We start from the raw sequence: 49,797 nt of genomic DNA, 5'->3' as shown, positions 1-49,797 counted from the left end.
ACGACGGCGCAGTCCCGGACCGCGGGATGGCTCATCAACGCCTGTTCGACCTCGGCGGAATAGACGTTGAACCCGCCACTGATGATCATGTCCTTCTCCTGAAACCGGGCCAATCGGGCCAATCGGGCAGCTCGGAGGGACCAAAGACCTTCGTGGCGCCGACGTCCGGCCGCAGCCCGCGCGGGTGTCCGCTTCGTACCGTCGAAGCATGGCGGACAGGAAGAAGTCGCGGATCCCGCGCGCGGTCTACGAGCGGGAGCTGCTGCGGCTGCAGGCCGAGCTGGTCAAGCTCCAGGAGTGGGTGCGCCACGAAGGCATCCGCCTGGTCGTGGTGTTCGAGGGCCGCGACGCCGCCGGCAAGGGCAGCACCATCAAGCGCGTCACCGAGCACCTGAACCCGCGCGTGGTGCGGATCGCGGCGCTGCCGAGCCCGACCGAGCGCGAGCGCACGCAGTGGTACTTCCAGCGCTACATCGAGCACCTGCCCGCGGCGGGCGAGATCGTGCTGTTCGATCGCAGCTGGTACAACCGCGCCGGCGTCGAGCGCGTGATGGGGTTCTGCACCCCCGAGGAGCACCGCCGCTTCCTGCAGCAAACCCCGATCTTCGAGCGCCTGCTCGTCGACGACGGCATCCTGCTGCGCAAGTACTGGTTCTCCGTCAGCCTCGACGAGCAGGAACGGCGGTTCCGGGCCCGGATCGACGATCCGATGCGCCGCTGGAAGCTCTCGCCCGTCGACCTGCGGTCCGTGACCCATTGGGAGGACTACTCGCGGGCGAAGGACGACATGTTCGTGCACACCGACACCGCGGAATCTCCCTGGCATGTGGTGGAAAGCGAGGAGAAGCGGCGCGGGCGGCTGAACATGATCGCGCACCTGCTCTCCAGCGTGCCCTACCACGAGGTGTCCCGCCCAGCGGTTTCGCTGCCGCCGCGCCCCGAGCCGACCGGCTACTTCCGGCCCGACCGGCGGCTGCAGACCTACGTTCCCGATCACGCGGCGACCCTGTTGCCGCGCTGAACCGACCGAAGGAAGTCATGGACGACAAGGAAAAGGCCGCCATCGAAGCCGAGGCGCGTCGTGACGTCGCCGAGCGCGGACGTCGTGGGCCGAAGCTGGGCCGCTATCTGTACGCGGCCGAGCACCACGCGATCAAGGAGAACGAAGAGGACGTCGTCCCGGACGACGAGCCGCAGCGGCCGGTGGGCGGGCGTCAGTCCTGATCGGTCCGTGCGTAGGCCGCGAGCGCCCGCTTCCGGGCGTTCGCGGCGATGGTTCGCACGAGGGCGGTGTGCACGGAACCGATGGCCGGCCGCGAGAGCCGCCAGTACCGGCGGAACTTCAGCCGGCTCTCCGGATCGGTCATCGCGACCCGCGTGTGCACCGTCAGCAGTGTGCGGTGCGGGCCGTACGGGAGGGTCAATACGGCCATGACGATCTTCCCGTAGCCGGGCTCTTCGAAGCCCGCGAAGTCGTCGGTCTCGACGCGGCGCCACGGGATCACCGGCTTCCAGAACTTGCCCGCGACACCCAGCGCGAACTCGCTGCCCGGCCGGTCGCCGAGCAGGGTCCATTCCGACCCGGTGTCGAGGTCGTCGGCGGTGAGCCGGGTCGGTTTCCGCGGTGGGCCGTGCCGCCGGTCGCGCCACCGTTCGGGCAGCGTGCGCACCCAGCCGGCGGCGGACACGATCCCGCCGCGGATGTCGGTGAAGTCGAGTTCGCGCGCCGCGGCGTAGGTCTCCTTCACCGGCGCGTCCACGACGGCGGTGCGCACCAGCTCGAAGTGCGGGTGCGGCAGGAAGTGGTCGATGAGCAGATCGGTGTCGGTCATGGAAACCAGGGTCCGCGTCCCGCGGTCGCGGAACAGGCGGATTTGGTCCCCGGCGAAAGGGACTTCGTGCTCTGACCCGTGAGTACGTCCCCCCGCGATGCTGGCCACGAGACCCCGCAGGAGGAGGCACCGATGACCGGAACCACGACCCGCCCGGTGGTCGCCGGGGTGGACGCCTCGCCGACCGCGCTCGCAGCGATGCGCTGGGCGGCCGCGGAATCGGTGCGCCGGGACACGACGCTGCGGCTGCTGCACGCCTGCGTCTTCGAAGACGGACGACCCCGCGCCCACGACGACTCCGAGCTGCTGCTGGAGCACGTCCACCGCTTCCTTCACCGCGCCGCGGAGGTCGCTCGTGAGCAGGCGCCCGGGGTGCGGGTCGAGACCCAGGTCCGGCTCGGGCTCGCGGTCGACCTGCTGCTCGCGGAGTCCGCCGACGCGGCGCTGGTCGTCCTCGGCTCGCACGGCCTCGGTGGCTTGCGCGGCGCACTGATCGGCTCGGTCGCCCTGCGGGTCGCGGCCGGGGCCTCCTGCCCCGTCGTCGTCGTGCCCGAGCACCGGCCCACCCGGACGGGGCCGATCGTCGTCGGCCTCGACCCGTCGAGCTCGAGCGAACAGGGCCTGCGGTTCGCCCTCGAGGAAGCCACCGCGATGCGGGCCCGGGTGCTGGTCGTGCACGCCTGGCACACCGGTGACGGCCTCGCCGAGCAGCGGGAGCTGGAAGCGCACCTCGCGGACTGGGCCCGCAAGTACCCGGCGCTGGAGATCACGGCCCAGGCGCTGCGGGCCCGTAGCCCGGCCCGCGCCCTGCTGGCCGCCGCTCCCGAAGCCCGGCTGATCGTCGTGGGCACCCGCGGCCGCGGCCCGGTCGCCGGCGGGGTCCTGGGCTCGACCGGAAATACCTTGCTCGCGCACGCGCCCTGTCCGGTCGCGGTCGTGCACTGAACGGAAACGAGGGAACCGCCATGAAGGCACGCGACATCATGACCAGGCCGGTCGTGCGGGTCGGCCCGGGAACGCCGGTCCGCGAAGCCATCGTGCTGCTCACCGAGCACCGCGTCGCGGCCCTGCCGGTGGTGGGGGCCGAAGATGCCTTGCTCGGCATGTTCACCGAGGCCGACGCGCTCCGCAGCGGCGTCGCCGGAGAGGGCCCGGCGCCACACGTCCTGGTGGGCTCCGTGATGACCACACCGGCCGAGACGGTGGCTCTCGACACCGACGTCACCGAGATCGCCCGGCGGATGCTGGGCGACCGGCTGCGCAGCATCCCGGTGGTCGACGACGGTGTGCTCGTCGGCATCGTCAGCCGCCGCGACATGCTCAGCCCGCTGGTGCGCCAGGACGATTCGATCGCCTCGCACCTCAACGCGCTGCTGTCCGACTACTCCGGTCACCGCGACCGCTGGACGATCTCCGTCACGGGCGGCGTGGTGACGATCCGCGGCGCCTTCACCGACGAGGCCGAACGCCGGGTCGTGACGGCGCTGGCGAAGACCGTCCACGGCATCGTCGGCGTCGAACTCTGGGAAGAAGCGACGGTGACGACATGAAGATCCTCGTCGCGGTGGCCACCCGGCATGGCGCCACCAGGGAGATCGCCGAGAACGTTGCCACCGCGGTCGGCTCCGCGCTGACCGACGCCGGGGCGTGGGCACAGGTCGAGGTCCGCGACGCGGGCCTGGTGCACTCGGTCGAGGGCTTCGACGCCGTGATCCTCGGTAGCGCCGTCTACATGGGACACTGGCTGGAGCCGGCCAGGAAGCTCGCCGAGTCCTTTTCGGACGAACTCCGCCGCGTGCCGGTCTGGCTCTTCTCCAGCGGCCCGATCGGTGAGCAGGACAAGCCGGCCGAAGAGCCGGTCGCGGTCGAGGACCTGGTCCAGCGACTCGGAGCCCGCGGGCACCGGCTGTTCGGCGGGAAGCTCGACCGCCACGCGCTGCACTTCCCGGAACGCGCCGTCGTGGCGGCCCTGCGGGTCGCGGACGGCGACAACCGGGACTGGCCGTCGATCCGGGCCTGGGGCCGGGAGATCGGTTCCAGCCTGGCCCCAGGCGTGAGGAGCACGTCATGACCACTCCGAAGGAGCAGGCCGCCGAAGAACGGGCCCGGACCCGTTTCGCCCGGGTCCACCGTCTCATCCACAAGGAGGACGGTCATGTCCGGCTTTCCTGAAGGCGCGGTGGTCGCCGGGATCGACGGCTCGAGCTCGGCGGTGCGCGCCGCGGTGTGGGCCGGGTCCGAAGCCCTTCGCCGCGGGCGTCCGCTGCGGCTGGTGCAGATCTACGCCCTGCCGCCGGTGAACGCGCCGATGGCTTTCGGCACCCACGACCAGGTGCGGGCCGGTTTGGCCGAACGAGCCGAAGGGTGGCTCACCGACGCCCGGACCGCGGTGCTCGCCGAACACCCCGGCCTGGAGGTCACCACGGCGGCCCGGGAATGGAGCCCGGTCACCGCCCTGGTCCAGGAGTCGCAGCACGCGGAGCTGGTGGTGCTGGGTTCGCGCGGGCTGGGCGGGTTCACCGGCCTGCTCGTCGGCTCGACCGCCGTCGCGGTGGTCGCGCACGCACTCTGCCCGATCGTGGTCGTCCGCGGCCGGAAGCCGCACGACCCGCCGCCGGACACCGGACCGGTGCTCGTCGGCGCCGACGGCTCGCCCGACAGCGACGCCGCGATCGCGTTCGCCTGCGAGGAAGCGCGGCTGCGCGGCACCCGGCTCGTCGCGGTGCACACCTGGAGCGACGTGCTCGCCGACGGCATGCTGCGGCCGCACCCGCTGGAGGAGGATCCGGCCGCGATCGAGCGCGTCGAACGGGACAAGCTCGCCCACCAGTTCGCCGGCTGGCAGACGAAGTACCCCGACCTGCCGATCGAGCTCGACGTCGCGCGCGGGCGGCCGGTGCGGACGCTGCTGGAGCGCGGCGAGCACGCGCAGCTGATCGTGGTGGGCTGCCGCGGCCGTGGTGGGTTCACCGGCATGTTGCTCGGCTCGACGAGCCAGGCACTGATCGCGCACTCGCCGTGCCCGGTGGCGGTCGTCCGGCCTGGCAGGAGTGACCACCCGGCGGAGCGGGGACCGGCTGACGCCACGGCCACGAACGTTCGTCCTTTGTGGACGTAGCCGGCCGAAGGGACGTAAGTCCTCGCGACCGGTGACCGACGCCAGCGGTGCCCCGGGCCTGGCCTTCCTAGGTTGGAAGGTGACACGAAAGGAGCCTCCGATGCGCGCACGCGACCTGATGACCGCGCCGGTGATCACTGTGCAGCCGTGGACGTCCGCCAAGGAGGCGGCCGAGCTGCTGTCCAGGCACGGCTTCACCGCGCTTCCCGTGGTCGACGACGACGAGCGCCTGATCGGCATCGTCACCGAAGCCGACCTGATCCGCGGCCGGATCCCCGCCGACCCCCGGCACGCCCACGAACACCGCGAAGCCGCCGTCGCGGGCAAGACGGTCGGGGATCTGATGACCAGTCCGGCTACCGCCATGAGCGCCGGCACCGACGTCGCCGACCTGTGTCAGGCCCTGGTGGACGCCCGGATCCGGGCGATGCCGATCGTCGACGGTTCGGCCGTCGTCGGCATCGTCACCCGCGGCGACGTCGTGCGCATGCTCGCGCGGGAGGACACCGACATCGCCCGGGACGTCAAGCACCGGCTGGAGATCTACGGCGGCAGCGGCCGCTGGCAGATCGACGTCCACGACGGCTATGTCCACATCGCCGACCAGTTCGACGACGACACCGACCGGCACGTCGCCAAGCTGCTGGCACTGGCCGTGCCCGGCGTCGTCGCCGCCGACACCGCCTACGCGGGCGAGGAGCAGAACCGATGAGCGCCATCGACCCGAGGATCACCGTCGGCGTGGACGGCTCGGCGGGTTCGACCGCCGCCGTCGCGTGGGCGGCGGAGATCGCCTCTCTGCGCCACCTCGAACTCCGGATCGTGCACGGCCTGCAGGTCACCGGCCTCTACTACGGCGGGGGCATGACCGGGATGGGCGCGGCCGCGCTGTTCGAGGCGGTCCAGGCCGACGGCGAACGCGCCATCGCCGACGCCCGCACCCTGGCCGCGTCGATCGACAAGGATCTGGTCGTCACGACGGAACTGCCGAACGAGCCGCCGGTGCCGATGCTGATCGACGAGTCCCGGCACGCGCGGCTGCTCGTCGTGGGCCGGAGCGGCACCGGCGGGTTCGCCGACATGCTGCTCGGGGGTACCGCGGCTTCGGTCGCGAGCCACGCGCACGGCCCGGTGGCGGTCGTCCGTGGCCGCTCCGACGGTACCGTCCCCGAAGCCGGGCCGGTCGTGGCCGGTGTCGACGGCAGCCCGAACAGCGAGCAGGCGATCGCCGTCGCGTTCGAGGAAGCGTCGCTGCGCGGTGTGCCACTGGTCGCGGTGCACGCCTGGAACGACGTCACCTACGAGGACACTCGCGGGACCGTCCGCATCCTCACCCAGCCCGAAGCGCTGGAAGAGGGCGAGGAGCGGCTGCTGACCGAGCGGCTGGCCGGCTGGTCGGAGAAGTACCCCGACGTCGAGGTCCGCCGTCTCCTGGTCCACGACCGGCCACGGCACGCTCTGCTCGAAGAGAGCAAGATGGCCCAGCTGGTCGTCGTCGGCAGCCGCGGCCGCGGCGGCTTCACCGGGATGCTGCTGGGCTCGACCAGCCAGGCGCTGGTCCAGCACGCCCAGTGCCCGGTGCTCGTCGTCCGCCCGGACCGGAAGAAGTGACCGCCCTCGACGATCGTGTCGCGCAGCCCCAAGGGCTGGAGCGGTCCGTCCGTTGTGGACGGCTGCCAGGTGCCCGCTCCGGGAGCGACTCGACGCCGACCGCGGAAGCATCGGGCCCGGGGCATCTTCGGCGTGAGGGTCCTTGGTCACTTCCCGGACGGTCTCGGGACCCTGCCGATCGGGGCCCCGTGGTCGTACTCTGAGCTCCGTCGTACTTTCCGCTGCGCAGGAGGTCGGAGATGCTCCGGGTCTTTCTCGTCGACGACCACGAGGTCGTCCGCCGTGGCGTCGCCGACCTGCTGGACGAGGACGAGGAGCTGACCGTGGTCGGCCAGGCCGGCAGTGTGTCGCAGGCCTTGGCCCGGATCCCGGCGCTCAACCCCGACGTGGCGGTGCTGGACGTCCGGCTGCCCGACGGCAACGGCATCGAACTGGCCCGTGAGCTGCGCTCGAAGCTGCCCGAACTCAAGTGCCTGATGTTGACGTCCTACACCGACGAGCAGGCGATGCTGGATGCGGTGATGGCCGGGGCGAGCGGGTTCGTGATCAAGGACATCAAGGGCATGGACCTGGTTTCGGCGGTGCGTGAGGTCGGGGCGGGCAAGTCGCTGCTCGACGCGCACGCGGCCGCGGCGCTGATGGCCAAGCTGCGGGACAGCCAGACCAAAAAGGGCCCGCTGGCCGACCTCTCGGACCAGGAGAAGAAGCTGCTTGAGCTGATCGGTGAGGGACTGACCAACCGGCAGATCTCGGAGCGGATGTTCCTGGCCGAGAAGACGGTCAAGAACTACGTCTCGCGGTTGCTCACCAAGCTGGGGATGGAGCGGCGGACTCAGGCCGCCGTGCTCGCCACCGAGCTGCGCAACCAAGGGAACTAGGCGCTCGTCCGCTCCGGCTCCAACAGGACGTCGTCCAGGGACCGGCGTGGGGTCCACGGCACCGGTGCGCCGTGGCCGAGGCGCAGCACGATCTGTGGCCACAGCCCGCCGCCCAGCAGGGCCCGCAGCTCGCTGCGGACCGCGGGGACCTCGACCGGCTGGGAGATGAACGACGCGTCGAGCCCGGCGGCCGTGGCCGTCAGCAGGACGCGCTGCATCGCCTGGCCGGCTCGGATCCGGTCGGTCTTCGTGTCGTCGAAGGAACCGATGACCACGACCAGCGGCTCGGAAGAGCCGGTTCGGCCGCGCCGCCGGGCACCGAAGTCCCGCAGCACCCAGCCGCCGTCGTCCGAGGGCATCGCGCCCGCCGCGTACTCGGGAACGCCGTCCCGGCTGCCTGGGCCGCGGGCGGTCCAATACCGCCACTCGGCGACGAACGCCGGGTCGGAAATCTGCACCTGGTGGCTCTTGCGCACCAGCTCTCGCAGGCCTTCCAGCTGGTGTGCGTCCAGCCGCGGCAGCCACGCCTGCTCGACTTCGGCGGCGTGCCGCAGTTCGGCGACCAGCGGTGCGGGGACGACGTCCGTGCCGAACGGTGTCCGGTTCGTGTGACGGCGAGGGATCGCGTCGGCCAGGTGAACCAACCGGGGGTCGGGACGCCGGGCCGCGAACGGCCGGACGAGGGCCAGCAGCGTGGGGTCGTCGCGGCGCGGCAGCAGTGTGGTGGCCGGGTGCGCGCCCAAGGCGTTGATGGCGGTGCGCAGGTTGAACAGCGCGGCCCCGCAGGAGAGCAGCAGTTCCCGCCGGTCGGCGTCGGCCACGGGCAGGGCGCGGTCCGGGTCGGCGTGCAGTTCGATCCCCGCGGGGGTGCAGCGGAACCGCCACGGCTGCGTATTGTGCGTTGACGGCGCGAGCACCGCGGCGCCGATCACGGACTTCACCTGATCGACGTCCAGCAGGCCGATCGAGGTGATCGATAGTGTCATGGTTTCCCCTCTGGCACCGTTGGGCGGCACACTGTGGTTCCGAACGCTTCCTCCGACGGTCCCTCGCGTGGCGAGGCCGCCGAAAGGGGAGAAAGTCACCAGGGCGAGGTCGGAACGGACGGTGCGGAGGTCGTGGACACGGTGTCGGAGGACGGACCCGGGCAGCACTCGGAGGACAGGCCGAGGCGGATGGCGGGGACGCTCTCCGGGCTGCGGTTGCGCGAGGTGCTGCGTGACCTGCAGGACCGGATCGAGGTGCTGATCGGGACCCGGGACAAGATGGACGGCCTGCTCGACGCGGTGCTGGCCGTCGCGTCCGGGCTGGAGCTGGACACCACGCTGCGGCGCATCGTGCAGGCGGCGATCGAGCTCGGTGAGGCGAAGTACGGCGCCCTCGGGGTGCTCGCCGAGGACGGCTCCCTGTCCGAGTTCATCTACTTCGGGATCGACGACGAGACCCGCAGGCTGATCGGCGACCTGCCCGAAGGGCACGGCGTGCTGGGTGTGGTCATCGAGGAGGCGAAGCCGCTGCGGCTGGAGGAGATTTCCGCCCATCCGGCGTCGGTGGGCTTCCCGGCCCACCACCCGCCGATGCACTCCTTCCTCGGGGTCCCGGTGCGGGTGCGCGACGAGGTCTTCGGCCGGCTGTACCTGACCGAAAAGAAGAACGGCGAGCAGTTCACCGACGACGACGAGGTCGTCGTGCAGGCCCTGGCGGCCGCGGCCGGGATCGCGATCGAGAACGCGCACCTCTACGAGCAGGCGCGGGTGCGGCAGCAGTGGCTGGCCGCGACCAGTGAGGTGACGACCGAGCTGCTTGGCGGCACCGACCCGGCGGAGGCGCTCGACGTCATCGCCAGCCGGGCGCTGGAGCTGACCGGGTCGGACGTGACGATGCTCGCCCTGCCGAACTCCGGGCGGCTCGACGTCGACGAGGACTGGGGTGACGACGTCGACGACCTGACGGTGACCGTCTGCGCGGGGGTCCGGGCCGCCGAGCTGTCGGGTCTGCGCATCGACGTCGAAGGCAGTCTGCCCGGCGCGGTGTACCGGGACCGGACGCCGCGGAGCGTCCCGGAGCTGGAACTGGGGGACTACGCCTTCGGGCCGGCTCTGGTGGTGCCGCTGCGCGCGGGTGACCGCACGACCGGCGTGCTCGTCGCCGTCCGGGAGCCGGGAGCGGCGTCGTTCGAGTCGGCGCAGCTGTCGGTGGTGGCCTCTTTCGCCGATCAGGCGGCGCTGGCGCTGCAGCTGGCGGCGCAGCAGCGGGCGGCGCGGGAGCTGGACGTGCTCGGTGACCGCGACCGGATCGCCCGTGACCTGCACGACCACGTCATCCAGCGGCTGTTCGCGGTGGGCCTGTCGATGCAGAGCACCCAGCGACGGACCAAGTCACCCGAACTGCAGAAGCGGCTCGGGGACAGCATCGAGCAGATGCACGAGATCGTCCAGGAGATCCGCACGGCGATCTTCGACCTGCACGGCGGTGCGGCGGGGGAGACGGGATTGCGGTTGCGGCATCGGTTGCACGACGCGATCGCCGAGCTGACCGACGACGCGCCGTTGCACCCGACGATCAGCATGTCGGGCGCGATCGACACCCTGCCAACCCAGCTGGCTGAGCACGTCGAGGCGGTCGTGCGCGAAGGGGTCAGCAACGCGGTCCGGCACGCCGAAGCCTCGACGTTGTCCGTATCGATCGCGATGAAGGACGACATGATCCGCGTCGTGGTGGCCGACGACGGCAAGGGGTTGCCCGCCGACGTCTCGCCGAGCGGCCTCGGCAACCTCCGCGAGCGCGCCGAAGCCGTCGGCGGCTCGTTCTCGCTCACCGACGGGCCCGAGGGCGGCGTGCGGCTGGAATGGACCGCGCGCGTGGGATGACCGCGCCGTAGGTCAACCGGCCGGCGCGGCCGCGCTCGTTGGTCCACTGTGGACGTGCGAGCGCGCGTGGGTCACCGCGTCGTCGAGGGTGGTGAAGACGTGGCTCTCGTGGCGGAGCATGCCGAGGGCGCCGGTGGCGGCCAGCAGGTGCCGGTGGTGGTGCTGGACTCCTTTGACCAGGACGGTGACGCCGCGTGCCTCGAGTTCCTCGATGGCTTCACCCAGCGCTTTCGCGCCGGTCGCGTCGAGGATGTGCAGGCGGGACAGGCGCAGGATGACGACGAGGACGTCCTGGGTGGTGTCGGCGATTTCGGTGAGGAGGCGTTCGGAGGCGCCCCAGAACATGGCGCCTTCGAACCGGAACACCGCGATGTGCTCGTCTCCGGAGGTGGTGGGGCCGGGAAGCGGGTCGCGCCGGGCGTTGGCGGCGCCGGCGAGGTGGCGCAGGGCGAAGAACGCGGCGACGAGCAGGCCGATCTCCACGGCGAGGATGAGGTCCGCCACGACGGTCACGAGCGCGGTCACGGCGAAGGTGGCGGCGCTGGACCGGCTCGCGTGGAGGACTTCGCGGATCGCGGGCAGCGGCACCATCCGCAGGCTGGTGACCATGAGGACCCCGGCCAGCGCGGCGAGCGGGATCCGGGACACGAGCCCGGTGGCGGCGTAGATGACCGCGAGGATCACCAGGGCGTGCGTGATGGCGGCCAGCCGGGTCCGGGCGCCGGAGCGGACGTTGACCGCGGTGCGGGCGATCGCGCCGGTGGCGGGCATGCCGCCGAAGAGGCCGCTGGCGATCGAGGCGAGTCCCTGGCCGACGAGTTCGCGGTCGGGGCGGGTGGGGCCGACCGGTGGCCCGCCGCGGGTCATCGTCACGGCCACGCGGGCGGAGAGCAGGGATTCGATCGCCGCCAGCGCGGCGACCGCGACGACGGCTCCGGTGAGATCGCGGACGGCGCCGAGGGTGAACGACGGCAGGGCGGGGTCCAGAGTGCTCGGCAGGCCGCCGATCCGGGGGAGGGGCGCGTGGACGATCTCGGCGGCGACGGTCGCCGCGGCGACCGCGAGCAGGGATGCCGGTATCCCGCGGTGCAGCTTGGGCAGCGTCAGCATGATCGCCGCGACCAGTGTCACGGTCGCGACGGTCCAGACGGCCGTGCTCCCGCCGGTCACGGCCTGGATGACGGCGTTGGCCGCGGCCAGGAGCGGGTTCTTCCCCGGTGGCGCGGTCGTGCCGACGGCCGCGGGGACCTGTTGCAGGAAGATGATGCAGGCGATCCCGAAGGTGAAGCCCTCGACGACCGGCCAGGGAAGATAGCCGACCAGCCGGCCCAGCCGCGCGGCTCCCGCGACGAGCACGACCAGCCCGCCGAGGATCGCGACGAGCGCGACTGAGGACGGGCCGTGCGCCGCCACGATCGGGGCCAGGACGACGGCCATCGCTCCGGTCGGCCCGGACACCTGCACCGGTGAGCCGCCGAAGACCGCCGCCACGATCCCCGCCACGACGGCTGTGACGAGGCCTGCCGCGGGGCCGGCGCCCGAGCTGACGCCGAAGGCCAAGGCCAGCGGGAGGGCCACGACTCCGACGGTGATCCCGGCGAGCAGGTCGGCGCGCAGCACCGGCCCGCGCAGGTCGTAGTCGTCCCGGCCGGGGAGCAGCTCCCGGGCCGTGGCGAGGACGCTCACACTCGTGCCGTGACCGCGTCGAGCACGGCCTGGGGGCTGGCGCCGGGAAGCGGGGGGAGCTCGCGCGCGGCGCGCAGCTGGTCCGAGCCGGGACGCAGGCCGGCCAGCAGGAACGCGCGCGCCACGACGAGGAGTTCGGCGACGAGCGGCTGGGCGAGCCAGTACTCGACGGCGTTGCCGGTCCGCGACGACGTGACGACCCCGGTGCGGCGCAGTACCCCGAGGTGCTGGGACAGCTGCGAGGCTTCGCACCCGGTCACCTCGAGCAGCCGGGTGACCGGCGCACCCTCGTCACCGGCGGCGGCCAGCACCTCCAGGACCTGGATCCGGGTCGGGTGCGCGAGGCACTTGAACAGGTCGGCCTTGATCCGGTACAGCGGTTCGGTCGTGCGGGACCTCGCGGGCATGGCACCTCCTGGATTGATGAGTATATCAATCCATCAAGTCCCTACGTCGGGGGAGTCAAGTCCGGACTGGAGCTGCGGCTTCGGACGACGCACGGTGACAACGCCAGTGGCCCGGCTGACCGCTCACCGGGCGGGGAACGATCCATCGCCGGCCGCCACCACCGGGTCTGCGCGCCGTTTCCCGGGCCGGCCAGGATCGGATCCGGTGGTGACGAAGGTCCTCGCGGTTCGGGTAGTCCGGCCGCGTCGCGGAACCCCCCCCCGCCCGAGGTCTCATTGTCTTGCGACGCCCGTCGTCGCGAGTAAGGCGAAACTTTGCCCTCATGCGGTAGAGGAGAAGCGATGAGCGTGGAGGCGGGCTCCCGGGCCCTGCTCGCGGACGGCGACGTGGTGCTCGTGCGCCCGTTGCGCCCGGCCGACACCGCCGAGGTGCTCGGCCTGCACACCCGGCTGACCCAGCGGGACACCTACTTCCGGTTCTTCGGTGCGCGACCGTCCGGATTGGACAGGCTGGCGGCGGAGATGGCCGCCGACGCAGGCCCCGGCCACTACGCCGTGGGCTGCTACCGCCGCGGCGAGCTGGTCGGCGTCGCGAACTACGAAGTCCTGAAGGACGCCCGCGACGCCGAAGTCGCCTTGGTCGTGGACGCGACCGTGCGCACGCAGGGCGTCGCGACCCTCCTGATGGAACACCTCGTCTCGCACGCCAGGAAGTCCGGTCTGAAACGGTTCGTCGCCGAGGTGCTCGCCGAGAACGCCAAGGTGCTCCACGTCTTCGCCGATCTCGGCCTGCGGTTCGAGGCCGGCAGCGGAGGCCCCGAACGCGAAGTCGTGATGAACCTCGACGAAGACGCCGCCTACCTCGACGCCGTGCTGAAGCGCGATTCGGTGGCTGACGCGGCCAGCCTCACCCATTTGTTCAAGCCGTCGTCGATCGCCGTCATCGGCGCGGGACGGCGCCCGGGCTCGGTGGGGCACGCGATCCTCGCCAACCTCGTCGCCTCCGGCTTCCCGGGGCAGGTCGAGGTGGTGAACCCGCACGCCGCCGAGATCCTCGGTGTGCCGAGTGTTCCCTCCGTGGCCGCGCTGAGCCGTACCCCTGAACTCGCCGTGGTCTGCCTGCCCGCGCCGGCCGCCGCCGAAGCGGTCGAAGAATGCGGGAAGCGCGGCGTTCGCGCGGTCGTCGTCATCTCCTCCGGGTTGACCGGCACCGAGGCGGGAGAGCGAGTCCACGCCGCGGTGCGCGAGTACGGCATGCGGCTGGTGGGCCCGAACTGCCTCGGCGTCCTGTCCACCGATCCGGACTGCCCCTACGACCTGACTTTCCTGGGCAGCGGCGTGAAGCCTGGCAACATCGGCGTCGTCACCCAGTCCGGCGGTGTGGGCATCGCCCTCGCCGAATCCCTCGGCGATCTCGGTCTCGGCATGTCGACGCTGGTCTCGACCGGCGACAAGTACGACGTCAGCGGCAACGACCTGCTGATGTGGTGGACCGCCGACCGCCGCACCGAGCTCGCGGTGCTCTATCTCGAATCGTTCGGCAACCCCCGCAAGTTCAGCCGGCTGGCGCGGCAACTGGCCCGGACGCGTCCGGTGCTCGCCGTCCGGTCGGGCAGCGGCGGCACCGCGCAGCGCGCCGCCGCTTCGCACACCGCCGCCGCCGCGACCCCGGCCGTCACCCGCGACGCGTTGTTCGAGCAGGCCGGGGTCATCGCCGTCGACACCGTCGCCGAGCTGGTCGACGTCATCGCCGGGCTGTCGTGGCAGCTGCTGCCGGGCGGCCCGCGTGTGGCCGTCGTCAGCAACGCCGGTGGGGCCGGGGTGCTGGCCGCCGACGCCTGCGAGCGCGAAGGCCTGGTCATGGCCGAGCTCTCCGACGACACCCGCGACCGGCTCGCGAAGCTGCTCCCGGCCGAAGCGGCGGTGCGGAACCCGGTCGACACGACCGCGGCCGTCCCACCGGAGGTCTTCGCCGACGCGCTGCGTGCGGTGCTGGCCGACGAGGGTGTCGACGCGGTGATCGCCGCGACCGTGCCCACCGCCGTCGGCGACCCCGGCACCGCGATCGGCGCGGTGTTGCCACCCCAGTGCAAGACCGTCTTCGCGGTCCGCCCCGGGCAGCGCGCCCGCGTAGCTCCGCTGGTGCCCGGCCGCGGGGTGACCGCCTGCTATGACGACCCCGCCGCGGCCGCCGCGGTGCTGGCCCGGCTCGTCCGCTACGAGCGGTGGCTGAACCGCCCCGAGACCGAGGAAGCCCTTGCCCCGCTGGCGGATCTTGACGCGCTGAGGGCGTTCGCCACGGGACGCGAAGGCTGGCTCCCACCCACCGACGCCGTCCAACTGTTGCGCCTGGCCGAGCTCCCGATGGTGGAGACGCGCTACGTCGAAGCCGACGACTCGATGGCCGCCGCGGCCGCCGACCTGGACTCGCCGGTCGTGCTCAAGGCCGACGCCGAAGGCCTGCTGCACAAGACGGCCGGTGGCGGCGTGCTGCTCGATGTGCGCGGAGCCGACCGCGTCATGGAGGCGTTCCGCACCCTGCGGTCGCGCTTCGGCTCGGCCCTGCGCGGGGTCACTGTGCAGCGGATGGCCGAGCCGGGCCGGGAGGTGCTCATCGGGGTGCGCTCGGACCCGGTGTTCGGGCCGCTGGTCGTGTTCGGCCTCGGCGGCGTCGACACCGACCTGATCGCCGACCGCGCCGCCCGCCTCGCCCCGCTCACCGGCGCCGACGCCGACCTGCTCCTGGACGGGTTGCGCGCGTCGAAGGCGCTGTGGGCGTCCGGGCAGCTCGACCGGGGCGCGGTGCGGGAGCTGCTGCTGAAGGTCAGCCGGCTGGCCGAGCTCGTCCCCGAGCTGGCCGAGCTGGACCTCAACCCGGTGCGAGTCCGCTCCGACGGCTGCGTGGCGCTCGACGTCCGCGCCCGGTTCGAACGGCCCGCCGCCACCGACCCGTTCCTGCGCCACCTACGGGACTGAAGGAGCGATCGTGCGTGTGCTGACCCTGAACCCGGTCTCAGTGACGGGGCGCGGGGTCTTTGGTCCCTCCGGGTCGTGACGCGTGACCGTCGCCGCCGGGCGGGGCCACCGGTGAAGCTGGGGGTGTTCGTTACCCCAGCGACCCGGAGCCCGTGATGAGCCGACCACTGCCCACCGTGTTCGATCAAGCCCTCGCCTCGGCCGTGCGCGCGCCCTCGCCACACAACACCCAGCCCTGGCGGTTCGTCGTCGAGCACGAGGTGATCGAGGTGTGGCTGGACCGCGACCGCGTCCTGGGCATCGCCGACCCGCACGGGCGCGAAGCCCGGCTCGCCTGCGGTGCGGCCGCGTTCAACCTGGTCCTCTGCCTGCGCGCCAACGGGCTCGCCGTGGTTGTGCGCATGCTGCCGGACCCGGCCGAGCCGGACCTCGTCGCGGTGATCCGGCTCGACGGCAACCAGAAGGCCACCGCGGCCGAGCGCAAGCTCGCCGAGGCCGTGTTTCGCCGGCACACCAACCGCCGTCCGCTCCTGGACAAGGAGGTGCCGTCCACGGCGCGGGCCGCGTTGAAGTCCGCGGCGCTGCAGGAGGGCGGGCAGATCGAGTACCTCAACGTGTCCGGCCGGTACACACCGGTGGCGTCGCTGGTCCGGCAGGCCGAGGCCCTGCAGGCGGACGACCCGGACTTCCGGGCGGAGGCGGCGTTCTGGACCCACCGGGAGCCCGGCAGCCTCGACGGCGTGCCACGGACCGCGTCCGGCCCGCCCCCGTACCGGCCGGGAGTCGTGACGCTGCGCGCGTCGCACGAGAACGAGAACCTGCCGCCGCGCCAATACGAGCAGGAGCCCCTGCTCGGGGTGCTGCTGACCCGGGACCGGGGACCGCACGCCGAGGTCCGGGCCGGGATGGCGATGCAGCGGGTCCTGCTGACCGCGACCGCCGAGGGCCTGGCGACCTCTTTCCTGTCCCAGCCGTTCGAAACCCCGCGGACGCGGGAGTCGCTCGACCACATCTTCGCCGGGCTCGGTCAGCCGCACACCTTGCTGCGCATCGGCTACGGCTCCCCGACCCGGCTCACGGCCCGCCGCCCGGTCGAGGACATCCTGACCCATCGCACCGGCCCGGACGTGCCGGCGAGCTGACGCTCAGGTGCACCCGGCCGTAGCTCGCAGCACGTCGCGGCAGGTCACCATGCCGCCGTCGACGACCGGCGCCGAGCGCACGTCGGCGTCGGTCATCAGCCGCGCCAGTTCGCGAACTTCGATGTCGGCCGCCGCGGCGGGCCCCTGTTCGCACATTACCGAGCCCGCCGTGCGCGGCTCGCCGTCGAGTCCCGCCACGGCACAGGGTCCTAAGTCCCCGGTGCACCGTCGGAGGGCCTCTCGAGGAGGGTGGGCCGGTCCCGCACTCCGGGGTCCAAGGCCTCTTCGGGCGGCGCCGGAAATCGATGATCCTGTTCGTACCAGGGACTTCCGACCGGACAGGGCAGGAGCCATGAGCACGTCGTCGAACCCGATCGCGCGGATGTGGCACACCCTTTTGCCCCGCCGCGGTTCGGTGGCGCGGACCTCGGACCGGGTCCAGGGTGGCTTGCTGGTCTTCGTGGTGCTGCTCGCGCTCGCCGCGCTGCCGGTCGCCGCCTCCATCGGCTCGGAAACCTACGCGCGGCAGCAAGGAGAGTCGGCCCAGCAGCTCAGCGAGCGCACGCGGGTGACCGCCACCCTGCTCGCCGACGGGCCGGGCATCACGGTGAACTCGCGCGCCGGGGTCGTCGGCAACGGCCGGCCCACCGACGCGACCTGGCTGCTTCCGGACGGAACCCGCCGCGTCGGCCATGTGACTGCCGACCAGGGGACGCTCAAAGGCCATCCCCTCGACATCTGGGTGGATCGCGCCGGCAGCCCGGTGGATCCCCCGCTCAGCGGCGCGGGTGTCGTCATCGACGCCGTAGTCCTCGGGCTTGGCCTCTGGCTGGGCGCACTGGCACTGCTCGCCCTCTGCTACCGGCTGGCCGTGTTTTCCCTCGACCGCTTCCGGTTCGCCCAGTGGCAGCAGGAGTGGTTCCACGAGCAGGACCGGAAAACCCATTCTTGAGAACAGGAGAAGGTGATTTCCCATGACAACGGCAAATCAGGGCGACATCGTCGTCGGCGTGGACCATTCGGCGGTCAGCGTCGCGGCGCTGCGCTGGGCGGTGTCCGAAGCCGCGGAGAGCGGTCGTCAGGTCGTCGCGCTGCGGGCGTGGGCGTTCGAGCCGGTCGCCGACCTCGGTGCGGCGGTCGCCGGATCGCCGGAGACGGTCGCGGACCGGGAGCGGCGCCGGCTCGACGAGGTCGTCGGCGAAGTGCGGGCCGAACACCCGGGCGTGGCCGTGCGGGCCGAGCTGGTCGAGCACTCGGCCGCGGTGGCGCTGGAGGAGGCGTCGAAGACCGCGGCGATGCTGGTGCTGGGCAGCCACGGCCGTGGCCGGCTGCTGAAGCTGCTCGTCGGTTCGGTCGCCGAGCACTGCCTGCGCGAGGCGAGCTGCCCCGTGGTGGTGATCCCGGCGCGGACCGTCTCGGAGCCGGAGAAGGAAGCGACACCGGAACCGGTGGGCAGCTACTACCCGGGCCCGCTGCTGTGAAGGAGGTCAAGATGTCCAGTCGCCGCAAAGTGGGTTCGGTCATGACGACCGACGTCACCACCGTGGGCCCGGACACCCCGTTCAAGGCCGTCGCTGTACTGCTGGCCACCTGGAACATCAGCGGCGCCCCCGTGGTCGACGACGACGGGCTCGTCCTCGGCGTCGTCTCCCAAGGCGATCTGCTCGAGCGCGAGGCCCCGCACGGCTTGCTCAAGCCCGGCTCCCGGCAAGCGAAGCGGAAAGCGGGAGCGGCGTTCGTCGCCGACCTGATGACGGCCCCCGCGGTCGTCGTCCGGGCGGACGACGACGTCACCGTGGCCGCGAAACTGCTGGAGGAGCACCACTTCCACCGCCTGCCGGTGGTGGACGGCGAGGGCAAGCTCGTCGGCGTGGTCTCCCGCTCGGACCTGCTCCGGGTCTTCCTGCGGACCGACCGCGAGATCCGGGACGAGGTCCGCGACGAGGTGCTGCTGCGGGAGATGACCATGGACCCGGCGTCTCTGTACGTTTCCGTGCACGACGGCATCGTGACGCTCAACGGCACGGTCGAGCGGGAGAGCATGGTCCCGGTGATCGTGGCGTTGGTCCGCCGGGTCGACGGTGTCGTCGAGGTGCGGCACACCCTGAAAGGCCGCTTCGACGACCGGGGCGTGTCCCCGGTGCCGCCGGGCGAGGTCGGGATCCTGAGCTCGCACAAACCGCACAACTGAGGCACAGCGAAGCGGCCACCGTCCGGAATGGACGGTGGCCGCTTCGCTGCGTGATCAGCTGCGGAACAGGGCGACCTTCAGGGCGTTGCTGTCCTGCGGGTGGGCGAAGACGTCGTAGGCTTCGTCCATCTCGTCGAGCCCGAACCGGTGGGTGATGAACCGGCTCGTGTCCAGCCGGCCCGCCGTGAGCATCCGGAGCAGCATCGGTGTGCTGGAGGTGTCGACCAGTCCGGTGGTGATGGTGATGTTCTTGATCCACAGCTGTTCGAGGTGCAACGTCGCCGGGGCGCCGTGCACGCCGACGTTCGCGACGTGTCCGCCCGGGCGGACCAGCTTCGTGCACAGCTCGAACGTCTCCGGAATGCCGACCGCCTCGATCGCGACGTTCGCGCCGAGCCCGCCACTGGCTTCGGCCACCGCGGCGGCCGCTTCGCCGGGCTGCACCATCAGGTCGGCGCCGAAGGACTTCGCCGCGTCGAGCCGGGCCGGTTCCTTGTCCACCACGATGATCGTGCTGGGCGAGAAGAGCTGGGCGTTGGTGATGGCGGCCAGCCCGATCGGTCCGGCGCCGACGATCACCACGGTGTCGCCCGGTTTGACGCCGCCATTGCGGACGCCGACTTCGTAGGATGTCGGGACGATGTCGGCCAACATCAGCGCGGACTCGTCGCTCACCCCGGACGGCAACACATAGGTCGAGGTGTCGGCGAACGGGACGCGCGCGTATTCGGCCTGGACGCCGTCGGTCGTGTGGCCGAGGATCCAGCCTCCGCCACCGAGGCACTGGCCGTAGGCCGCGGACCGGCAGTATCCGCACCGTCCGCAGGCGGAGATGCAGGACACCAGGACCTTGTCGCCGGGCTTGACGGTGGTGACGGCGGAGCCGATCTCGGTGATGGTGCCGACCGCTTCGTGGCCGAGGATCCGGCCGCGTTCGACCTCGGGGACGTCGCCCTTGAGGATGTGCAGGTCGGTGCCGCAGATGGTGACCGCGTCGACGCGGACGATCGCGTCGGTCGGCGCGGTGAGCTGGGGTTCGGCGTGGTCGGTCCAGCTGCGCCGGCCGGGGCCGTCGTACACGAGCGCCTTCATTTCATCTCCTTGTCCGGACAGCGGGAATGGGCGCCCGCCGGTCGGCAGGCGCCCGTGGAGCGGATCGCGTCAGCGCAGCCACGCGCGGTCGCCGACGGCGTCGGCCCAGCGGCGGCCGAGTCCCCAGGTGTGCCCGGCCGAAGCGGCGGCGAGCGCGATGAGGACGAGCGCGTAGATGATGTGGTAGTCGATGATCGGGTTGGTGGAGTGCGTCGCCTCACCGGTGCTCATGCTCTGCGCGAACGGCCATTCGGCGGCCCACATCATGAGCATCATCAGCGAGCCGGCGATCGCGCTCAGCCGCAGGCCGATCCCGGCGATGACGGCGATGCCGATGGCGCCCAGGCCGAGCATGAACAGCGTGTTGGCCCACCAGGTGCCGGCCCAGGCGTGGAACATCGACTCGAACGGGCCGACGTGGACGCTGCTGAGGAAGCCCTTCGTCGGCGAACCGCCGCTGATCCAGGCGCCTTTCGACGGGGTCGCGTAGCCCAGGCCGAACAGCTTGTCCAAGAACGCCCACAGGAACACGAACCCGGTGGTGATCCGCAGGACGGCCAGGGCCTTCCCGACGGTCGTGGGCCCGGCGACCGGCGCCGGCTCGGTGGCCCGCTGAACCGGGACTCGGCCCGAGGTGGTCTTCTTCTCTTCCGGTCGGATGGACATGGGGAAACCTCCGTTCTTTTCGGTGCTGCGGTCAGCTTCTTCCGGTGGCGCGGGAGTTTCTGGGGCCGAAGGTCACCAGCCGGGAGGCCCTTGGGTGCCGGTTCACGGGGACCGCCCGGTCGGCGTCGTCGGCGAGGCGGACCTGCTGGTCCGGGCTCCGGCGGCCCGGGGCCGCTACCGGAGTGCGACGGTGAGGAGAACGACGGCGTCGCCGAGCGCGGTGAGTCCGTGGCGTTCCGGCGGTATGGTCGCCAGCTGCCCGCGCTCGAGGATCCATTCCGCGCTGTGGCTGTGCAGCCGCACCGTGCCCGAGACGACGTAGAGTGTCGCGGCCGGCGGTGAGTCGTGCTCGGCCAGCTCTGCCCCGTCGGCCAGGGCGATCAGGGTGGCCCGTTGGGAGTTCCCGGACACCAGCGTCCGCGCTGCCCGCCTGGAGCCGTGGTCGCGGGCTTCGGCGAGCAGGTCCGGCGCGAGTGCGTCGATCGAGGTGACAACGGGGTGTCCGGTCATCGCATGATCCCATCCTCGGGCGGAACGGCGTTCAGGTCGACCGTGCGGGTCGCGTAGGGGTTTCGCCGTCGTTCACCGTGACGGCGCCGAACGGGCATCCTCCGCCCGCGCAAGGTCACTTCGATCGCGTCAGCGCGTCACGGCGGCGTTCGTACTCTTCCTGGTCGATCTCGCCGCGGGCGAACCGCTCGTCGAGGATCCGCCGGGCGGTGTCGCCCGGTCCCGGCGGCTGCGGCCCCCGGCGCACGAGGACGACGGCGATGGCGACCAGCGCGGCCAGCACGAGCGCCATCAGCACGAGCATGCCGATGCCGCCGGCCCAGCCCATGGTTCCGGGGTGATGCCAGTACGGCATGACCGGCTCCTTTCCTAGTGGGCCTGGTAGCGGAAGGGGTTCTTCGGCGGCGCTTCGAGCGGCTGCAGCACGTCGGCGAGGTCGCGGCGAGGGGTCGCGGGCAGCGGGTCGGCGTTGGCGGGCGCCCAGCCGACGCGCAGCACCATCTGGGGGTACGAGCCGCCGGTCACCCGTTCGGTGACGGTGTCGCGGACGTCGGGCAGCTCCAGCGGCTCGGTCAGCGGGCACGACGACAGGCCGAAGGCGTTTGCCGTGAGCAGTACGGCGCTCGTCGCTTCGCCGGCACGCAGCTGCGACATCCGGTCGTCGGAGGCGGTGCTCAGCACCAGCAGGACGGTTTCGTCGTCTTCGGCCTTGGCGTCGGGTGACTGGGCGAGGAGCGGGTCGGCGAACGGGCGGACCCGCAGTGCGCCCGGGGTGTCGTCCGGTGCCGGGGTGTTGCGGGCCGGGACGCCGTCGGAGGAGAAGTGGCGGCCGCTCCAAGCGGCGAGTTCGGTGCGGTAGGCCGGGTCGGCGGCGTGCCGCCGCGACGCTTCCTCGAAGGCGGTGGCCAGGTGGTAGCGCGCGGAGTCCTCGGCGACCTGCAGCACGGTGCTTTCCAGCGCCGCGGCTTTGGCCATGGCTTCGACGTGTCCGCGGGGCACGGTCCAGGAGCTGTGCCTGCGCCGGTCGGTGCGGCGCCGGGGGATCGCCGCGGCCATCGCGACCTCGTCCTGCGTCGGCTCGTGCTGACGCAGCGTGATCGCGGCGAGGTGGTCCGGCTCGTCGGGATTGGGCAGCCGGTGCACCTCGGCGGTCCAGCCGAGGGCGGCGAAGCCGATCCGGAGGTGGTGCAGGGCCGCGCCGCAGCTGAGGATCAGATCGCGGCCGTCCGGGTCGGTTTCGCGCAGCAGCCGGTCGGGGTCGGCGTACAGGTGCAGTGAGCTATGGCCGATGCGCCAGTACCACGGCTGGGAGTTGTGCACCGATGGCGCGCGGACGGCCATGGCCACCGCGGTCTTGACGGTGTAGTCGTCCGGGAATGCTCGCTCCATCATCGGCCTTCCTCGTGGTCGGGTTGTGCTGCCGGGTTGACCCTCGCACCGCGCGCTCCGCCGGCGGGAGGGCCGGAATACCTCTCGGTGGAGGACTTTCGGTGCTCGGGAACCAGGGACGCCACCGCCCGCGCGATCGACTCCCGCGGCGTCCCGGTGGTGGCGAGCGGGTGCGCCTCGGCCACCCTGCGCCGCCGCACCCCGTGAGACCGGCGCGCAGGTGACGAAAGTCCTTCGCATGGGTGCCGAACGACGCCATCCCGCCACGGCGGGAAATCGTAGGGTCGGGGTGTGGGGGAGGCCGGGTCCGACCGGGGCCGGTGCAGGTTCCGCTTGCTGCGCTGTCGCCGCGAGTAGTGGGCCACGTCTTCTCTGTGCCGGACGGGGTGATCCGAGATGTCCACTGTGGAGAGAAAGCCGTGGGCGGCGGCCGAGACCGAGGTGCTGGTCCGGTCGATGATGCGCGCGCCGTCGGTGCACAACATCCAGCCGTGGCTGCTGGAGATCGAGCCGGACGAGCTGCGGGTGCTTGAACGTGCGGAACCGGCTCTTCCGCACCACGACCCGGACGGGCGTGACCGCGCCGCGTCGTGCGGTGCCGCGGTGGCCAACCTCGAGCTCGCCGTCCGCATCCTCGGCCGGGCCGTGGAGATCGAGTTCCTGCCCGACGCACGCGAGCCGGAGCTGGTGGCCCGGATCGCTGTCGGCGCCGAGTCCCCGTCCGCGACCGAGGAACTCCGCCGCTACGGGGCGATCGACCGCCGGGCGAGTCACCGGGCGCCGTTCGAGGGGGTGGCCGTGCCGGCGCCGGTGGTGCACAAGCTCGTCGACGCGGGCGGGGCGCCGGGCGTCGAAGCGCGTCTCGTCCGGCCCGGCCGGGAGGTCGCGGTGGTCGCCCGGCTGTTGCACTTCGCAGCTGAGCACTTCCGCACCGACAGCGGCTACCAGCGTGAGCTTTCCCTCTGGACGATCCGGGACGAAGGCTCCCACCGGCACGGCGTCGGCCTCCCCGCCAGCCGGGTCCCGGCCGGCTCGGTGCCGTGGGCGGGCCTGGTCCACCGCGCCACGGAGGTCCCGGAAACGGCGGAACTCGAGCGTCGTCTGGCCGGCGAGACCCTGCTGGTCTTCGTCACCGCGGACGACGCCCGGGCCGACCACGTCCGCGCGGGGTACGCGTTGGAGCGGGCCTGGCTCGCCGCGGTCGACCTCGGGCTGGCGGCCGCGGTGCTGACGCAGCCGCTGCACCTGGAGCCGGTGCGGTCCGCGCTGTGCGAGGACCTCGGTCTGACCGGCTTCCCGCAGGCCCTCCTGCGCATCGGGTACGCCGCGGAAGCCGACCCGCTTTCGCCGCGCCGGGCGGAACGAGAGGTGCTGCACGGCGGCCCGGACCCCGCTGGTCACCCATCGGGACGATGACCCGCGCGCCGCGGCCGGTCGTCGAACGCGCCAGCCCCGCCGAGGTGGTGTGGAATTCGAGGCCGCGGCCGAACGGCAAGAGCCCCGAACACCGGCAGGGCGATCCCTTCGCCAGGTCTCATCGCAGAAGAGACGTCAACGCCAGCGAGACAGCCACCACAAGCACACATCGAACCGCGTACGCCACTTCTTCACCTTCACGTCCAGCCTCACGCCGTGATGCCACATGAACAGCAGGACGGTGCCGCCCGCGCCGAGCAGAGTCAGCAGGCTGCCGGCCACGATGACCGGGGTGTGTTTGTCACCGAGGTCCAATTCCGCGCGCCGTTCGTCCGGCCACACCCGGATCTGCACCCGGCGCCCCGGGACGTTCACCCGCCCCTGGTGGTGCTCGAAGGTCTCCGTCCTCGTCACCCCGTCGGGTCCGGTGTACCGGACGTCCGCGGTCAGGCGCTCCCGGACGTCGGTCGCGACGACCCGTCCCGGGAAGAGCCCCGCCGACCGGTTCACATCCACGGCCATGGAAACGCCGGTCCACACCACCGCGAGCCCGCCGACCAGCACCACCAGAGGAAGCCACAACAAGGCCGCCTCGGGCAGCCAGGACCTCGACGACGTCATGCCACCAGTACGCCAGGAAGGCCGCCGCGGTTGCCCGGCGGCCCGGAAACGCTGCTGCACTCGCGGTGGCCGCCCTGGTTCTGGAGCTCTCGGGTTTCGGTAACGTCGACCGTGTCCATCTTGGACGTCTCGGTACAGCGCAACCCCCGGCAACGGCGGAAGCAATCAGCAGTGGAGCCAGCGCTAGCCGGTCTCCCGCACGTGCTGGCCACGGCATCACGGGCGCCGGCCGATGGGCCATCCGCCACGGCCGCTCACGGGTGCTCCGTTCCCGGCGGCAAAGTGCTCGACGTCAACGCAGGCGGCGGGGCACCCAGTCGCGGCCTGAAAGTTTCACGGGATCGCGCTTTTCTTTCGTCGCAAGCCATAGACATGTTTGACACCACGAGTCGACCCCGCTTATCGTTCTGTTCGAACCGGTTCGAGCACGATTGCTTACCGACCGATGACCTGCTCCGCTGGCATGGAGCCGGTAGACGAGTCCATAGTGGACCTCTCCATTCCGGCGGCCCCGGCGAGTAGTGGCGATGGGTCCGATGATCGGTGTATCCCCGTAGACGCGACCCGTGAAAGGGATTTCTTGATGCGTCAGAACCGTCCTCGCACGCTATCTCAGCGTTTCGCCCGCGCAGCGCTGGCCGGCGCCACACTCCTCGCGATCATCGACACGGTACAACCCGCCGCCGCAGCACAGCCGGCCGTCGCACCACAGCCGGCACCCGCGGCCGCGGCTGCCGGCGCCGCCGCGATCGCCTCGGTCGACCTGGCCGGGACGTGGAGTTTCACGCCGACGGGTCGGGGGACGACCTCGATCACCGTGCCCGGCGGTGGCTGGTACAAGCAGGGCTTCACCGACGTGAACGAGGCGGTGTACTCGCGCAACATCACCGTGCCCGACTCGGGTCAGCCGCAGTCGACGTGGATCGAGCTCGGCGCGGTCAACCACCAGGCGACGCTGTCGGTCGACGGCCGGGTGGTGGCGACGCAGACCACGGCGTTCACGCCGTCGAATTTCGACATCACCGCCTACGCGGCCCCCGGCAGCACCCACACGATCAGCGTCGACGTGAAGGGCCGCGGCGCGTTGAAGGCGTCGAACGGCCGGTACCTGGTGCCCGACGCCGCCGAGTGGTCCGAGGCGGTCCCCCAGGGGATCTACCGCTCGGCGTTCCTGCGGACGTACCCGGCGGTGTCCGTCAGCGACACATTCGTGCGGACGTCAGTGGCGAACAAGACGTTGAGCTACGACGTGTCGGTGCGCAACACGTCGGGCAGCTCCCGGTCGGTGACGTTGACCGGGTCGCTGTCGTCCGACAACGGAACGGCTTTCAGCTACCCGGAACTGCCCAGCCGCACGGTCACCGTGGCGGCCCACTCGACCGCGACCGTGACCGTCGGGCCGGTCGCGTGGAACCCCGACAGCACCTCGTACTGGTGGCCCAACGTGCCGTACCGGCCGGGGTACCGGGCGCAGCTGCACCGGCTTGCGGTGCGTGCCGTCACCGATGACGGGCACACCAGCGACGCCACGTACCGGTTCGGGTTCCGGGAGGCCACCCAGAACGGTGACTACTACTACCTCAACGGCGTGCGCGTGAACTTCCGCGGCGACAACCTCCAGGGTGCCGACTACGACCGGATCAACAACGGCGGCAAGGGCGACGCCTACGACACCCTGCCCGGCTTCCTGCCCCCTTCGTCGAACAACGGCGGCTGGCCGCAGACGGTGGACAACTACCAGCGCCTCAACTACAACGTGATACGCGTCCACCAGGAGCCCGCAAGCCCGTACATGTTGGATGTCGCCGACGAGATGGGCCTGATGGTCATCGACGAGGTCGCGATTCGCGGCTCCCAGTCCGGGCAGGATTGGATCGCCGGGCACGACAACATGGTCAACCACGCCCGTGCGCTGGTCCTGCGCGACCGCAACCACCCCGCGGTCATCCGCTGGAGTCAGAACAACGAGCCGAACCAGAGCGGCCAGGATTCCGAACAGTTCGAGAAGGACCTGTACGCGGCGATGAACGGCGCCGACGGCACCCGGCCGGTCATTGCCGAGCTGGGCGTCGGCGCGAATGTCAACAGTTACCCCGGGATGACGTACCCCAACTTCGCGGTGATCTCGCACTACATCGACGGCTTCGGCAGGTACGGGGAGGGCGTGGTCACCGCGAATGGTCGGCCCGACGGCGAGGGCGAGTTCATCTGGCCGGCGTGCAACAACAAGCAGGGTTTCGAGTGGTTCGCCACGGCGACCCTGGCCAAGCGCGGCAAGAACGCCACCGACCTGCGTCCGTATACCCTGCTGTCCGCCTGGGCCAGCGTCGTGCCCGGAGTGCGGACCACCGACTTCACCCCGGAGGAGGGCGGCCACCCCATCTACGGCGCGGACAACCTCCCGGCCCCCTGGAGCAACCCGCAGATCCAGCGCGTACAGGCGGCGTACAACCCGGTGGCGGCGGTCGACCTGCCGTTCTGGTCGGCCTCCGGCGCCTCGGACTCCAACGGCACTTTCCCGCTGCCGCAGGCCGTGCCCAACTACGCCCGGAACGCCACGGTCACCCGCAACATCACCGTCTTCAACGACGACTTCGCCGACACCTCGGTGGGCTTCACCTGGACGGCGCGGCTCGACGCGCCGGACGGCGCGGTCGTCGCGTCCGGAAGCACGACCCTGGCCGTCCCGCTCGGCTCGCGGGTCACCCAGCCGGTGTCCTTCACCACCCCGGCCACCGGCAACCGCGTGTACCTGCAGCTGTCGACCACGAAGTCCGGTAACCCCGTCTTCACCGACGCGGTGGAGTACTTCAACCTCGCCGGAGGCGGCGGAGACAGTCCCGCACCGGGCACCTACCGCATCGTCAACCGCAACAGCGGCAAGCCGCTCGCTGTCGCGGGCAACTCCACCGCGGACGGCGCCAAGGTGGTCCAGCAGAGCGGCACCGCCTCCTGGACCATCGCCACGACCTCCGACGGCTCCTACACCCTCCAGTACGTCCCGAGCGGAAAGGCGCTCGACGTCAACGCCAACAGCAGCACGGCCGGGCTGCAACTGCAGCAGTGGACGGCCAACGGCGGCACCAACCAGATGTGGTATCTGCGGTCCACCGGCAACGGCTACTACACCATCGTCAGCCACGACAGCGGACTGGTGGCGGACGTCTCCGGTGCGGCGACGAGCGACGGCGCGCAGGTCGTGCAGTGGGCCGCCAACGGCGGGCCCAACCAGCAGTGGCAACTGAACCGGGCCTGACCGGACGACCCGGTTCTCGCCTGCCGCCGCGGCGTCGACCGCTACCCCTGGCCGCTCGGCGTTGCGGCCAGGGGCGGCGGCGAGACGTCAACTCCGAACGTCGGCAAGCGAGCTGCCGCCGAGGACGTGGGCCACGTCCTCGATGGCCGGTGCGCGCTTTCCCGTCTCCCAACGGGACAAAGCCTGAGCCGACACTCCCAGCTTGTGAGCCGGCCTGCGCAGCCCCAGCCCTTCGGCGGTGCGGGCACCACGCAGAACGCGGCGAACGTTCCCTGCGGCGGTTCCGGGAGAAGACCGGCATCTCGCGCAACCTCGGCGTCCGCGGTGACGAACGTGCCACGTCCTCTCCGGTCGTGCGGCGTCTTCGTCGCCGCGGGGCGAACGCCGGGCGTTCGCGTTATGATCTTCACGCGCTCTCCCGGCATTTCGGCAATTTTCCACGCGCGATCCCGGCACGGGTCCGTTCGGGGTAGTGGATTGCTCCCCGGAGGCCGTTGTTGCGCCTGGTAAAAAGTCTCTTTGTGCAGTGTTGTGGTTGTCCGTTTCGTGACGCCGAGGTTAGACTCGGCCGGTCCGAATGCGCAGCTTCGGCCATTGGCCCGCGGCGGGCCCACCGGCAATCGGCAGGGCGCCGTATCCGCGCGATGACGCGCAATTCACTTTCGTCACTGTATCTGGGGGATTGTCATGCCTGTTGCGACCTGTGACCTTCACGAGTCCGTTTCCGAAGGGGTGGCGCACCTGCTCGGCGAGGTGCTGAAAACCCAGAGCATGATCATCATGCTGCTGGCGCGAATGCATCCGAAAGAGCCGGCCGTGGGCGGGCCGGACGAGGTCGTCAAGACGGTGATCGGCTACCCCTTGAGCGCCGAGGACGCCGCGGTCGCCCGGGTGACCGCTCCCGGCCTGCGCCGGGGGCTGGGCTGCCAGCTCACGCCGCGGGAACTCGAGGTGGTCCGGGAGTTGGCCGAAGGCAAGTCGAACCGGTTGATCGCCCGGACCCTGTGCATCTCCGAGCGGACGGTCAAGGTGCACCTGAAGACGGTCTTCTCCAAGCTCCAGGTGGCCTCGCGCACGGAGGCGGTCCTGAGCGCTCTCCGGCTGGGGCTGGTGGAAACCGGCAGGTAGCGGCTCTTCCGACGGCGGGTTCCCGGGGGGCACGATTCTGTCGTGAAGCGTTGACGCAACGGTGCGTCTATGCTTTGATCGAGACTCAACGTTGCGACTAGTCAACTGTCGGGTTTCCTCCGGGACCTTCTTCGCGTGCTTCGCGCGATCCCGCAAACCAGCAAGGAGTGCTTCGCGTGTCGAACATCCAGACCTCGCCCGGCCCGTCGCCGGTCGCCGAGCGCTCACGGGGTCCGATGGCGGCCATCACCGCCTTCGCGTTTTGGGCCGTGATGGTGGGCACCACGGTGCCGACCGCGCTGTACCCGCTCTACAAGTCGCAGTTCGCGTTCGGCTCGTTGGCCGTGACGATCCTGTTCGCCGTCTACGCCGTGGGCGTCGTCGCCGGTCTGCTCCTGTTCGGCCGGGTGTCGGACCAGGTCGGCCGCAAGCCGGTCGTGCTCACCGCGTTGCTGCTGGCCGCGGCCGCCGCGGTCGTGTTCCTGACCGCGCAGGGCCTGCCCGCGCTGCTCGTCGGCCGTGTGCTGTCCGGCTTCTCCGCCGCTCTCGTCACCGGGGCGGCGACGGCCGGCATCATGGAGCTGTTCCCCCTGGCGCGCAAGGGAAGCGCGCCCATCGTCACCCTGCTGTCCAACATGGGGGGCCTGGCCTGCGGGAACCTGATCGCCGGCCTGCTCGCGGCCACCGGGGCCGTGCCGCTGCGCCTGCCGTGGATCGTGCACGGCGGCCTGCTGCTGATCGCGCTGGTCTCCCTGTGGTTCGTGCCGGAGACGGTGACCGCCACCGGCAAGCTGAAGCTGACCCCGCAGCGGCTGCACGTCCCGCGCGAGATCCGCGGCGTCTTCCTGCGGTCGGCCATGACCGGTGGCGCGGGCTTCGCCGTGCTCGGCGTGCTCACCGCGGTCGCCGGCATCCTGCTCGGCTCCGTGCTGCACAAGACCAGCCCGGCGCTGACCGGTTTCGTCGTGTTCCTGGCCTTCGCCTGCACCGCGCTCGGTCAGTTGGCGCTCCGGCGGATGCGGCCGGCCACCGCCCTGCCCGCCGCGTGCCTCGCCCTGATCCTGGCGTCCGCGCTCGTCGCCCTCGCCGTGCTCGCCGCTTCGCTGACCGCACTGCTGCTCGCCGCGGTGGCCACCGGTTTCGGCACCGGGGCCGCCATCGGCTGCGGCATGCTCGCGATCACCACCGGTGCCGCGCCCCAGCTGCGCGGAGCCGCCGTGTCCACGTTCTTCGCCATCCTCTATGCGATGCTGTCCCTGCCCGCGGTGGGCGTGGGCGTGCTGATCCAGCTGGCGGGCCTGCGGGTCGCGGGGACCACGTTCGCGATCGTGGTCGCGCTGATCGCGGCCGGCGTGCTGCTCAGCCTGACCAGCCGGAAGAAAGCAGCGGAATGACCAGCACACGTTCCTCCGCCGGCAAGAACTCCCACGGGCACGCGGGGCCCCGCCGCAACGTGAGCGCCCGGCAGGCCGTGCTCGACGCCGCGGACGACCTGCTGGTGGAACGCGGTTTCGCCGGGGTGACCATCGAGGGCATCGCGAGCCGCGCGGGGGTCGCCAAGCAGACGATCTACCGCTGGTGGAAGTCCAAGGTGGAGATCCTGCTCGACAACCTGGAGGAGGACGGGCAGGCCGCGCTGGCCTGGGAGGACGGCGGGGGAGAGCCGCTGGCGGAGCTGACCGGCCAGCTCGTGCGGCTCCAGGAGTTCCTGCGCAACGAAGCCGCCGGCGCGGTCATGCACAGCCTGATCGGCCAGGCCCTGCACGACGCCGACACCGCCCAGCGGTTCCGGGAAGGTTTCCTGTTCGCGCAACGGCAACGGGATCTGGCCGGGCTGCGCGCCGTGCTGGAGCGGCTGGACTGCGCGCCCACGAGGGAAGCCGAGCTCGCCGACCTGCTCGACCGGTTGCTCGGCCCCCTCTATTACCGCTCGGTGGTGCTCGGGATCTCCTCGAGCCCGGAGTTCCTGGCCGACGTGGCGCGCTCGGTGGTCGGGCAGGCACGCCGGGAGCACGGGTGACGACGCGGCCGGTCCGCCACCGGGTGCCGGCGTCGGTGGTCGACGTGGTCCGGTTGTCGGAGACGTTCGTGCGGATCACGCTGGTGCTCGGCGGCGCCCACGGCGTCCGGTTCGACGACCCGGCCGGGTGGGTCAAGCTGTTCGTCACCGACCCCGACACCGGAGCGCAGGTCGGGCGGGCCTACACCGTGCGGCAGCAGCGTTTCGCCGAGATCGACCTCGACATCGTGCTGCACGGGAACGGCCCGGTGGCCCGCTGGGCGGAGGCGCCGCTGCTCGGCGAGGTCGTGACCGTCGCCGGGCCCCGCGGCGGGTTCACCCACCCGGAGCCCGGACCGGCGTACCTGCTCGCCGGCGACGAAAGCGCCGCACCGGCGATCGCCTCGATCCTCGGTTCGCTGCCCGAGGGGCACGGCCGGGTGACCGCGATCCTCGAGGGCGGTGAGCACGAGCTGCCGCCCGTCGACCCGGCGAGGACGTCGGTGTGCTCGCTGCGGCGGCGCGCGGGAACGAAAAAGGGCGCGTTGCTCGCCCCCGCGCTGCGCGCACTGCCGAAGCCTTCCGCCAACTCGGTGATCTGGGTGGCGGGCGAGGCCGGAGCCGTGCACGAAGCACGTCGGCTCTTTCTCGGCGAATGGGGCCTCGAGCGCGGTGAATTCACGGCCAAAGGCTATTGGAAATACGGCGAAGCCGATCATCGCGAGTAGCTGAACTTTCAAGCAACTGCCCTTACGGGCGGTCCCCGTTGCCCCTTTCCCCAGGAAGTTCGATTCGCACCGCGTACCTCCCGATAAACTGGCGGTATGAAGGCTCTGAACCTCAATACGCTTGTCGTTCTCGACGCGCTGCTGGAGGAATGCAGTGTGACCGGAGCGGCGGAGAAGCTGGGGCTCAGCGCGCCTTCGGTGAGCCGGTCGCTGTCGCGGATACGGCTCGAGCTCGGCGACCCGGTTCTCGTGCGGGCGGGTCGCCGGCTCGTGCCCACCCCCCACGCGCTGGCGCTGCGTGACCGGGTTCGCAGGCTGGTCGAGGAGGCCTCGGTGCTCCTGCGCCCGCAGGACCCGCTGGAGATGTCGTCGATGACCCGTACCTTCGTCGTCCGCGCCAGTGACGCGTCGGCCTCGGCGGTGATCGGCCCGCTCGTGAAACGGCTCGGCGAGAGCGCGCCGCACGCCGTGCTGCGGTTCGCGGCCGAGGGCGCGGAGGACGTCGACGCGCTGCGCGAGGGCGAGATCGACCTCGACATCGGGGTGATCGGGCACCTCGGCCCCGAGGTCCGGGTCGAGTGGCTGTTCGACGACCGGTTCGTGATCGCCGTGCGGAAGGGGCACCCGCTGGTGACCGGCGAAGCCACCCTCGAGCGGGTCGCGGCGTACCCGCACGTGAACGTCTCCCGGCGTGGCCGGACGCACGGCCCCCTGGACGACCTCCTGCAGCGCGACGGCCTGAGCCGCCAGGTGCGGCTGGTGGTGGCGTCGTTCTACGTGGCCCTCGAAGCGGCCTCGGCCTCGGACCTCGTCGCGGTCGTGCCGTCGAGGGTGCTCGGTTCGGCCATCGGCCGGTTCGGTCTCGCCGAGGTCGACTACCCGATCAGCGCGCCGGTCGCGATCTCGCAGGCCTGGCACCCCCGGATGGACGCCGACCCGGCTCACCGCTGGTTGCGCCGCCAGTTCCGCGACGTCTGCCACCGGGAACTGGCGGGCTGAGAGCCTGTCCCGGTGGTCGGCACCGCCGGGTCGTCGAACGTTCCACCACCCGGCCTCCAAGCCCCCGCGGCACCCTTCCAGGTGTTTGACGCCGGCGCCACGAGGGTAAGAATGCCGTGGCGCCGATGTGCGGAATGCCCGCGCCACCTGATCGTCTCCCGTCCGGGGAATTCCCGGTCCCGTTCGCCATAACCCTTAACGGCTAGTACCAAAAGGCGGGTACTGGCCCGGCCGCGCGCCGGAGATGCTGTAGGGGTCCGGAGAACGAGACGAAAACTGGGTGGATGATGACGAGCTCGCGACCCGAATCCGTGGAACTTCCCTACACCGGCGCGGAATACCTGGACAGCCTGAAGGACGGGCGCGAGGTCTGGATCGGCGGTGAACGCGTCGAGGACGTCACCGCGCATCCGGCGTTCCGCAACAACGCCGGGACCATCGCGCGGCTCTACGACTCGCTGCACGACCCGGCCACCAGCAAGAAGCTGATCGTGCCGACCGACACCGGAAACGGTGGCTTCACGCACCCCTACTTCAAGGCTCCCCGGTCGGTGGAGGACCTGCGGGCGGGCGTCGAGGCGATGACCGAGTGGTCGCGGATGACCTACGGGTGGGTGGGCCGGACACCGGACTTCAAGGCGGCGTTCCTGTCCACCCTGGGGTCCAACGGCGACCACTACGCGCCGTTCGAGCACAACGCCGCCAACTGGTACCGCAAGGCCCAGGAGAAGGTGATGTTCATCGGGCACGGGATCGTCAACCCGCCGATCGACCGCCACCGCGGGATGACCGAGCACAAGGACGTCTACCTCACCGTCGACCGGGAGACCGACGCCGGCATCTTCGTGTCCGGCGCGAAGGTGGTCGGCACCGGCGCGGCCGTGACCCAGCACATCTTCGTCGGCAGCTACGCGCGGATCCCGGAGAACGGCAAGGAGTTCTCGGCGTTCTTCATCGTCCCGATGAACGCGTCCGGGCTGAAGATCATCTCCCGGCGGTCCTACGAGCAGGTCGCCGCGGCCACCAGCACGCCGTTCGACCAGCCGCTGAGCAGCCGGTTCGACGAGAACGACGGGATCCTCGTGTTCGACCAGGTCTTCGTGCCCTGGGAGGACGTGTTCTGCTACGACGTCGAGAAGGCGAACAACTTCTTCGTCGGCTCCGGCTTCTTCTACCGCGCGATGCTGCACGCCTGCGTCCGGTTCGCGGTGAAGCTCGACTTCCTCACCGGCCTGCTGGCCAAGGGCCTCGACACCACCGGCACCCTCGACTACCGCGGCGTGCAGGGGCGCCTGGGCGAGGTCCTGTCCTACCGCAGCGTGTTCTGGGGCCTGATCGACTCGATGGTGCACAACCCCACGCCCTGGCCCGACGGCACGCTCGCCCCGAACGGCGAAACCGCGATGGCCTTCCGGGTGCTGGCCACCAGCCTGTACCCGAAGATCAAGGAGATCTTCTACAAGGACCTCGGCAGTGCGCTGATCTACAACAACTCCGCCGCCGCGGACTGGGGCGTGCCCGAGCTGCGCCCGTACCTCGACAAGTACATCCGCGGCCGCGGCGTCCCCGCGCAGGAGCGGGTCAAACTGATGAAGCTCATCTGGGACGCGATCGGGACCGAGTTCGGCGGCCGTCACGAGCTGTACGAGATGAACTACGCCGGCAACCACGAGCAGATCCGGTTCGAGGTGTTGCAGGCACAGCAGGCGACCGGCAAGTTCGACGAGTACACCGCCCTGGTCGACTCGTGCCTGTCGGAGTACGACGTCGACGGCTGGAAGCTGCCGCACCTGCACGGGCCGAAGAGCCCGGCGCTGCGCGGGATGTGACCCGTCGTGACCACACTGACCGGTGATCGCGACCGCCTGCGCACGGTGATGAGCGAGCTGGTGACCGGCATCTGCGTCGTGTCCACCCTGGTGCACGGCAGGCCGGGCGAGGCAGAGGACGCGGTCGTGGTGAACAGCTTCACCTCCGTCTCGCTCGACCCGCCGCTGGTCTCGCTGTACCTGCGGCAGGACTCGACCTTCCTGACCCGGCTGCGCCGGTCCGGCGTCTGGGCCGCCTCGATCATGGGCTCCGGCACGGTCGAGGTGGCCAAGGCCCTGAGCCGCCCGCACGGCAGCCGGCCGCCGCTGACGGAGGTCGGCGCCTGGCACCCCGGCCCCGAAACCGGCTGCCCGGTCTTCGACGGCAGCCCGGCGACGATCGAATGCGAGCTCTACCGCTGCGTCGAGCTCGGTGACCACGTCCTGGTGATCGGCTCGGTCGTCGGGCTCGGCACCACCCCGGCGCCGCCGCTGGTGTTCCACCGCGGCGCCTACCACACCCCGTTTTCCGACCTGCCGCGCTGACGGCAGCCCACCTGGAGGTATCGCGATGTCCGAAACCGGGTCGCCGCGCGTCATCTGTGTCGTGGGGGACCGCTTCCACGACTTCGCCGAGTCGGTCGGCGCCTGGTCGCTGAGCGGGCTCGTCGCCGCGATCGCGGAAGGCGAGTTCGACGAAGGGCCCTGGCCGCTGCACATCCTGGCCGGGCAGGGGATCGACGACTACTCCGGCACGTTCCTGCTCGCCGCGCTCACGCGGCGGGGGATCGAGGAGTCCCGGGTCAGCCTGCTGCGCCGGGAGGAGAACCTCGCCGACCGGCACGAGCTGCACAAGGGCCAGGCGCAGAACGTCCTGGTGGCCAACCTGACCGAGGAGAGCGCCGGGGTCTACACCGCCGACCTGCGGCTGCACAACGACAACGAGCTGGTCCTCGACGCGCAGACCCGGGCGCACGTGCAGGGCATGGTGGCGGTCGAGGCCGCGCGCCAGATGTTCGTGGCGGTGACCGAGCGGTTCTACCTCGGCCGCACCCCCGGCCGGCGGTACTACCTCGTCATCAACGCCATGAACACCGCGTTCAAGAACTTCCTGTTCCCCGTCGGCGCCACGCTGCGCCTCACCGTGCTGACGGCCGATCTGGAGAAGCCGGAGCAGCTGGTGTTCTCCCACGAGGTCACCATCGAGCAGGCGGGCCGCCCCGCCGCGGTGACGCGGATCGACTTCGCCGCGATCGACCTCGGCGCCATCGACGACAAGGAACAGCGCCGGGCCAAGCAGACGCTGGCCACGGTGCTGGAAAACCCCGCGGCCGCCCGGTGAGCCCGGCGCAGGCGTCCCCGCGGGTCGCCGTGGTGGGCGCCGGCATCGGCGGGCTCGCCACGGCGGTCGCCCTGCGCCGCCGGGGCATCGAGGCGACGGTCTACGAGCAGGCCGAAGGGTTCGCCGAGGTCGGCGCGGGCGTGGCGATCGGCGCCAACGCCAGCCGGCTGCTGGACCGGCTCGGCCTGGGCGACGCCCTGCGCGCCGACGCGGTGCTGCCGTCGCACGCGCAGTTCCACCGGTGGGCGAGCGGCGAAGTGTTCTGCTCCCACGAGCTCGGCGACCACTACGCCGGCCGGTTCGGCTCGCCGTACTACACGGTGCACCGCGGCCACCTGCACCAGCTGCTGCTGGACGGGTTCGCCGGCGGGACCGTCCACCTGGGACACAAGTGCACGTCGGTCACCGAGGACGCCCACGGCGTGGAACTGGTCTTCGGCAACGGCGTCACCACCCGCGCGGACGTCGTCATCGGCGCCGACGGCGTGCACTCGGCGTTGCGGGAAGCGGTGTGGGGGCCGCAGGAGGCGACGTTCTCCGGGACCAGCGGCCTGCGCGGGCTCACCCCGGTCGACGACCTGCCGCCGGGCCCGGGGTTCGACCCGCGCGAGCCCGCGCTGTGGCTGTTCCCGGGACCGGGGCGGCACTTCATCTGCTACCCGGTCAGCGGCGGGCGGCTGATCAACTTCCTGGCCGTGGTCCCGGACCGGCACTGGACCCGGGAGTCCTGGGTCACCCGCGGCGACGTGGGTGAAGCCGTGGCGGCCTTCGACGGCTGGAACGCCGTGGTCACGTCGATCCTCGCCGGGGCCCGCAGCGTCGGCAAGTGGGCGCTGTACGACCGGGAACCGCTGTCGCGCTGGAGCACTTCCCGCGTCACGCTGCTCGGCGACGCCGCCCACGCGATGCTGCCGCACCACGGGCAGGGCGCGAACCAGGCGATCGAGGACGCGGTCGTGCTGGCGGGCCTGCTCTCCGGCGCCGGTGAGCCGGCGGAGATCGCCGGAGCCCTGCGGCGGTACGAAGCCCTGCGCAAGCCGCGGTCCCGGCAGCTGCAGATCGGCTCGCGGGTCAACGGCAAGTGCTTCCAAGTCCCCGACGGGCCGCAGGCACGGGAACGCGACGAGCGACTGAAGCACCTGCCCGACAACGTCGCCTGGATCCACGGCTTCGACGCCGAAGCCGAGCTCGGTCTCGGCGTCTGAGACCCCGGAACGGAAAGGAACGCGGCAGATGGCTCGCGTCTACGAGATCGACGGCGTGGTCCCGGTGATCGACCCGGAGGCCTTCGTGCACCCGGACGCGGTCCTCATCGGCGACGTCCTGATCGGCCCCGGCTGCTACATCGGCCCCCTGGCGAGCCTGCGGGGTGACTTCGGCCGGATCGAGGTCCACGCCGGAGCGAACATCCAGGACGGCTGCGTCGTGCACTGCTTCCCCGGCTCGGTCACGGTCGTGGGCGAGAACGGGCACGTCGGCCACGGCAGCGTGCTGCACGGGTGCCGGGTCGGCCGGGACGTGCTCGTGGGGATGAACAGCGTGCTGATGGACGGCGTCGTCGTCGAGGACGAGGCGTTCGTCGGGGCGATGAGCTTCGTCAAGGCCGAAACCCGGGTGCCCGCCCGGTCCCTGATCGCGGGCAGCCCGGCCAAGGTGCTCCGCGAGCTGACCCCCGGCGAGATCGACTGGAAGGCCAACGGCACCCGCACCTACCAGGACCTCGCGCGGCGGAGCCTGGCGAGCCTGCGCGAGACCGTGCCGGCCGCCCGCGAAGAGCCCGGCCGCCGCGGTTTCACCGGTTCGGACGGGACCGAACCGGTCCACGTCACCCTCCACAGCTACCGCGCCAGATAGGAGCAGGCAGTGCCGGACCAGCAGGGAACCCCGGACTTCCGGACCGACCGGGCCCGGATCGACCAGCTCGACGAGTCCATCATCGCGCTGCTGCGGCAGCGGCTGGAGATCTCCCGCAGCATCCAGCAGCGGCGGACGAAGACCGGTGGCCCCCGGATCGCCGAAGGGCGTGAAGAGATCGTCATCGGGCACTACCGCGAAGCACTGGGCGGCACCGGCGGCGCCCTGGCCGAAACCCTCCTGCGGCTCTGCCGTGGCTGAGACCGCGCCAGCGCGTCCCCACAGGAGCCCCGAGCCCGGAAGGACCCGAACATGACCGTGTTGCCGACGTGGCGCGCCGAGAGCGCGTTGCACCAGCCGGACTGGCCCGCCGGCCCCGAGATCGTGGCGGTCGAGACGGAGCTGGCCGGCTACCCGCCGCTCGTCGCGCCCCGCGAGTGCGACCGGCTGCGGGCCCGGCTCGCCGAGGTGTCCCTCGGCCGGGCGATGCTGCTGCAGGGCGGCGACTGCGCGGAAACCTTCGCCAGGTCGACGCCGGAGTCGGTGCGCGGCAAGCTGCGCTGCCTGCGGGAGATGGCCGTCATCCTGGCCTGCGCCTCCGGGCTCGGGGTCGTCCAGGTGGGCCGGATCGCCGGCCAGTACGCGAAACCGCGCTCCCGGCCGGTCGAGACCCGAGACGGCGTGACGCTGCCGTCGTACCTGGGCGACGCGGTCAACGACGTCGAGTTCACCGAGGAGGCCCGCCGGATCGATCCCGGCCGGCTGCTGCGCACGTACCGCTCCTCGGCCGAGACCCTCGACGAGATCAGCGCGCTGGTCGGGCACGACGGCATCGACCTGACCGCGCTGTACGAGCAGATCCGGGCGATGGCGGCCCGCGGTCCCCGCAACGAACGGCACCAGCAGCTGATCGAGAAGATCTCGGTGGCGCTGCGGTTCCTCGCCGGGTACGCCGGCGCCGACAGCGACCTGCGCGCGCCGGACTTCTACAGCAGCCACGAGGCGCTGCTGCTGAACTACGAGACGGCGCTGGTCCGCACCGATCCCCGCACCGGGCACGACTACGGCACCTCGGGGCACCTGCTGTGGATCGGCGAACGCACCCGCCGGCTCGACGGCGCCCACGTGGCGTTCGCGAGCCGGGTGCGCAACCCGGTCGCGGTCAAGCTGGGCCCGACGGTCCGGCCGGACGAGGCGGTGGCGCTGGCCGAGCGGCTCGACCCGGCCCGGGAGCCGGGCCGGCTGACCTTCATCGCCCGCCTGGGCGCCGACCGGGTCCGCGACCTGCTGCCACCGCTGGTGGAGCGGGTCCGCGACAGCGGCTCCCCGGCCATCTGGGTGTGCGATCCCATGCACGGCAACACGATCACCGCGCCCAGCGGCCACAAGACCCGGCGCTTCGACGACGTCCTGGGGGAAGTGCAGGGCTTCTTCGCGGTGCACCACGAGCTGGGCACCCACGCGGGCGGCCTGCACCTGGAGCTCACCGGCGAGGACGTGACCGAATGCGTCGGCAGCTCGGGCGTCGGCTTCGAGGACCTCGCCACCCGCTACGAGTCCGCGTGCGACCCGCGGCTCAACCACGACCAGTCGCTGCACCTGGCCCTCGAACTCGCGATGGTGTTCGAGGACCGGGCCGCGGCGGGCAGGAGGACGGCATGCGCTGTTTCGAGGACTTCGTGACCGGCGACGAGCACGAGCTCGGCCAGGTCGCGATGACCGAAGAGGAGATCATCGGCTACGCCCGGCAGTGGGACCCGATGCCCTTCCACACCGACGAGGCGGCGGCGAGCGCCGGCCCGTTCGGCAAGCTGGTCGCCAGCGGGAACCACACCACCGCGCACGCGACCCGGCTGTACGTCTCGCACCTGCTGGCCGATTCGGCCTGCCGGGGCTCCTACGGCCTGGACGAGGTGCGGTACCTGCGGCCGGTGTTCGCCGGTGACGTGCTGGCCGTGCGCGCCGAGGTCGAGCGGGCGGTCGGCCACCCGCGCCGCCCGGACACCGGGGTGGTGCACCTGCTGGTCGCGGCCGCGGGGGCGGACGGCGAGGACGTCCTGACCCTGCGGACCCGCGTCCTCGTCGGCCGCCGGGAAGCGGTGGCCGGATGACCCTCACCGAAGCCGCTGTCACCGTCCCCGCGCGGCCCGACGCCGCGGCGCTGCTGCCGACCGAGGAGCCGCTGCGGGTCCTCGGCACCCCCGCCGCGGCGGACGTCGATCCCGAGGTCCTGCTGCGCCTGCACCGCGAACTCGTGCTCGGGCGCCGGTACAACGACCAGGCGACCGCGCTGGTGAAGCAGGGCCGGCTGGCGGTGTACCCCTCGTCCACCGGGCAGGAGGCCTGCCAGGTGGCCGCCGCGCTGGCCCTGTCCACCCAGGACTGGCTGTTCCCGACCTACCGGGACACGCTCTCGGTCGTCTCGCGCGGGGTCGACCCGGTGCAGACGCTGACGCTGCTGCGCGGCGACTGGCACACCGGCTACGACCCGCAGGCCACCCGGGTCGCGCCGCTGTGCACCCCACTGGCCACCCACCTGCCGCACGCGGTCGGCCTGGCGCACGCCGCGCGGGTCGCCGGGGACGACGTCGTCGCGCTGGCCCTGGTCGGCGACGGCGGCACCAGCGAGGGCGACTTCCACGAGGCGCTGAACTTCGCCGGGGTGTGGCGCTCACCGGTGGTGTTCCTGGTGCAGAACAACGGTTACGCCATTTCGGTGCCGCTCGCCAAGCAGACCGCGGCGCCGACGCTCGCGCACAAGGCCGTCGGGTACGGCGTGCGGGGTGTGCTCGTCGACGGCAATGACGCGCCGGCGATGCTGGGCGTGCTCACCGAAGCCGTCGGCCGCGCCCGCGACGGCGGCGGCCCGACCCTGGTCGAGGCGCTGACCTACCGCGTCGACGCGCACACCAACGCCGACGACGCGACCCGGTACCGCTCCGCCGCCGAGGTGGAGCGGTGGCGCGAACGCGACCCGCTGGCCCGGCTCGAGCAGCACCTGCGGGAGGCCGGCCTGCTCGACGCCCGGACGGCCGGGGAAGCGCACGCCGCGGCCGAGCGGATGGCCGCGGACCTGCGGACCCGGATGCACGTCGAACCCGACGCCGTGCCGCTCGGCCTGTTCGACCACGTCTACGCCGAACCCACCCCCCAGCTGCTCGAACAGCAGGAGTTCCTGCTCGCCGAGCTTTCCGGGGACACCGAAGATCCCGACGGGAGCAGCAGGCCGTGACCAGTGTCCAAACGAGCCCCCAGGTCCGGCGGGCCCCCGGCGACGTCGAAGAAAGCATGGCCCGCGCGCTCAACGCCGCTCTGCGCGACAGCATGGCGGCGGACCGGTCCGTGCACGTGCTCGGCGAGGACGTCGGCGTGCTCGGCGGGGTGTTCCGGGTGACCGACGGCCTGACCGCCGAGTTCGGCGAAGACCGGTGCACAGACACGCCGCTCGCGGAGGCCGGGATCCTCGGCAGCGCCATCGGCATGTGCCTCTACGGCGCGCGCCCGGTCGTCGAGATGCAGTTCGACGCGTTCGCCCACCCGGCCTTCGAGCAGCTCGTCGGGCACGCCGCGAAGATGCGCAACCGGACCAGGGGCGCGGTGTCGCTCCCGCTGACCGTCCGGGTGCCCTACGGCGGCGGCATCGGCGGGGTCGAGCACCACAGCGACTCCTCCGAGGCGTACTACACGCACACCCCCGGGCTGCACGTCGTCACCCCGGCCACCGTCGACGACGCCTACGGCCTGCTGCGGCAGGCGATCGCGAGCGACGATCCGGTCGTGTTCCTCGAGCCGAAACGGCTGTACTGGAGCAAGCAGCCCTTCCGCCGCACCCTCGACGTGCCGCCGATCGGCCGCGCGGTCCTGCGCCGCCCCGGCCGCGACGTCGTGCTCGTCACCTACGGGCCGAGCCTGGAGGTGTGCCTGGAGACCGCGGAGGCCGCCGCGCCGCTGGGGCTGGACGTCGCCGTGCTCGACCTGCGGAGTCTGGTCCCGCTGGACGACGAGACGCTGTGTGAGGTGGTGCGCCGGACCGGCCGCGCGGTGGTCGTGCACGAGGCGACCGGGTTCGGCGGCGTCGGCGCGGAGATCGCGGCCCGGGTCACCGAGCGCTGCTTCCACCACCTGGAGGCGCCGGTGCTGCGGGTGACCGGCTTCGACATCCCGTACCCGCCCCCGAAGCTGGAGCGCCACCACCTGCCGAGCGTGGACCGCGTGCTCGACACCCTCGCGCGGCTGCAGTGGGACGGTCGTCCGGGGGGTGGTTCCGGTGCCGGCGCATGAATTCCTGTTGCCCGACCTGGGCGAAGGGCTGATCGACGCCACCGTCGTCAAGTGGCTCGTCGCCGTCGGGGACCTGATCGCGGTGGACCAGCCGGTCGCCGAGGTCGAAACCGCCAAGGCGACCGTCGAGGTGCCCAGCCCGCACGGCGGGATCGTCACGGTCCTGTGCGCGGCCGAAGGGGAGACCCTCGCCATCGGCAAGCCACTGCTGGTGGTGGCGGGTGAGGACGAGGACGTGCCGGTCGCGCGGGACTCCGGCTCGGGCCCGGTCCTCGTCGGCTACGGCACCGTCCAGCGCCGGACCCGGAACCGGCGTGACCTGTTCGGCGCCCCGGCTTCCGGCGGGCCGGCTTCCGGCGGGCCAGTGGCGGCGCCGGTCCGCGGGGCCGTCGCGGTCGCCTCACCAGTGGTGCGGCGGCTGGCCAAGGACCACGGCGTCGACCTGGCCAAGCTGCGCGGCAGCGGCCCCGATGGGCTGATCGTGCGCGCGGACGTCGTCGCCGCCACCCGGCCCGCGACGCCGGCGGCGGCGGACGGAGCCCGGCGGGTGCCGATCCGTGGCCGCCGCAAGGCCGCCGCCGACCAGTTCACCCGCAGCCACACCGAAATCCCGGCCGCGACCTGCTGGGTGGAGGCCGACGCGACGGAACTGCGCGCGGCGAAGCGGCGGATCAGTACCGACGCCCGGCCGATCGGGCTGCTGGCCCTGCTCGGCCGGATCTGCGTAGCCGCGCTGGCGCGGCACCCGGACCTCAATTCCACTGTGGACACCGAACGCGGTGAGCTGGTCCTGCACCGGGCCGTGCACCTCGGGTTCGCCGCGCAGGGCCGCGACGGGCTGGTGGTCCCGGTGGTGCGCGACGCGCAGGCGCTGGGCACCGCCGCCCTCGCGGCCGAGATGGCCCGGCTGGTCGCGCGCGCCCGGTCGGGTGAGCTGACCCCCGCCGAGATGTCGGGCGGGACGTTCACGCTCAACAACTACGGGGTGTTCGGGGTGGACGGCGCCGCGCCGCTGCTCAACCACCCCGAGGCGGCGATGCTCGGCGTGGGCCGCATCGTAGCCCGGCCGTGGGGCCGCGACGGCGGGATCGAGCTGCGCGATCTGGTCCAGCTCGGTCTCACCTTCGACCACCGGGTGTGCGACGGCGCCGTGGCGGGCGGGTTCCTGCGCCACGTGGCCGACTGCGTGGAGGAGCCGCTGCGGCTCCTCGTGGACAACTGACCCCGACGGCGGAAAGGACAGCAGATGCTCAACGGCGGAACGTGTCTCGACGAGGCCAAGGTGCGCGGCGTGCTCGACCGGATCGGCGGCCGGAGCGGCTGGGACCCGGGGGAGGAGCCGGCGCTGGACCGGCTGTCGCGCGGCCTGGACACACCGGAGTTCGGTGACGTCCTCGACGTCTACCGGACGGGTTCGTTCGCCTCGCCGCCGGAGATCGGGCTGTTGCTGTACTCCGCGGTCCGCTCGATCAGGCCGGAAGTGGTGGTCGAACTCGGCACCTCGTACGGCTTCTCCACCCTGCACATCGCCGCGGCGCTGCGGGACAACGGCCACGGGACGGTCATCACCGCCGAGATCGACCCGCGGAAGGTGCGCGACGCGACGTGGAACTTCACCGCGGCCGGCCTCGCCTCGCACGTGGAGGTGCTGCCGGGGGACGCCGTGCGGACGTTCAAGGGCTTCGGCGAGCAGATCGACCTGGTGTACCTCGACGGCTGGGTGGGTTCGTACCTGGACGCGCTCACCCTCCTGCAGCCCGCTCTGCGGCCCGGAGCGCAGGTCTACGCGAACTCCACGCGCCGGTTCGAGGTGCCGGCCCGGCCGTACCTCGACCACGTGCGCAACAGCGCGAACGGGTTCTTCTCCATGCAGGTCCCGCTGGGGCACGGCCTGGAGGCTTCGACCTACGTCAGCCGCGAACCGAGCGGTGTGCCCGCCTAGGAGCCGGTGGACGCCCGCCGCGGACCCCGGCGAACTTCCGGGTGCCGGTCGGTTCCACGCGGCCACCTTTCCGAGGGCGGCACCGGGACCGGTCGCGCGTCCGTCGCCGCGAGGGGCGGTCCTCTCTGTGATCCCAGCACTACTCTGCCAATGACCACGGTAGCGGTCATCCGCTCCTCGGCTACTTAAGACTGGGCGGCGGGACCGCAGGCGAAATTCCGTCGTCCGAGGTGCCCGCCGATGGCAAGATCACCGGCACGACCACAGACCCGGCCATCGGCTTGCGCAACACCGCTGCGGAGTGCGTCAGGTTGGTGGCGACCCAGTTCGGCCGCGAGCTGGACTGGAGCCTGGCCAGCCTGGACGAACTCGACGGCGTGTGCGCCGAACTGTCAGCCGGGGGACAGCTGGAAGGGCAGCGCTTCGACCTGTGGTGGAAGTTGGTCGGGGCCTATACCGGCGAGGTGCTCGTCCGTGTCTACAGTGGACAATGGAGTACGCACGAGCAGGCGCCCGGCGCCTTCGTCGTGGTGGTGAGTGGGAACACGGCGCTCCCGTTCGGCATCGCCGAGCGGGTTCTGTCCGGCGAGCCGTTCAAGAGCCTGGGCTCGTTCGGCCGAGTCCTGCCCGCGATCATCGCGCGGTCGGAACGCCCCGGCTGACGGCCGGCCACCGGGCTCCCACACGCACATCGGCTGCTTGAGACTGGGCAGCAGGATCGGGTCCGGCCAGACCCGATCCAGGTGCTCGGTGGGTCGCTCGCTCACAGCGGCTGCCTGCCGTTGTCATTGGCATGGCTCCCGCTGACATCCACGCGTTAAGGGCACGGAGAACTGGATGCCGGTGATCATCGGGATGGAGAGGATTTGACTCGGCTGTCCAGCGCGGGTTCGCCCTCGGCCCGCGAGTCGCGTTGGCGGCCGAAGTCCGTACTTCTCGGCTGTTCAGGCGTATCGGGTCGGCCTGGGAAACGGGGCGGCCATCGAGGTGGCGAGTACCGCTTCGAAGTCGGGTGGTGGTGTCCATCGGGGTGGACCTGCAGCCGGAATGGGCTCGCCGCGCACGGCTTGGCACAGCGAGTACTGCGCGAATGTGACGTAGGAGTGGGTTTCCGGGCCGGGATCGCGTAGCTGCCGCAGCGCGGTGCGGTACCGCTCGGCGAGTCCGGTGTCCTTGACGAGGTGGAGCAGCGGGTCGTCGCCGGCGGGCAGCCTCGCCTCACGCGTGAAGCTCGTCAGCCGGCGCAGCATGAACGCCGCGACGGTTTGGCCGGTGAGCTGGTCGGTGATCTCCTGAACGTCGTCCGGGTCGTAGACGTCGATCGCGTGGGTGTTCCCCTGCATCGCGGCGGCCCGGGGCACGAAGACATCGCAGCGCACACCGAGTTCGTCCGCGATCACGGGGACGGCGTCGGCGGGTGCCTCCCACACCGCGGCGACTTGCGTGCGCCGCCACCAGCGGTCGCGGGTCGGATTGACCCGGTCGACGACCTTCCGGCGTTCGACCTCGACGCCGGGCAGGCTGCTCAGCCACTCCGTCAGGGTGCGGGCGTCCACGTCGATCCGCTCGGCTCCCCGGACAGTCTCGTCCGCCGTGCGCACCTCCACTTCGACACCGGCGGGTTCGGCGAGCTTCACGTGTTCGATGACGGCGATCGACCGCAACGCACTGGTCCGCGTCGCCCCGGACAGCCGTTTGACGAGCACCCGCGCCGGATTCTCCCCCGGGTTCAGCTCGATCCACCGTGCGCCGGAACGCAGGCTCCATGGCATTGCGACCGACAGCACCAAACCAAGGGCAACGAGGACGCCGCCGAGCACCAAGGCGGTGTGCCACATCGTGGTCCATCCGAAGAAGACGGCGACCACGGGCAGGACTACGACGACGAGCAGCGGGCCGGCCACCGCGAACGGGATGGCCAGGCTGCCGGCCCACGTCATGGTCAGCAGGCGCATGACGCGCGGCACGAACACCAGCCGCAACGTTCCGGACGACGTCGTCACCACCGGGCGCAGTCCCTCGGGAACGGCTGAGGAAACGTCCACCGGCATCTCCCTCGATCGGGGCCACAGGTCGCCAGGCTACCTCGATCGCCCCGGTCCGTTGCCGAATTCGGGTGCAGGCAAAGGAGCCGGCTGGTGTTCACCGCTGGAGACGTCTTCGACCGCGTCACCGAGCACGGCAGCCTTTCGCCGAGCTTGTTCGCCGCGACCATGTCCGGCCTTCGACGTAAGGCCGGGCCGCCGACCATGTCCAGGTGGCTTCGGCGCGGTGGGCGACCAGGCGGTCATTCGGCGCTGGACGCGAGGACGACGCCGCGGAGGGCGAGGAGGTCGGACTCGGATCCGCAAGCGGTGAACACGAGGTGTGCGGAGTTCGCGCCGATTAGCGCGGCGACCTGCTCGCGCGCCCGGTGCAGAGCGCCACGTCGCGCGGTGCCGTACAAGTGGTCACTGGACGGATTGCCGAAACCGGTGGCGAGGAAAGGCAGCATCGCTTCGGTGACGCGGGGGCCACCGGCGTGGTGGCGTTGTAGTAGAGGTCGATCGAGAAGCGTCCACTCGGGACAGTCACGATGTGCCTTCCTCCTGTGCCGCGGCAGCGGTGTGGGTCTCATACATGCGGATCGCGACGGTCGAACCCGAGGCGGCGGTGATCGCGGCGACGACCCACACGGCGGCGCGCAGGCCCCGGACGTCGGCGATGATTCCGGCGAGAACCGCGCCGACGGCGAAGCCGCCGTCGCGCCAGGGCCGGTAGACCCCGACGGCACAGGTTCGCCAGGCCGGGTGGGCGACGTCCCCGATGGTGGTGGCGAGCGGCGTCGGGTACACCATCGCGGTCCCGGCTCCGAGCGCGGCGCGTACTGCGTGCTCGCCCACGACGCGGTCCGCCTGCTCACTGCGCAAGGCCGGCCGGGGCGCCTGGCCGACGGGATGCTCGAATGGCGGTTGGCCAGCCTGCCCGTCGCCACCTGAGCGGCGTCGCACCTAGGCGGGTTTGGTCGCGGCGACCCGCTCGACCATGCCCAGCTTGAGGCGTTCCTGGCGATCCACGACGAACCCGGCCTCCTCGACGAGGGGCAGCGGGCGGCGGGTCTGGTAGTCGCCGAGCATCCGCACGGTGAGTTTCTCCAGCAGCCGCTGGCCGAGGAGGATCACCGAATGGTGGCTGCGGATGTGGTCCAGCAGCACCAGCTTCCCGCCCGGTCGCAGCACCCGGTGCATCTCGGCGATCGCGGCCCGCTCGTCGGGGAAGCCGCACAACCCGAGCGTGCAGACCACCGTGTCGAACGACGCGTCGGGAAACGGCAGTGCCTGCGCGTCGGCTTCCCGCAACTCGATCTCGCGTCCCAGTCCGGACGCGCGGCGGCGGGCGATGTCCAGCATGGCCGGGCTGAAGTCGATCCCGGTCAAGCGCGCTCCTGCCGGGTAGTGGGGCAGGTTGCGGCCGGTGCCCACCGCGACCTCCAGCACGTCGCCATGAGCTTGCGCACAGGCCCATTCCCGGCCGCCGCGGAACTGCACCCGCTCGAAGAACCCGATGTCCCGGTCGTAGCGCGACGCGTAGCTGTCCCACTGCCGCCGTACCCGGTCGTCCTCGCTCACGTCCTGGCCTCCCATCAATAATGAAGTGACTTCACTATGTACTATAGACACGAACTGGAGGATGGGGCGTGGCAGGAGATCCGGTCGAGGTGTTCGACAAGGCGTTCGAGCTCGTCGCACGGCTCGGCGAGGCGATGCGCCAGGCGCTGGCCGAGCGCGGCCTGACCGCCAGCCGAGCCGAGGTCATCTACGTGCTCGCTCGCGACGGCGCCCTGGTGCAGCGCGAGCTGGCACAGGCACTCGGCTGCACCCCGCGGCACGTCACCGGGCTCGTCGACACGCTGCAGCACGGCGGACTCGTCGAGCGGCGGCCGCACCCGACCGATCGCCGGGCGATCTCCGTCGCCCTGACCGAGCGGGGCGCCGACACCGCGCGCTGGATGACCGACAGCCGCCGCCAGTCGGCCCGGGCGATCCTCGGCGACCTGCCGGACGCCGACCTGGCGGCGTTCGTCCGGGTCGCCGACCGGATCCTGAACGAGGTCGTCCCGGCCACGGAGAACCCGGCGTGACGGTGCTCGACGTGGCCGTGGTCGGGGGCGGGCCGGCCGGCCATAGCTGGATCACCGTCGACGACGTCCTCGACCGATCCGGCGCCAGCCTCCACGCGGGCATCTTCACCGCGCGTCTGGACCGAGCCTTGACCGCGGCTCGATTGCTGGAAGCCGGTGGCGTGATGATCAACGACCGGTCGAACAGCCCCCAGCCCGCGTCGGTGATGCGGTACTCGAGGTCGTGCCCCGGTGCCGAGAGCCGGTCGCGGCGGGCCCGCTCCGGGTGGTGCAGGCCGTCGCCGCCGGTCAGTGCGCCCTGCTCGAGCATCGACCGCATGAGGGACACGCCCAGCCGGCCGGCGGCGTGGTCGTAGCAGGAGCGCCCGGCCCGCAGGGCCTCGGCCTTCCGGACCGTCCGCAGCGAGCGCGCCGGCCGGGGTGGCGCCAGCTTGGCCAACGCCTCCAGCGCCTCGGCCACCGCGGGGGAGGCCAGCTGGTAGTAGCGGTGGCGTCCCTGACGGCGCACCCGCAGCAGTCCCCCTTCGGTCAGCCGCGCCAGGTGGGCACTGGCCGTGGACGGGGCCACGCCGGCTTCGGCGGTCAAGAGCGACATGGGCAACGCCCGGCCGTCGAGCAGGGCGAGCAGCATGGCGGACCGGGCGGGGTGGCCGACCAGCTCGGCGGGGGTCGCGAAGTCGGCTTCCCCGCCGAGCCCGGTCGCGGCCGGATTCCGGGCTTCCCTCATGCCTTCCACCGTAGGAGCGAGTCGTTTCGCCTGCCGGCGAACTGTCGGCGTCGGCGACATCCCACCCGAACGGTTCATGCCTGGTGGAGCAGGCGGCAGAGCAGCGCCGCACGCGGGGAGACCCCGTGGCGGACGCCCTCGAAGTAGTGCACGTTCGGCAGGTCGGTGCTGTCCGCGGAGAGTTCGGCCGCGCGGGGCCCGGTGTGGGACACGTGGGCGTGCGCGCCCACGGTGCTCAGCAGCCGGCGGGAACGTGGAAGTCGGGCAGCTCGAACGGGATCATGCCGACCGCGTTAACGCCTTGAGCAGATAACCTGGGCGCTGTGAAGGTTTCACGCAGTGTCGTGCTGCTCGGTTGCGCGGCCCTGGTCGCGTCCTTCTGGCTCGTTCCCTCGGTCGCGGGTGACGCCGAGACGGACCGGCAGTCGGACACGCTCGCCGACGCGATCGGCTACCCGCGCCAGGCCGATGCCGCCGGGTTCGCTCGCGCCGCGCTGGCCACGCCGCTGGGGCGCAGCGAGAGCTTCGGCGTCCTGGAGGTCACGGACCTGCCCCACGACGACCCCCGGGATCCGATGGCCCGCCTGGTCTGGCGGATCCACCACGAGACACCGGACACGGACTGGAACCTCGGCGCGGACGCCTTCGACGCCTGCTACCGCGTCGAGTTCGACTACTACGGGACGTCGTCGGGACCGTCGCGGATCACCTGCCCGGCGAACGCCGCCGCGATCATCCTGCCGCCGCTGCCGAGGCGGGACATCCCGCCCGGGTTCGCCCCGGCGCTCGAGGCCATCCTGGGGCACCTGCCGGCCACGGCCGGCCTGCCGGAGGTCCGCGCGGCGCTGACCGCCGGGATGCCCGCGCCCCCGGTGGATCCCGAGACCCACCTGGCCGGGATCCCGCCGGAGGTCTTCGTCCAGGTCCGGGGATCCGACGTCGGCGTGGCCCTGTTCGCCCGGACGGGCGTCGAGGACTCGGACTGCATGATGGGCCGCCGGGTCGGTGACGTGGTGCGGGTGTGGTCCCTCAGCGCGCGGGACCAGCGGATGGAGCTTCCGTGCAGCGCTGAAGCCGCTCTGGCCGCTCCCTAACGGGCACCGCGGCTCCGACCCGGCCGTGAATGTCGCATTGAGGAGGTGAACAGGTAGACGAGTTCGCCGTGCACGTATCGGTAGTTGATGTTGACGGCGATCGCGCGCAGCTTG

The 49,797-nt window shown here is 71.6% G+C and carries 55 protein-coding genes and 1 pseudogene; 39 read left to right on the top strand and 17 right to left on the bottom strand.

What is annotated here, in order from left to right:
• Nucleotides 1-208: 208 nt before the first annotated feature.
• Both ppk2 and AB0M82_RS08975 read left to right on the top strand, forming a co-directional pair.
• On the top strand, nt 209-1,021 hold the full coding sequence (gene ppk2 / locus AB0M82_RS08980) for a polyphosphate kinase 2 (RefSeq protein ID WP_364718919.1): 813 nt from the start codon (nt 209-211) through the stop codon (nt 1,019-1,021).
• Between the two features lie 17 nt (nt 1,022-1,038).
• The gene (locus AB0M82_RS08975; RefSeq protein WP_364718918.1) at nt 1,039-1,224 is read left to right on the top strand and encodes a hypothetical protein; all 186 of its coding nucleotides are present in this window, start codon (nt 1,039-1,041) and stop codon (nt 1,222-1,224) included.
• Here AB0M82_RS08975 and AB0M82_RS08970 read toward each other — a convergent pair.
• Nucleotides 1,215-1,832 carry a hypothetical protein gene (locus AB0M82_RS08970; RefSeq protein WP_364718916.1) on the bottom strand — a complete coding sequence of 206 codons (618 nt, stop codon included), beginning with the start codon at nt 1,830-1,832 and terminating at the stop codon, nt 1,215-1,217. The genes AB0M82_RS08975 and AB0M82_RS08970 overlap by 10 nt on opposite strands.
• Nucleotides 1,833-1,964: 132 nt before the next feature.
• Here AB0M82_RS08970 and AB0M82_RS08965 point away from each other — a divergent pair, with 132 nt between their 5' ends.
• From AB0M82_RS08965 to AB0M82_RS08935, 7 genes are all read left to right on the top strand, one after another.
• Complete coding sequence (locus AB0M82_RS08965) at nt 1,965-2,777, top strand: universal stress protein (RefSeq protein ID WP_364718914.1); 813 nt, start codon at nt 1,965-1,967, stop codon at nt 2,775-2,777.
• A gap of 20 nt (nt 2,778-2,797) precedes the next feature.
• Nucleotides 2,798-3,382, top strand: a complete 585-nt coding sequence (locus tag AB0M82_RS08960; RefSeq protein ID WP_364718912.1) for a CBS domain-containing protein — start codon at nt 2,798-2,800, stop codon at nt 3,380-3,382.
• Nucleotides 3,379-3,903: a flavodoxin domain-containing protein gene (locus tag AB0M82_RS08955; protein WP_364718910.1), complete on the top strand. Its 525-nt coding sequence runs from the start codon at nt 3,379-3,381 to the stop codon at nt 3,901-3,903. The genes AB0M82_RS08960 and AB0M82_RS08955 overlap by 4 nt, the downstream gene beginning before the upstream one ends.
• A gap of 84 nt (nt 3,904-3,987) precedes the next feature.
• Nucleotides 3,988-4,950, top strand: coding sequence for a universal stress protein (locus AB0M82_RS08950; protein ID WP_364718909.1), 963 nt, complete (start codon nt 3,988-3,990; stop codon nt 4,948-4,950).
• A gap of 100 nt (nt 4,951-5,050) precedes the next feature.
• Complete coding sequence (locus AB0M82_RS08945) at nt 5,051-5,662, top strand: CBS domain-containing protein (RefSeq protein WP_364718908.1); 612 nt, start codon at nt 5,051-5,053, stop codon at nt 5,660-5,662.
• The gene (locus AB0M82_RS08940; protein ID WP_364718906.1) at nt 5,659-6,561 is read left to right on the top strand and encodes a universal stress protein; all 903 of its coding nucleotides are present in this window, start codon (nt 5,659-5,661) and stop codon (nt 6,559-6,561) included. The genes AB0M82_RS08945 and AB0M82_RS08940 overlap by 4 nt, the downstream gene beginning before the upstream one ends.
• Before the next feature lie 239 nt (nt 6,562-6,800).
• On the top strand, nt 6,801-7,439 hold the full coding sequence (locus tag AB0M82_RS08935) for a response regulator transcription factor (RefSeq protein ID WP_364718905.1): 639 nt from the start codon (nt 6,801-6,803) through the stop codon (nt 7,437-7,439).
• Here the strand turns inward: AB0M82_RS08935 and AB0M82_RS08930 are convergent.
• On the bottom strand, nt 7,436-8,425 hold the full coding sequence (locus AB0M82_RS08930; protein ID WP_364718903.1) for a hypothetical protein: 990 nt from the start codon (nt 8,423-8,425) through the stop codon (nt 7,436-7,438). The genes AB0M82_RS08935 and AB0M82_RS08930 overlap by 4 nt on opposite strands.
• 189 nt (nt 8,426-8,614) lie before the next feature.
• Here AB0M82_RS08930 and AB0M82_RS08925 point away from each other — a divergent pair, with 189 nt between their 5' ends.
• Complete coding sequence (locus tag AB0M82_RS08925) at nt 8,615-10,309, top strand: GAF domain-containing sensor histidine kinase (protein WP_364718940.1); 1,695 nt, start codon at nt 8,615-8,617, stop codon at nt 10,307-10,309.
• Between the two features lie 12 nt (nt 10,310-10,321).
• Here the strand turns inward: AB0M82_RS08925 and AB0M82_RS08920 are convergent, their stop codons facing one another.
• Nucleotides 10,322-11,995 (bottom strand): SulP family inorganic anion transporter, encoded by a 1,674-nt coding sequence (locus AB0M82_RS08920; protein WP_364718902.1) that lies wholly within the window; start codon nt 11,993-11,995, stop codon nt 10,322-10,324.
• Nucleotides 11,992-12,402: a metalloregulator ArsR/SmtB family transcription factor gene (locus tag AB0M82_RS08915; RefSeq protein WP_364718901.1), complete on the bottom strand. Its 411-nt coding sequence runs from the start codon at nt 12,400-12,402 to the stop codon at nt 11,992-11,994. Before AB0M82_RS08915 ends, AB0M82_RS08920 begins: the two co-directional genes overlap by 4 nt.
• A 342-nt stretch (nt 12,403-12,744) precedes the next feature.
• On the opposite strand from AB0M82_RS08915, the gene AB0M82_RS08910 reads away from it, so the two are divergent.
• Entirely contained in the window at nt 12,745-15,378 is a 2,634-nt protein-coding gene (locus AB0M82_RS08910; RefSeq protein WP_364718899.1) for a GNAT family N-acetyltransferase, read from the top strand.
• Between the two features lie 155 nt (nt 15,379-15,533).
• On the top strand, nt 15,534-16,520 hold the full coding sequence (locus tag AB0M82_RS08905) for a hypothetical protein (RefSeq protein WP_364718898.1): 987 nt from the start codon (nt 15,534-15,536) through the stop codon (nt 16,518-16,520).
• Between the two features lie 3 nt (nt 16,521-16,523).
• Here AB0M82_RS08905 and AB0M82_RS08900 read toward each other — a convergent pair whose 3' ends face one another.
• Entirely contained in the window at nt 16,524-16,718 is a 195-nt protein-coding gene (locus AB0M82_RS08900; RefSeq protein WP_364718896.1) for a CBS domain-containing protein, read from the bottom strand.
• A gap of 154 nt (nt 16,719-16,872) precedes the next feature.
• On the opposite strand from AB0M82_RS08900, the gene AB0M82_RS08895 reads away from it, so the two are divergent.
• The 3 genes from AB0M82_RS08895 to AB0M82_RS08885 are packed head-to-tail and all read left to right on the top strand — an operon-like array spanning nt 16,873 to nt 18,711.
• Complete coding sequence (locus AB0M82_RS08895) at nt 16,873-17,472, top strand: hypothetical protein (RefSeq protein WP_364718894.1); 600 nt, start codon at nt 16,873-16,875, stop codon at nt 17,470-17,472.
• A gap of 22 nt (nt 17,473-17,494) precedes the next feature.
• Complete coding sequence (locus AB0M82_RS08890) at nt 17,495-18,001, top strand: universal stress protein (protein WP_364718892.1); 507 nt, start codon at nt 17,495-17,497, stop codon at nt 17,999-18,001.
• Between the two features lie 11 nt (nt 18,002-18,012).
• On the top strand, nt 18,013-18,711 hold the full coding sequence (locus AB0M82_RS08885; RefSeq protein WP_364718890.1) for a CBS domain-containing protein: 699 nt from the start codon (nt 18,013-18,015) through the stop codon (nt 18,709-18,711).
• 54 nt (nt 18,712-18,765) lie between these two features.
• Here the strand turns inward: AB0M82_RS08885 and AB0M82_RS08880 are convergent, their stop codons facing one another.
• From AB0M82_RS08880 to AB0M82_RS08860, 5 genes are all read right to left on the bottom strand, one after another.
• Nucleotides 18,766-19,803 carry a zinc-dependent alcohol dehydrogenase family protein gene (locus AB0M82_RS08880; RefSeq protein WP_364718889.1) on the bottom strand — a complete coding sequence of 346 codons (1,038 nt, stop codon included), beginning with the start codon at nt 19,801-19,803 and terminating at the stop codon, nt 18,766-18,768.
• A 69-nt stretch (nt 19,804-19,872) separates the two neighbouring features.
• The gene (locus tag AB0M82_RS08875) at nt 19,873-20,469 is read right to left on the bottom strand and encodes a DoxX family membrane protein (RefSeq protein WP_364718887.1); all 597 of its coding nucleotides are present in this window, start codon (nt 20,467-20,469) and stop codon (nt 19,873-19,875) included.
• Between the two features lie 174 nt (nt 20,470-20,643).
• On the bottom strand, nt 20,644-20,979 hold the full coding sequence (locus AB0M82_RS08870; protein ID WP_364718885.1) for a hypothetical protein: 336 nt from the start codon (nt 20,977-20,979) through the stop codon (nt 20,644-20,646).
• A gap of 115 nt (nt 20,980-21,094) precedes the next feature.
• Nucleotides 21,095-21,334: an SHOCT domain-containing protein gene (locus tag AB0M82_RS08865; protein WP_364718883.1), complete on the bottom strand. Its 240-nt coding sequence runs from the start codon at nt 21,332-21,334 to the stop codon at nt 21,095-21,097.
• Nucleotides 21,335-21,348: 14 nt separating this feature from the next.
• The gene (locus AB0M82_RS08860) at nt 21,349-22,368 is read right to left on the bottom strand and encodes an NAD(P)H nitroreductase (protein WP_364718937.1); all 1,020 of its coding nucleotides are present in this window, start codon (nt 22,366-22,368) and stop codon (nt 21,349-21,351) included.
• A gap of 396 nt (nt 22,369-22,764) precedes the next feature.
• Here AB0M82_RS08860 and AB0M82_RS08855 point away from each other — a divergent pair, with 396 nt between their 5' ends.
• Nucleotides 22,765-23,784, top strand: a complete 1,020-nt coding sequence (locus tag AB0M82_RS08855; protein ID WP_364718881.1) for a nitroreductase family protein — start codon at nt 22,765-22,767, stop codon at nt 23,782-23,784.
• Nucleotides 23,785-23,919: 135 nt separating this feature from the next.
• Here AB0M82_RS08855 and AB0M82_RS08850 read toward each other — a convergent pair whose 3' ends face one another.
• Nucleotides 23,920-24,405: a hypothetical protein gene (locus AB0M82_RS08850; protein ID WP_364718880.1), complete on the bottom strand. Its 486-nt coding sequence runs from the start codon at nt 24,403-24,405 to the stop codon at nt 23,920-23,922.
• Nucleotides 24,406-24,988: 583 nt separating this feature from the next.
• On the opposite strand from AB0M82_RS08850, the gene AB0M82_RS08845 reads away from it, so the two are divergent.
• Nucleotides 24,989-27,661: an RICIN domain-containing protein gene (locus AB0M82_RS08845; protein WP_364718878.1), complete on the top strand. Its 2,673-nt coding sequence runs from the start codon at nt 24,989-24,991 to the stop codon at nt 27,659-27,661.
• Nucleotides 27,662-27,748: 87 nt separating this feature from the next.
• Here the strand turns inward: AB0M82_RS08845 and AB0M82_RS08840 are convergent, their stop codons facing one another.
• A complete protein-coding gene (locus tag AB0M82_RS08840; RefSeq protein WP_364718935.1) occupies nt 27,749-28,102 on the bottom strand; it encodes a helix-turn-helix domain-containing protein in 354 nt (117 codons plus the stop codon).
• Between the two features lie 291 nt (nt 28,103-28,393).
• Between AB0M82_RS08840 and AB0M82_RS08835 the strand changes: the two genes are divergently transcribed.
• From AB0M82_RS08835 to AB0M82_RS08750, 18 genes are all read left to right on the top strand, one after another.
• Nucleotides 28,394-28,789, top strand: coding sequence for a response regulator transcription factor (locus AB0M82_RS08835; protein WP_364718876.1), 396 nt, complete (start codon nt 28,394-28,396; stop codon nt 28,787-28,789).
• 176 nt (nt 28,790-28,965) lie between these two features.
• Nucleotides 28,966-30,183 (top strand): MFS transporter, encoded by a 1,218-nt coding sequence (locus AB0M82_RS08830; protein ID WP_364718875.1) that lies wholly within the window; start codon nt 28,966-28,968, stop codon nt 30,181-30,183.
• Nucleotides 30,180-30,809, top strand: coding sequence for a TetR/AcrR family transcriptional regulator (locus AB0M82_RS08825; protein WP_364718873.1), 630 nt, complete (start codon nt 30,180-30,182; stop codon nt 30,807-30,809). Before AB0M82_RS08830 ends, AB0M82_RS08825 begins: the two co-directional genes overlap by 4 nt.
• A complete protein-coding gene (locus AB0M82_RS08820) occupies nt 30,806-31,516 on the top strand; it encodes a siderophore-interacting protein (RefSeq protein ID WP_364718871.1) in 711 nt (236 codons plus the stop codon). Before AB0M82_RS08825 ends, AB0M82_RS08820 begins: the two co-directional genes overlap by 4 nt.
• Before the next feature lie 96 nt (nt 31,517-31,612).
• Nucleotides 31,613-32,515: a LysR family transcriptional regulator gene (locus tag AB0M82_RS08815; RefSeq protein WP_364718869.1), complete on the top strand. Its 903-nt coding sequence runs from the start codon at nt 31,613-31,615 to the stop codon at nt 32,513-32,515.
• A gap of 284 nt (nt 32,516-32,799) precedes the next feature.
• A complete protein-coding gene (locus AB0M82_RS08810; RefSeq protein WP_364718868.1) occupies nt 32,800-34,344 on the top strand; it encodes a 4-hydroxyphenylacetate 3-hydroxylase N-terminal domain-containing protein in 1,545 nt (514 codons plus the stop codon).
• Between the two features lie 6 nt (nt 34,345-34,350).
• Complete coding sequence (locus tag AB0M82_RS08805) at nt 34,351-34,869, top strand: flavin reductase family protein (RefSeq protein WP_364718867.1); 519 nt, start codon at nt 34,351-34,353, stop codon at nt 34,867-34,869.
• A 25-nt stretch (nt 34,870-34,894) separates the two neighbouring features.
• Nucleotides 34,895-35,665, top strand: coding sequence for an AfsA-related hotdog domain-containing protein (locus AB0M82_RS08800; RefSeq protein ID WP_364718866.1), 771 nt, complete (start codon nt 34,895-34,897; stop codon nt 35,663-35,665).
• Nucleotides 35,662-36,870 carry an FAD-dependent monooxygenase gene (locus AB0M82_RS08795; protein ID WP_364718865.1) on the top strand — a complete coding sequence of 403 codons (1,209 nt, stop codon included), beginning with the start codon at nt 35,662-35,664 and terminating at the stop codon, nt 36,868-36,870. The genes AB0M82_RS08800 and AB0M82_RS08795 overlap by 4 nt, the downstream gene beginning before the upstream one ends.
• 28 nt (nt 36,871-36,898) lie before the next feature.
• Nucleotides 36,899-37,519, top strand: coding sequence for a transferase hexapeptide repeat family protein (locus AB0M82_RS08790; protein ID WP_364718863.1), 621 nt, complete (start codon nt 36,899-36,901; stop codon nt 37,517-37,519).
• A 9-nt stretch (nt 37,520-37,528) separates the two neighbouring features.
• On the top strand, nt 37,529-37,780 hold the full coding sequence (locus AB0M82_RS08785; protein WP_364718862.1) for a chorismate mutase: 252 nt from the start codon (nt 37,529-37,531) through the stop codon (nt 37,778-37,780).
• A 51-nt stretch (nt 37,781-37,831) separates the two neighbouring features.
• Nucleotides 37,832-39,202 (top strand): 3-deoxy-7-phosphoheptulonate synthase class II, encoded by a 1,371-nt coding sequence (locus AB0M82_RS08780; protein WP_364718860.1) that lies wholly within the window; start codon nt 37,832-37,834, stop codon nt 39,200-39,202.
• Complete coding sequence (locus tag AB0M82_RS08775; protein WP_364718859.1) at nt 39,178-39,630, top strand: MaoC/PaaZ C-terminal domain-containing protein; 453 nt, start codon at nt 39,178-39,180, stop codon at nt 39,628-39,630. The genes AB0M82_RS08780 and AB0M82_RS08775 overlap by 25 nt, the downstream gene beginning before the upstream one ends.
• Entirely contained in the window at nt 39,627-40,751 is a 1,125-nt protein-coding gene (locus AB0M82_RS08770) for a thiamine pyrophosphate-dependent dehydrogenase E1 component subunit alpha (RefSeq protein ID WP_364718857.1), read from the top strand. The genes AB0M82_RS08775 and AB0M82_RS08770 overlap by 4 nt, the downstream gene beginning before the upstream one ends.
• A 56-nt stretch (nt 40,752-40,807) precedes the next feature.
• Nucleotides 40,808-41,800: an alpha-ketoacid dehydrogenase subunit beta gene (locus tag AB0M82_RS08765; RefSeq protein WP_364718933.1), complete on the top strand. Its 993-nt coding sequence runs from the start codon at nt 40,808-40,810 to the stop codon at nt 41,798-41,800.
• Complete coding sequence (locus AB0M82_RS08760) at nt 41,787-43,022, top strand: dihydrolipoamide acetyltransferase family protein (protein WP_364718856.1); 1,236 nt, start codon at nt 41,787-41,789, stop codon at nt 43,020-43,022. The genes AB0M82_RS08765 and AB0M82_RS08760 overlap by 14 nt, the downstream gene beginning before the upstream one ends.
• Before the next feature lie 24 nt (nt 43,023-43,046).
• Nucleotides 43,047-43,742: a class I SAM-dependent methyltransferase gene (locus tag AB0M82_RS08755; RefSeq protein WP_364718855.1), complete on the top strand. Its 696-nt coding sequence runs from the start codon at nt 43,047-43,049 to the stop codon at nt 43,740-43,742.
• Between the two features lie 230 nt (nt 43,743-43,972).
• Entirely contained in the window at nt 43,973-44,404 is a 432-nt protein-coding gene (locus AB0M82_RS08750; RefSeq protein WP_364718854.1) for a hypothetical protein, read from the top strand.
• 282 nt (nt 44,405-44,686) lie between these two features.
• Here AB0M82_RS08750 and AB0M82_RS08745 read toward each other — a convergent pair whose 3' ends face one another.
• The 3 genes from AB0M82_RS08745 to AB0M82_RS08735 form a co-directional block, all read right to left on the bottom strand.
• The gene (locus tag AB0M82_RS08745; RefSeq protein WP_364718853.1) at nt 44,687-45,787 is read right to left on the bottom strand and encodes a hypothetical protein; all 1,101 of its coding nucleotides are present in this window, start codon (nt 45,785-45,787) and stop codon (nt 44,687-44,689) included.
• A 242-nt stretch (nt 45,788-46,029) separates the two neighbouring features.
• Nucleotides 46,030-46,236: an aminotransferase class V-fold PLP-dependent enzyme gene (locus AB0M82_RS08740; RefSeq protein WP_364718851.1), complete on the bottom strand. Its 207-nt coding sequence runs from the start codon at nt 46,234-46,236 to the stop codon at nt 46,030-46,032.
• Nucleotides 46,237-46,312: 76 nt separating this feature from the next.
• Nucleotides 46,313-46,624: a hypothetical protein gene (locus AB0M82_RS08735; RefSeq protein ID WP_364718943.1), complete on the bottom strand. Its 312-nt coding sequence runs from the start codon at nt 46,622-46,624 to the stop codon at nt 46,313-46,315.
• On the opposite strand from AB0M82_RS08735, the pseudogene AB0M82_RS08730 reads away from it, so the two are divergent.
• Nucleotides 46,598-46,720: pseudogene (locus AB0M82_RS08730) on the top strand (ArsR family transcriptional regulator); the annotation flags it as partial. The gene AB0M82_RS08735 and the pseudogene AB0M82_RS08730 sit on opposite strands and share 27 nt — an antisense overlap.
• A gap of 12 nt (nt 46,721-46,732) precedes the next feature.
• Here the strand turns inward: AB0M82_RS08730 and AB0M82_RS08725 are convergent.
• Complete coding sequence (locus AB0M82_RS08725) at nt 46,733-47,350, bottom strand: class I SAM-dependent methyltransferase (protein ID WP_364718849.1); 618 nt, start codon at nt 47,348-47,350, stop codon at nt 46,733-46,735.
• 68 nt (nt 47,351-47,418) lie between these two features.
• Here AB0M82_RS08725 and AB0M82_RS08720 point away from each other — a divergent pair, with 68 nt between their 5' ends.
• Nucleotides 47,419-47,862 (top strand): MarR family transcriptional regulator, encoded by a 444-nt coding sequence (locus AB0M82_RS08720; protein ID WP_364718848.1) that lies wholly within the window; start codon nt 47,419-47,421, stop codon nt 47,860-47,862.
• On the top strand, nt 47,859-48,218 hold the full coding sequence (locus AB0M82_RS08715; protein WP_364718847.1) for a hypothetical protein: 360 nt from the start codon (nt 47,859-47,861) through the stop codon (nt 48,216-48,218). Before AB0M82_RS08720 ends, AB0M82_RS08715 begins: the two co-directional genes overlap by 4 nt.
• 445 nt (nt 48,219-48,663) lie before the next feature.
• On the opposite strand, the gene AB0M82_RS08710 is transcribed toward AB0M82_RS08715, so the two are convergent.
• On the bottom strand, nt 48,664-48,819 hold the full coding sequence (locus tag AB0M82_RS08710) for a hypothetical protein (protein ID WP_364718845.1): 156 nt from the start codon (nt 48,817-48,819) through the stop codon (nt 48,664-48,666).
• Nucleotides 48,820-48,912: 93 nt separating this feature from the next.
• Here AB0M82_RS08710 and AB0M82_RS08705 point away from each other — a divergent pair, with 93 nt between their 5' ends.
• Complete coding sequence (locus tag AB0M82_RS08705; protein ID WP_364718843.1) at nt 48,913-49,683, top strand: hypothetical protein; 771 nt, start codon at nt 48,913-48,915, stop codon at nt 49,681-49,683.
• Nucleotides 49,684-49,797 lie beyond the last annotated feature (114 nt).

This window comes from Amycolatopsis sp. NPDC051128 (genome assembly GCF_040682715.1).
Classification (GTDB): Bacteria; Actinomycetota; Actinomycetes; order Mycobacteriales; family Pseudonocardiaceae; genus Amycolatopsis.
Note: the sequence above shows the minus strand (reverse complement) of the source record. Positions and strands in the feature narration are given on the sequence as shown.

Coding starts and splice junctions, on each gene's coding strand:
- ppk2 (WP_364718919.1), top strand. CDS start 209: ATGGCGGACAGGAAGAAGTCGCGGATCCCGCGCGCGGTCTACGAGCGG.
- AB0M82_RS08975 (WP_364718918.1), top strand. CDS start 1,039: ATGGACGACAAGGAAAAGGCCGCCATCGAAGCCGAGGCGCGTCGTGAC.
- AB0M82_RS08970 (WP_364718916.1), bottom strand. CDS start 1,832: ATGACCGACACCGATCTGCTCATCGACCACTTCCTGCCGCACCCGCAC.
- AB0M82_RS08965 (WP_364718914.1), top strand. CDS start 1,965: ATGACCGGAACCACGACCCGCCCGGTGGTCGCCGGGGTGGACGCCTCG.
- AB0M82_RS08960 (WP_364718912.1), top strand. CDS start 2,798: ATGAAGGCACGCGACATCATGACCAGGCCGGTCGTGCGGGTCGGCCCG.
- AB0M82_RS08955 (WP_364718910.1), top strand. CDS start 3,379: ATGAAGATCCTCGTCGCGGTGGCCACCCGGCATGGCGCCACCAGGGAG.
- AB0M82_RS08950 (WP_364718909.1), top strand. CDS start 3,988: ATGTCCGGCTTTCCTGAAGGCGCGGTGGTCGCCGGGATCGACGGCTCG.
- AB0M82_RS08945 (WP_364718908.1), top strand. CDS start 5,051: ATGCGCGCACGCGACCTGATGACCGCGCCGGTGATCACTGTGCAGCCG.
- AB0M82_RS08940 (WP_364718906.1), top strand. CDS start 5,659: ATGAGCGCCATCGACCCGAGGATCACCGTCGGCGTGGACGGCTCGGCG.
- AB0M82_RS08935 (WP_364718905.1), top strand. CDS start 6,801: ATGCTCCGGGTCTTTCTCGTCGACGACCACGAGGTCGTCCGCCGTGGC.
- AB0M82_RS08930 (WP_364718903.1), bottom strand. CDS start 8,425: ATGACACTATCGATCACCTCGATCGGCCTGCTGGACGTCGATCAGGTG.
- AB0M82_RS08925 (WP_364718940.1), top strand. CDS start 8,615: ATGGCGGGGACGCTCTCCGGGCTGCGGTTGCGCGAGGTGCTGCGTGAC.
- AB0M82_RS08915 (WP_364718901.1), bottom strand. CDS start 12,402: ATGCCCGCGAGGTCCCGCACGACCGAACCGCTGTACCGGATCAAGGCC.
- AB0M82_RS08910 (WP_364718899.1), top strand. CDS start 12,745: ATGAGCGTGGAGGCGGGCTCCCGGGCCCTGCTCGCGGACGGCGACGTG.
- AB0M82_RS08905 (WP_364718898.1), top strand. CDS start 15,534: ATGAGCCGACCACTGCCCACCGTGTTCGATCAAGCCCTCGCCTCGGCC.
- AB0M82_RS08895 (WP_364718894.1), top strand. CDS start 16,873: ATGAGCACGTCGTCGAACCCGATCGCGCGGATGTGGCACACCCTTTTG.
- AB0M82_RS08890 (WP_364718892.1), top strand. CDS start 17,495: ATGACAACGGCAAATCAGGGCGACATCGTCGTCGGCGTGGACCATTCG.
- AB0M82_RS08885 (WP_364718890.1), top strand. CDS start 18,013: ATGTCCAGTCGCCGCAAAGTGGGTTCGGTCATGACGACCGACGTCACC.
- AB0M82_RS08880 (WP_364718889.1), bottom strand. CDS start 19,803: ATGAAGGCGCTCGTGTACGACGGCCCCGGCCGGCGCAGCTGGACCGAC.
- AB0M82_RS08875 (WP_364718887.1), bottom strand. CDS start 20,469: ATGTCCATCCGACCGGAAGAGAAGAAGACCACCTCGGGCCGAGTCCCG.
- AB0M82_RS08870 (WP_364718885.1), bottom strand. CDS start 20,979: ATGACCGGACACCCCGTTGTCACCTCGATCGACGCACTCGCGCCGGAC.
- AB0M82_RS08865 (WP_364718883.1), bottom strand. CDS start 21,334: ATGCCGTACTGGCATCACCCCGGAACCATGGGCTGGGCCGGCGGCATC.
- AB0M82_RS08860 (WP_364718937.1), bottom strand. CDS start 22,368: ATGGAGCGAGCATTCCCGGACGACTACACCGTCAAGACCGCGGTGGCC.
- AB0M82_RS08855 (WP_364718881.1), top strand. CDS start 22,765: ATGTCCACTGTGGAGAGAAAGCCGTGGGCGGCGGCCGAGACCGAGGTG.
- AB0M82_RS08850 (WP_364718880.1), bottom strand. CDS start 24,405: ATGACGTCGTCGAGGTCCTGGCTGCCCGAGGCGGCCTTGTTGTGGCTT.
- AB0M82_RS08845 (WP_364718878.1), top strand. CDS start 24,989: ATGCGTCAGAACCGTCCTCGCACGCTATCTCAGCGTTTCGCCCGCGCA.
- AB0M82_RS08825 (WP_364718873.1), top strand. CDS start 30,180: ATGACCAGCACACGTTCCTCCGCCGGCAAGAACTCCCACGGGCACGCG.
- AB0M82_RS08815 (WP_364718869.1), top strand. CDS start 31,613: ATGAAGGCTCTGAACCTCAATACGCTTGTCGTTCTCGACGCGCTGCTG.
- AB0M82_RS08810 (WP_364718868.1), top strand. CDS start 32,800: ATGATGACGAGCTCGCGACCCGAATCCGTGGAACTTCCCTACACCGGC.
- AB0M82_RS08800 (WP_364718866.1), top strand. CDS start 34,895: ATGTCCGAAACCGGGTCGCCGCGCGTCATCTGTGTCGTGGGGGACCGC.
- AB0M82_RS08790 (WP_364718863.1), top strand. CDS start 36,899: ATGGCTCGCGTCTACGAGATCGACGGCGTGGTCCCGGTGATCGACCCG.
- AB0M82_RS08780 (WP_364718860.1), top strand. CDS start 37,832: ATGACCGTGTTGCCGACGTGGCGCGCCGAGAGCGCGTTGCACCAGCCG.
- AB0M82_RS08775 (WP_364718859.1), top strand. CDS start 39,178: ATGCGCTGTTTCGAGGACTTCGTGACCGGCGACGAGCACGAGCTCGGC.
- AB0M82_RS08770 (WP_364718857.1), top strand. CDS start 39,627: ATGACCCTCACCGAAGCCGCTGTCACCGTCCCCGCGCGGCCCGACGCC.
- AB0M82_RS08765 (WP_364718933.1), top strand. CDS start 40,808: ATGGCCCGCGCGCTCAACGCCGCTCTGCGCGACAGCATGGCGGCGGAC.
- AB0M82_RS08755 (WP_364718855.1), top strand. CDS start 43,047: ATGCTCAACGGCGGAACGTGTCTCGACGAGGCCAAGGTGCGCGGCGTG.
- AB0M82_RS08740 (WP_364718851.1), bottom strand. CDS start 46,236: ATGCTGCCTTTCCTCGCCACCGGTTTCGGCAATCCGTCCAGTGACCAC.